At 60.6% G+C, this 57,671-nt stretch carries 47 protein-coding genes and 1 riboswitch (1 of these 48 cut by a window edge); of the genes, 33 read left to right on the top strand and 14 right to left on the bottom strand.

Annotation, left to right across the window (positions count from 1 at the left end):
- Positions 1-32 precede the first annotated feature (32 nt).
- The 6 genes from G7W63_RS18170 to G7W63_RS18195 form a co-directional block, all read right to left on the bottom strand.
- Entirely contained in the window at positions 33-488 is a 456-nt protein-coding gene (locus G7W63_RS18170; protein WP_166261772.1) for a MaoC family dehydratase, read from the bottom strand.
- A gap of 57 nt (positions 489-545) precedes the next feature.
- Positions 546-1,307: a class II aldolase/adducin family protein gene (locus G7W63_RS18175; RefSeq protein ID WP_166261774.1), complete on the bottom strand. Its 762-nt coding sequence runs from the start codon at positions 1,305-1,307 to the stop codon at positions 546-548.
- Between the two features lie 118 nt (positions 1,308-1,425).
- The gene (locus G7W63_RS18180; protein ID WP_166261776.1) at positions 1,426-2,568 is read right to left on the bottom strand and encodes an acyl-CoA dehydrogenase family protein; all 1,143 of its coding nucleotides are present in this window, start codon (positions 2,566-2,568) and stop codon (positions 1,426-1,428) included.
- 10 nt (positions 2,569-2,578) lie between these two features.
- The gene (locus G7W63_RS18185; protein WP_166261778.1) at positions 2,579-3,775 is read right to left on the bottom strand and encodes an acyl-CoA dehydrogenase family protein; all 1,197 of its coding nucleotides are present in this window, start codon (positions 3,773-3,775) and stop codon (positions 2,579-2,581) included.
- 79 nt (positions 3,776-3,854) lie between these two features.
- Positions 3,855-5,027 carry an acyl-CoA dehydrogenase gene (locus G7W63_RS18190; protein ID WP_166261780.1) on the bottom strand — a complete coding sequence of 391 codons (1,173 nt, stop codon included), beginning with the start codon at positions 5,025-5,027 and terminating at the stop codon, positions 3,855-3,857.
- 66 nt (positions 5,028-5,093) lie between these two features.
- Entirely contained in the window at positions 5,094-6,299 is a 1,206-nt protein-coding gene (locus tag G7W63_RS18195) for a 3-oxoadipyl-CoA thiolase (protein WP_166261782.1), read from the bottom strand.
- Positions 6,300-6,492: 193 nt separating this feature from the next.
- Here G7W63_RS18195 and G7W63_RS18200 point away from each other — a divergent pair, with 193 nt between their 5' ends.
- Positions 6,493-7,845 carry a hypothetical protein gene (locus tag G7W63_RS18200; protein ID WP_166261784.1) on the top strand — a complete coding sequence of 451 codons (1,353 nt, stop codon included), beginning with the start codon at positions 6,493-6,495 and terminating at the stop codon, positions 7,843-7,845.
- 30 nt (positions 7,846-7,875) lie between these two features.
- Here the strand turns inward: G7W63_RS18200 and G7W63_RS18205 are convergent, their stop codons facing one another.
- Entirely contained in the window at positions 7,876-8,805 is a 930-nt protein-coding gene (locus G7W63_RS18205) for a 2-hydroxyacid dehydrogenase (RefSeq protein ID WP_166261786.1), read from the bottom strand.
- A gap of 303 nt (positions 8,806-9,108) precedes the next feature.
- Between G7W63_RS18205 and G7W63_RS18210 the strand changes: the two genes are divergently transcribed.
- The 7 genes from G7W63_RS18210 to G7W63_RS18240 all read left to right on the top strand — a co-directional run bounded on the left by G7W63_RS18210 (position 9,109) and on the right by G7W63_RS18240 (position 18,517).
- Positions 9,109-9,933 carry an IclR family transcriptional regulator gene (locus tag G7W63_RS18210; RefSeq protein ID WP_166261788.1) on the top strand — a complete coding sequence of 275 codons (825 nt, stop codon included), beginning with the start codon at positions 9,109-9,111 and terminating at the stop codon, positions 9,931-9,933.
- Positions 9,934-10,129: 196 nt separating this feature from the next.
- Complete coding sequence (locus G7W63_RS18215; RefSeq protein WP_166261791.1) at positions 10,130-12,232, top strand: 3-hydroxyacyl-CoA dehydrogenase NAD-binding domain-containing protein; 2,103 nt, start codon at positions 10,130-10,132, stop codon at positions 12,230-12,232.
- A 114-nt stretch (positions 12,233-12,346) separates the two neighbouring features.
- Positions 12,347-13,531 carry an acetyl-CoA C-acyltransferase gene (locus G7W63_RS18220; protein ID WP_166261794.1) on the top strand — a complete coding sequence of 395 codons (1,185 nt, stop codon included), beginning with the start codon at positions 12,347-12,349 and terminating at the stop codon, positions 13,529-13,531.
- Between the two features lie 55 nt (positions 13,532-13,586).
- Complete coding sequence (locus G7W63_RS18225) at positions 13,587-15,389, top strand: acyl-CoA dehydrogenase (protein WP_166261797.1); 1,803 nt, start codon at positions 13,587-13,589, stop codon at positions 15,387-15,389.
- A gap of 124 nt (positions 15,390-15,513) precedes the next feature.
- Positions 15,514-16,620, top strand: a complete 1,107-nt coding sequence (locus G7W63_RS18230; protein WP_166261800.1) for a zinc-binding dehydrogenase — start codon at positions 15,514-15,516, stop codon at positions 16,618-16,620.
- Between the two features lie 16 nt (positions 16,621-16,636).
- Positions 16,637-18,049, top strand: coding sequence for an aldehyde dehydrogenase family protein (locus G7W63_RS18235; RefSeq protein WP_166261803.1), 1,413 nt, complete (start codon positions 16,637-16,639; stop codon positions 18,047-18,049).
- 36 nt (positions 18,050-18,085) lie between these two features.
- Positions 18,086-18,517 (top strand): hotdog fold thioesterase, encoded by a 432-nt coding sequence (locus tag G7W63_RS18240; RefSeq protein ID WP_166261806.1) that lies wholly within the window; start codon positions 18,086-18,088, stop codon positions 18,515-18,517.
- Positions 18,518-18,558: 41 nt separating this feature from the next.
- Here the strand turns inward: G7W63_RS18240 and G7W63_RS18245 are convergent, their stop codons facing one another.
- On the bottom strand, positions 18,559-19,293 hold the full coding sequence (locus tag G7W63_RS18245) for a 3'-5' exonuclease (protein WP_166262383.1): 735 nt from the start codon (positions 19,291-19,293) through the stop codon (positions 18,559-18,561).
- Between the two features lie 40 nt (positions 19,294-19,333).
- Complete coding sequence (locus tag G7W63_RS18250; RefSeq protein WP_166261809.1) at positions 19,334-21,211, bottom strand: DUF294 nucleotidyltransferase-like domain-containing protein; 1,878 nt, start codon at positions 21,209-21,211, stop codon at positions 19,334-19,336.
- 163 nt (positions 21,212-21,374) lie between these two features.
- Between G7W63_RS18250 and cobU the strand changes: the two genes are divergently transcribed.
- Positions 21,375-21,893, top strand: coding sequence for a bifunctional adenosylcobinamide kinase/adenosylcobinamide-phosphate guanylyltransferase (cobU, locus tag G7W63_RS18255; RefSeq protein ID WP_166261811.1), 519 nt, complete (start codon positions 21,375-21,377; stop codon positions 21,891-21,893).
- Between the two features lie 11 nt (positions 21,894-21,904).
- On the opposite strand, the gene G7W63_RS18260 is transcribed toward cobU, so the two are convergent.
- Complete coding sequence (locus tag G7W63_RS18260; RefSeq protein ID WP_166261813.1) at positions 21,905-22,522, bottom strand: histidine phosphatase family protein; 618 nt, start codon at positions 22,520-22,522, stop codon at positions 21,905-21,907.
- Entirely contained in the window at positions 22,512-23,564 is a 1,053-nt protein-coding gene (gene cobT, locus G7W63_RS18265; protein WP_166261815.1) for a nicotinate-nucleotide--dimethylbenzimidazole phosphoribosyltransferase, read from the bottom strand. Before cobT ends, G7W63_RS18260 begins: the two co-directional genes overlap by 11 nt.
- Positions 23,565-23,694: 130 nt before the next feature.
- Here cobT and cbiB point away from each other — a divergent pair, with 130 nt between their 5' ends.
- The 12 genes from cbiB (at position 23,695) to G7W63_RS18325 (ending at position 39,512) form a co-directional block, all read left to right on the top strand.
- Positions 23,695-24,636, top strand: a complete 942-nt coding sequence (cbiB, locus tag G7W63_RS18270; protein WP_166261817.1) for an adenosylcobinamide-phosphate synthase CbiB — start codon at positions 23,695-23,697, stop codon at positions 24,634-24,636.
- Complete coding sequence (gene cobD / locus G7W63_RS18275) at positions 24,630-25,646, top strand: threonine-phosphate decarboxylase CobD (RefSeq protein ID WP_341273694.1); 1,017 nt, start codon at positions 24,630-24,632, stop codon at positions 25,644-25,646. The genes cbiB and cobD overlap by 7 nt, the downstream gene beginning before the upstream one ends.
- 22 nt (positions 25,647-25,668) lie before the next feature.
- A riboswitch (cobalamin riboswitch) is annotated at positions 25,669-25,894 on the top strand.
- A gap of 119 nt (positions 25,895-26,013) precedes the next feature.
- Positions 26,014-27,915 (top strand): TonB-dependent receptor domain-containing protein, encoded by a 1,902-nt coding sequence (locus G7W63_RS18280; RefSeq protein WP_242634488.1) that lies wholly within the window; start codon positions 26,014-26,016, stop codon positions 27,913-27,915.
- On the top strand, positions 27,902-32,146 hold the full coding sequence (locus G7W63_RS18285) for a cobaltochelatase subunit CobN (protein WP_166261819.1): 4,245 nt from the start codon (positions 27,902-27,904) through the stop codon (positions 32,144-32,146). Before G7W63_RS18280 ends, G7W63_RS18285 begins: the two co-directional genes overlap by 14 nt.
- A complete protein-coding gene (locus tag G7W63_RS18290) occupies positions 32,146-33,042 on the top strand; it encodes a cobalamin-binding protein (RefSeq protein WP_207308994.1) in 897 nt (298 codons plus the stop codon). The genes G7W63_RS18285 and G7W63_RS18290 overlap by 1 nt, the downstream gene beginning before the upstream one ends.
- On the top strand, positions 33,029-34,390 hold the full coding sequence (locus G7W63_RS18295) for a cobyrinic acid a,c-diamide synthase CobB (protein WP_341273695.1): 1,362 nt from the start codon (positions 33,029-33,031) through the stop codon (positions 34,388-34,390). The genes G7W63_RS18290 and G7W63_RS18295 overlap by 14 nt, the downstream gene beginning before the upstream one ends.
- A 55-nt stretch (positions 34,391-34,445) precedes the next feature.
- Positions 34,446-35,057 carry a cob(I)yrinic acid a,c-diamide adenosyltransferase gene (gene cobO, locus G7W63_RS18300; RefSeq protein WP_166261821.1) on the top strand — a complete coding sequence of 204 codons (612 nt, stop codon included), beginning with the start codon at positions 34,446-34,448 and terminating at the stop codon, positions 35,055-35,057.
- 26 nt (positions 35,058-35,083) lie between these two features.
- The gene (locus G7W63_RS18305) at positions 35,084-36,550 is read left to right on the top strand and encodes a cobyric acid synthase (protein WP_166261823.1); all 1,467 of its coding nucleotides are present in this window, start codon (positions 35,084-35,086) and stop codon (positions 36,548-36,550) included.
- Between the two features lie 161 nt (positions 36,551-36,711).
- Positions 36,712-37,074 carry a DUF1622 domain-containing protein gene (locus tag G7W63_RS18310; protein ID WP_166261825.1) on the top strand — a complete coding sequence of 121 codons (363 nt, stop codon included), beginning with the start codon at positions 36,712-36,714 and terminating at the stop codon, positions 37,072-37,074.
- A gap of 438 nt (positions 37,075-37,512) precedes the next feature.
- Positions 37,513-37,971 (top strand): hypothetical protein, encoded by a 459-nt coding sequence (locus G7W63_RS18315; RefSeq protein WP_166261827.1) that lies wholly within the window; start codon positions 37,513-37,515, stop codon positions 37,969-37,971.
- A 51-nt stretch (positions 37,972-38,022) separates the two neighbouring features.
- Entirely contained in the window at positions 38,023-38,478 is a 456-nt protein-coding gene (locus G7W63_RS18320; protein WP_166261831.1) for a phage holin family protein, read from the top strand.
- Positions 38,475-39,512: a DUF3618 domain-containing protein gene (locus tag G7W63_RS18325; RefSeq protein WP_166261833.1), complete on the top strand. Its 1,038-nt coding sequence runs from the start codon at positions 38,475-38,477 to the stop codon at positions 39,510-39,512. The genes G7W63_RS18320 and G7W63_RS18325 overlap by 4 nt, the downstream gene beginning before the upstream one ends.
- 62 nt (positions 39,513-39,574) lie before the next feature.
- Here G7W63_RS18325 and G7W63_RS18330 read toward each other — a convergent pair whose 3' ends face one another.
- Positions 39,575-40,318 (bottom strand): OBAP family protein, encoded by a 744-nt coding sequence (locus G7W63_RS18330; protein ID WP_207308995.1) that lies wholly within the window; start codon positions 40,316-40,318, stop codon positions 39,575-39,577.
- 256 nt (positions 40,319-40,574) lie between these two features.
- On the opposite strand from G7W63_RS18330, the gene G7W63_RS18335 reads away from it, so the two are divergent.
- On the top strand, positions 40,575-41,636 hold the full coding sequence (locus tag G7W63_RS18335; protein WP_166261837.1) for a potassium channel family protein: 1,062 nt from the start codon (positions 40,575-40,577) through the stop codon (positions 41,634-41,636).
- A 24-nt stretch (positions 41,637-41,660) separates the two neighbouring features.
- On the opposite strand, the gene G7W63_RS18340 is transcribed toward G7W63_RS18335, so the two are convergent.
- Complete coding sequence (locus G7W63_RS18340; protein WP_166261839.1) at positions 41,661-42,725, bottom strand: endonuclease/exonuclease/phosphatase family protein; 1,065 nt, start codon at positions 42,723-42,725, stop codon at positions 41,661-41,663.
- 257 nt (positions 42,726-42,982) lie between these two features.
- Between G7W63_RS18340 and G7W63_RS18345 the strand changes: the two genes are divergently transcribed.
- From G7W63_RS18345 to G7W63_RS18375, 7 genes are all read left to right on the top strand, one after another.
- Positions 42,983-45,058 (top strand): catalase, encoded by a 2,076-nt coding sequence (locus G7W63_RS18345; protein ID WP_166261841.1) that lies wholly within the window; start codon positions 42,983-42,985, stop codon positions 45,056-45,058.
- 151 nt (positions 45,059-45,209) lie between these two features.
- Positions 45,210-45,947 (top strand): substrate-binding periplasmic protein, encoded by a 738-nt coding sequence (locus G7W63_RS18350; RefSeq protein ID WP_166261843.1) that lies wholly within the window; start codon positions 45,210-45,212, stop codon positions 45,945-45,947.
- Between the two features lie 103 nt (positions 45,948-46,050).
- Entirely contained in the window at positions 46,051-47,883 is a 1,833-nt protein-coding gene (locus G7W63_RS18355; RefSeq protein ID WP_242634489.1) for an ABC transporter ATP-binding protein, read from the top strand.
- A gap of 158 nt (positions 47,884-48,041) precedes the next feature.
- Entirely contained in the window at positions 48,042-48,827 is a 786-nt protein-coding gene (locus G7W63_RS18360; protein WP_166262395.1) for an ABC transporter ATP-binding protein, read from the top strand.
- The gene (locus tag G7W63_RS18365; protein ID WP_166261845.1) at positions 48,817-49,746 is read left to right on the top strand and encodes an ABC transporter substrate-binding protein; all 930 of its coding nucleotides are present in this window, start codon (positions 48,817-48,819) and stop codon (positions 49,744-49,746) included. Before G7W63_RS18360 ends, G7W63_RS18365 begins: the two co-directional genes overlap by 11 nt.
- A complete protein-coding gene (fhuB, locus tag G7W63_RS18370; protein ID WP_166261847.1) occupies positions 49,736-51,787 on the top strand; it encodes a Fe(3+)-hydroxamate ABC transporter permease FhuB in 2,052 nt (683 codons plus the stop codon). Before G7W63_RS18365 ends, fhuB begins: the two co-directional genes overlap by 11 nt.
- On the top strand, positions 51,774-52,541 hold the full coding sequence (locus tag G7W63_RS18375; RefSeq protein ID WP_166261850.1) for a (2Fe-2S)-binding protein: 768 nt from the start codon (positions 51,774-51,776) through the stop codon (positions 52,539-52,541). The genes fhuB and G7W63_RS18375 overlap by 14 nt, the downstream gene beginning before the upstream one ends.
- Here G7W63_RS18375 and G7W63_RS18380 read toward each other — a convergent pair.
- On the bottom strand, positions 52,525-53,271 hold the full coding sequence (locus tag G7W63_RS18380; protein ID WP_242634490.1) for a spermidine synthase: 747 nt from the start codon (positions 53,269-53,271) through the stop codon (positions 52,525-52,527). The genes G7W63_RS18375 and G7W63_RS18380 overlap by 17 nt on opposite strands.
- 392 nt (positions 53,272-53,663) lie before the next feature.
- On the opposite strand from G7W63_RS18380, the gene G7W63_RS18385 reads away from it, so the two are divergent.
- The 4 genes from G7W63_RS18385 to mdoH all read left to right on the top strand — a co-directional run.
- The gene (locus G7W63_RS18385; protein WP_166261852.1) at positions 53,664-54,875 is read left to right on the top strand and encodes a ShlB/FhaC/HecB family hemolysin secretion/activation protein; all 1,212 of its coding nucleotides are present in this window, start codon (positions 53,664-53,666) and stop codon (positions 54,873-54,875) included.
- 434 nt (positions 54,876-55,309) lie between these two features.
- Positions 55,310-56,857: a glucan biosynthesis protein G gene (locus G7W63_RS18390; RefSeq protein WP_166261854.1), complete on the top strand. Its 1,548-nt coding sequence runs from the start codon at positions 55,310-55,312 to the stop codon at positions 56,855-56,857.
- Positions 56,858-56,871: 14 nt separating this feature from the next.
- Positions 56,872-57,126, top strand: a complete 255-nt coding sequence (locus G7W63_RS18395) for a hypothetical protein (protein WP_166261856.1) — start codon at positions 56,872-56,874, stop codon at positions 57,124-57,126.
- On the top strand, positions 57,119-57,671 hold the 5' end (the start) of the coding sequence (gene mdoH, locus G7W63_RS18400; protein WP_166261858.1) for a glucans biosynthesis glucosyltransferase MdoH. Its footprint extends 1,565 nt past the window's final position; only the first 553 of its 2,118 coding nucleotides appear in the window; its start codon is at positions 57,119-57,121; the stop codon falls past the right edge of the window. Before G7W63_RS18395 ends, mdoH begins: the two co-directional genes overlap by 8 nt.

Here is a 57,671-nt window from a genome sequence, read left to right on the forward strand (position 1 = left end):
CAGGCCCCTTTTTTATTCCTCTGCAAAGCTCGTCACGCCACGTACATCACCAGATTCTCTGCCACACAGCCAGGCCTGCTTTCGCCCTCAATCTCTAAGGTGGTTTTGTAGGTAGCCAGAAAGCGCTGCCCGTCCAGGGGGGTCACATCCATCAGTTCCATTTTGCTCCGTATCCTCGACCCTGATTTGACAGCCGAGGGTAAACGCAGCTTGTTGATGCCGTAATTGATACTGGCGCTTTTGCCCTGAACATTGATCACCTGCTGGTTCAGCAGGGGAATCAGTGACACGGTCAGGAAGCCATGAGCCACCGGACTCTTCCAGGGCGACTCCCGTTCTGCCCGTTCCACATCCACATGGATCCACTGATGATCCCCGGTGGCGTCGGCGAAGGCCTGGATCATCTCCTGGCTGACGGTTTTCCAGGGACTGTGGCCGATCACCGAGCCGGTGTGTTTATGCAAGTCTTTCAGATCAACCGTCAGCATGATTGTGTCCTGTTCCTTGGTTTTAATAGGGTTACCAACTGGCGTATAGCTCAGGCGCTAGACCGCGTAGCCGGGATTCTTGCTGTCCAGCAGCCGAACCAGTGCCGGCCAGGTCAGGGCAGATGCCCGGCCGAGAGACTGGGACTGGTCCGCTGTCGTCCTGATGGCCTGCTCTGAGGGCAGATGGGTTGGGCCGCAGCTCTGGGCCTTGACCTGAATCTCACAGGCCTTCATCAGGAAGTAGAGATAGGTGAAGGTCTCAGGCACATCCCTGCCTGCGGTCAGCACGCCGTGGTTACGCAGAATCATCATGGATTTGTCACCGAGATCGGCAATCAGCCGCTCCCGCTCATCAAGATCAAGGGCGACGCCTTCATAGTCGTGGTAGCTCAGGTGATTCAGGCAGAGCATGGCCGTCTGGCTCAGAGGCAACAGGCCATCACGGTGGGCGGATACCGCGACCCCATCCGGCGCGTGCAGGTGCATCACCGCGCCGGCGTCTTCCCGGCCCATGTGTACGGCACTGTGGATGGTGAAACCGGCCGGGTTTACGCGGCTGAGGCCGCCGGACTCCACTACCTGTCCCTCTTTGTCCACCTTCACCAGGGATGATGCGGTAATCTCGTGGAACAGCAGGCCGTAGGGGTTGATCAGGAAATGGTGATCCGGCCCCGGTACCCTTGCCGACAGGTGAGTGAACACCAGATCGTCCCAGCCGAACAGGGCCACCAGGCGATAGGCTGCGGCGAGCTCGGTACGCACCTGCCACTCGGCTTTCCTGAGGTCCCGGTCTTCTGACTGATCGCTTGTTGCTGTCATGATGATGCTCCCCGTGAACATGTATTGTATTGCACTGCACAAAAAAGGGGCAGCTGATGCCACCCCAAAAAGACCCCCTGCTGGATCAGGAGATCCTGGGCTACAAGTGCGCAGCCCCTTAACCTGCCTGCAACAGGCTGGCAAAAGCCTCGAGGTGATGATCATCATCACCCAGCTGGTGGTTGATCAGAATCAGTCGCTTGGCGTAGTGGGCAAAGCTGTATTCCCAGGTCATGCCAATGCCGCCATGCATCTGGATGCCGCTTTCGGAAATGAACTGTCCGGCGCGGCCAATGACGTTCTTGGCGGCAGCCAGCACGCGCCGGCGCTCGGTGCTCTGTTCGTTGTCAGCCACGCTGGCGGCGAGAATGGCCATGGATCGGGCCTGTTCAAGCTCTGACATCATATCCACCATTCGGTGCTGCAACACCTGGAAGCTACCAATGGGCACGCCAAACTGCTTGCGCTGCTTGAGGTAGTCCAGCGTCAGCTTGTTGGCTTCCTCCATGCAGCCGACAGCCTCGGCACATAGAGCGGCAATGGCACGACCAGCCTGGTACTCGATCACGGGCCCGGCCTTGCCTTCATCGCCAAGCAGCGCGTCCGCGCTCAGTCTGACGTTGTCCAGGAAAACATCACAGCCTTTCGCGCCGTCGTTAGTGGGGTAGCTGCGACGCTCGACACCGTCGACCTTTGGGTCGATGGCAAACAGGCTGAGGCCTTCCGCGGAATCACTGTCGCCGCTGGTACGGGCAGAGACAACCAGCAAGCCTGCACTATGGCCGCCGATGACCACGGCCTTGCGTCCATTGAGCGTGTAGCCGTCGCCAGATCGCTCGGCACGGGTTTCTACCCTGTGCAGGTCGTAATGGCTCTGGGGTTCCTGTAGGGCGACAGCAACCTGTAGTTCGCCGCCGGCAATGCCAGGCAGCCAGTGGTCTTTCTGGTCGTCATTGCCCGCCTGACTGATCAGGCCGCCGCCCAGAATAACCGACTGCACGTAGGGTTCCAGGCACAGGCCCCGGCCCAACTCGGTCATCACCGACTGAACTTCCACACCGGTGCCGCCAAATCCACCCAGTTCCTCGGGGAAAGGCACCGCGGTAATACCCAGTTCACCCAGCTGTTTCCAGAAGTCCGCGCTGTAGCCAAGCTCAGTCTCGCTGAAGTCGAGGCGTTTCTCGAAACTGTACTCACCGCGAACCATGCGCGCCACGGTGTCTTGCAACATCTGTTGCTCTTCGTTGAGTTGGAAATCCATGGTCGCCTCCTTAAAGCCCGAGTATCATTTTCGACACGATATTCTTCTGGATCTCGTTGGATCCGCCGAAAATCGAGAGCTTGCGGTTGTTGAAGTACTGGGGCGTGACCGGTGCCGCGTTCTCGTCGGAGAGGAACTCGCCGTCGTAATCCAGGCTCATTTCCTCCTCCACAAACGGCATGGCGTAAGCGCCCAGTGCGCGACGGGCCAGGTCGTTAATGGACTGACGGATTTCGGTGCCCTTGACCTTCAGCATGGAGCTCTCGGCGCCGGGCATACCGCCGCCTTCCACTGCTGCGATGATGCGCAGGTTGCTTATGCCGGCGGCCAGAAGATCGATTTCCACCTTGGCAATACGCTGGCTGAAGGAGGGGTCCTCAAGCAGGGGTCGGCCGTTTTTCATGCGCCGTGAAGCCAGGTCTTTCAGGTGCTCGAGTGCCGCCTTGGACAGCCCGATGCCGGCCAGACCTGTGCGCTCGTATGTGAGCAGATACTTGGCGTAGGTCCAGCCCTTGTCCTCTTCGCCCACCAGGTTTTCCACCGGCACCTTCACGTTCTCGAAAAACACTTCGTTGACTTCGTGTTCGCCATCGAGGGTGATGATCGGGCGTACGGCGATGCCCGGTGTTTCCATATCGATCAGCAGGAACGAGATGCCTTCCTGTTTCTTGACTTCGGTGTTGGTGCGGACCAGGCAGAAGATCATGTTGGCGTGCTGGCCCAGGGTGGTCCATGTCTTCTGGCCATTGACGATGTAGTGGTCGCCCTCACGCACTGCGCGGGTCTTCACAGAGGCCAGGTCAGAGCCGGCTCCGGGTTCCGAATAACCCTGGGCCCACCAGTCCTCGCCACTGAGAATGCGGGGCAGGTACTTTTGTTTCTGGTCTTCGTTGCCGAACTTGATGATCACCGGAGCCACCATATTCACCCCGAACGGGACAGTGCGGGGCACACCATAACGGCAGGATTCGTCGTCCCAGATGTGCTTCTGCACGGGCGACCACTTCACACCGCCGTATTCTTCCGGCCAGTGGGTGGCATACCAGCCCTGGCCGGAGAGAATCTTCTGCCAGCGCTGATGGTCTTCTTTGGTCAGCTTCTTGAAACCCTTGACCTTGGCGGCGATGTCTTCGGGCAGATTCTCATCAAGAAAGGCCCGGACTTCGTCCCGAAACGCCAGTTCGTCGGCGGTGTAGTTCATGTCCATGGATAAAACCTCCCGGTCTGTCTCGTTTGACGTCTATAACTGTGCGACGCCGGCCTGGGCCGGCTGCGCGTTAACATGATCAGCCAGGGACAAAGGCGGCAATGCCGGTCTGCCCGCGACCCAGAATCAGGGCGTGGACATCGTGGGTGCCTTCGTACGTATTCACTGCTTCCAGGTTCATGACGTGGCGGATCACGTGGTATTCGTCGGCGATGCCGTTACCACCGTGCATGTCACGGGCGACCCGGGCAATGTCCAGAGATTTGCCGCAGTTGTTGCGCTTCATCAGGGAAATGGCGTCCGGCGAGGCTTCGCCCGCGTCCATCAGCCGACCCAGCTGTAAGGCGCCCTGAAGGCCCAGGGTGATCTCGGTCTGCATGTCCACCAGCTTCTTCTGGATCAGCTGGTTGGCGGCCAGGGGCTTGCCGAACTGCTTGCGCTCCAGGGTGTAGTTGCGGGCCGCGTGCCAGCAGAACTCGGCGGCACCCAGGGAGCCCCAGCTGATGCCGTAACGGGCCTTGTTGAGACAGCTGAACGGGCCTTTCAGACCTTCCACGTCGAGCTTGTTTTCGTCCGGGCAGAAAACCTCGTCCATGAAAATGGAGCCGGTCTCAGAGGCACGCAGTGAGAACTTGCCCTCGATCTTGGGTGCATCCAGGCCCTTGGCGCCGCGCTCCAGCACAAAACCGGTAACCTTGCCGTCGAGTTTGCCCCAGACCACAAACACATCGGCAATCGGCGAGTTGGTGATCCAGGTCTTGGAACCACTCACCAGATAGCCACCGTCGACTTTCTTGGCACGTGTTTCCATGCCGCTCGGGTCGGAGCCATGGTTGGGCTCGGTCAGGCCGAAGCAACCCACCAGTTCGCCGGAAGCCAGCTTGGGCAGCACCCGCTTTTTCAGCGCTTCCTGACCAAACGAATGGATCGGATGCATAACCAGTGAGGACTGCACCGAAAGGGCAGAACGGTAGGCTGAGTCAACCCGTTCCACTTCCCGGGCGATCAGCCCGTAGCAGACGTGGTTGAGGCCGGGGCCGCCGTATTCTTCCGGCAGAGTGGCGCCGAGCATGCCCAGATCACCCATGTCGGTGAAGATGGACCGGTCGAACTTCTCGTGACGGTTGGCCTGGACAATGCCGGGCATCAGGCGCTGGTCGCAGAAAGATCGGATGCTGTCGCGAACCTGACGTTCGGTTTCATCCAGTTGCTTGTCAAAGTGCAGCAGGTCATCCCAGGGTGCGGAAGCCATAGTGTGTCTCCTCAGATAATTAGTCGGTTACTTTTTCAATCGGAACCCGTTCAATCGGATGCTCTTTTAATCGGTAACCCGTTCAATAACAGCAGCAATGCCCTGGCCTACGCCAATGCACATGCTGATTAATGCGTAACGGCCGCCGCTGCGCTCAAGCTGGCGGGTGGCCGTTAATGCGATGCGTGCACCGGAAGCCCCCAGGGGATGGCCGACAGCGATCGCACCGCCGTTGGGATTGAGCCGGGAATCCGTCGGGTCTATGCCCAGCCTGGTGGTACAGCCGAGAACCTGTGCGGCAAACGCCTCGTTGATCTCGATCACATCCATATCGTTGATGCTGAGACCGGCGCGGGCCAGGGCTTTTTCGCTGGCTGGCACCGGTCCGTAACCCATCACCTGTGGCGGTACACCGGCAATGGCTGCGGATACGATGCGGGCGCGGGGACGGATGCCCGCGCGCTCGCCGGCGTCAAGGGAGCCAATAAGCAGGGCCGCAGCGCCATCGTTTATTCCGGATGCATTGCCTGGTGTAACCACGCCACCGTCGAACAGCGGGCGCAGTCCGGCCAAGGCCTCTACGGTGGATTGGGGGCGCGGATGCTCATCGGCGCTCACGCTCACCGGCGGTTTTTTTCGGCCCTGGGGTACCTCGACAGCAAGGATCTCGTCTTTATAGAAGCCTTCTTTAAGGGCGATGTCATAACGTGCCTGGCTCTGGGCAGCAAACCGGTCCACCAGCTCGCGGCTCAGGCCAAGCTCCCGGGCAATGTTGTCGGCTGTTTCGGGCATGGTGTCCGAGCCGAATTCCGCTTCGATACGCGGGTTGGGAAAGCGTGCGCCGATGGTGCTGTCGAAGGCGCGGAAGTCCCGGCTGAAAGGACTTTCGCTCTTGGCCATTACAAACGGGGCCCGGCTCATACTTTCCGCACCACCGGCCACGAACAGCTCACCTTCGCCACAACGGATCGCCCGGGCTGCGTCAATAACGGCCGCAAGGCCGGAGCCACAGAGACGGTTGATGGTCAGACCGCCGGCTTCAACGGGCAGGCCGGCCAGAAGACCGGCATGACGGGCCAGGTTACGGGCATCTTCGCCGGCTTGGTTGGTGCAGCCGGCAATGACGTCTTCGTAGAGCTCCGGGGCGAAGGCATTACGCTCCACCAGGGCCTTTATGACGGTGGCCAACAGGTCATCGGGACGCACTTTGGCCAGGGCTCCGGCATGTCGACCGAAGGGGGTCCTTAGCCCGTCATAGATAAATGCGCTCATGGCATCTCCCGTTTCGTCAGACAAGTCTATTGTGGTCCTACTGCTATAGAGAAGAAAGGATCCAAGCTTGTCATGTCATTAATGTTGATATAGTTTCGTATAGCGGAATTAAGTTTTGTATATCGAGTTATAAAGACTAATCCGGGGTTGTGTGAAATGCAACCGATACCACCGTCGAGGACGTGAATCTTTTATGGGCCGATTTCTGGTTCCCGTTGCCGTGTTGCTGGAGCTTGTGGCGCTATGTCTGGCCAGTTCCTGGCTCAGTGTGCTTGCCGGGGTGCTGTTCCTCTTCTGCTTTCTGACGTCACTCGGGTCGCTGCAGGTCTATTCCCGATACTTGCTGGTGGTTTCCGTTCTGGTGGTTGGCGCTCTGTCGCTGGCCGGTGAAATGAATCTTGATGATATGATCCGGGCGGCGTCCAACGCCGCCTTCTACGCGGCCTTTCTGGGCAGCCTGGGCATGATGCAGTGCCTGGTGCGACGGCTGGAGGTGCTGCGGCGTATTCATGACGTCCTGCTGGGGGGCCATCCGGTCCTGCTATACCCGAAGTATGCGGTGGTCAGTTGCGGAATTGCCTCGGTGCTGAGTTTTGGGGTGATGAACCTGCTCTGCGGTACCCTGGCGGACACCCTGCGGGAGCGGGGTATCACGGGCACCTCGCGTCTGCGCTGGTTGCGCAGTGTGCTGATCAGTACCCTGCGGGGATTTGCGCTGGTCCCTATGGTTGCGCCAACCAGTGTGGCGGTGGCGATCATTACAAGGGAAGTGCCGAGTCTGAGCTGGTCGGGGTTACTGCCCTACGGCATTGGCAGCGCGCTGATACTGCTGCTGGTGGGCTGGTTTCTCGAGCACAAGCGCTTTCGTCTGGTCAGCGCCGAGCGCCAGCCATTGGACCAGTGGCCCACTGGCACCGCACGCCTGGCGCTGCTTGTGACAATCATATTCCTCGGGATGGCACTGTTGGTCCAGCTTACTGGCCTGCGGGTTTCGGTGGCGGCCATGCTCACAGTACCGGTGGTGACCTTCCTTTATATGCTCTGGAATGATCGTTCATTGCCGGCGGTTGCGGAGGAGGCAGTCGACAATCTGCTGGGCATGAGTAATGAAATGGCCATTTTCGCCGGTTCCGCCGCGCTCGGCGTTGCCCTGGTGGCGGTGGTGCCGGTGGACGTCCTGGCAGGCCTGGCGTCGGGTCAGTGGGGGGTGTTCCTGCTGGCGGCCGGTGGCTTGCTGATGATGCCCATGCTGTCGGCCATTGGCATCATTCCCATTACCGTGTTGAGCGTCCAGGCCGGGTTGATGCCGCAACTGGTGGCAGAGGGCGTGAATCCCCTGCCGGTTGCCGTTGCCCTGGTAATCGGCTTTTCGCTTGCGATGATGCTGTCGCCCTTCGGCCCTGCGGTGACACTGCTGTCACGGTTTGGTCAGGTGTCGCGCTGGGTTGTGGCTTTCAGTTGGAACGGGCTGTTTGTACTGCTGTCCATCCCGTTGTTGCTTCTGATGCTCTGGGTTCTGTTCGGGGTCGTACCGGCCACGGGCTGACCCTGACGGCCGGTAGTGATTTTCTGATGCTCAGTAGCCCCGACCGGTATCCACCATGCCGGTAATGGGCTGACCGTTGTAATGGGCGCGGATCTTCCCGGTGATCTGTTCAAGGGTGGCACCCCTCAGGGTGCGTGCGGAAATGTGCGGTGTGAGGGTAATCTCAGGACGCTGCCAGAACGGGTGGTCCGCCGGTAGGGGCTCCTGGCGGAACACATCTAGGGAAGCCCGCGCCACCTGGCCCTCGTCTATGGCCCTGAGCAGATCCTCGTCCACCAGATGCTCGCCACGTCCCACGTTGACGACCATCGCGCCAGGCATCAACTGGCTCAGGGTCTGATAATCAAGAATGTTGCGGGTTTGCTCGGTCAGCGGCAGTGTATTTACCAGAACCCGGGTCGAGCCCAGGAATTCGGCCATGCCGTCGGCGCCAGCGTAGGTGGTCACGCTCTCCAGTTTATGCTCGCCGCGCGCCCAGCCATTGACCCGGTAATCCAGGTTCGCCAGCGTGCGGGCGACCCGCTTGCCGATATGGCCCAGCCCCATGATGCCCACCGGCCATTCACTGCGCTTGATCGGCCGGTGGATCTTCCACATGCCCTGGCGCTGCTGTTCCCGGTAAGTCTCCATGCCGCGGCTGGCCTCCAGTAGCTGGTGCAGGACATATTCTGCCATTTGTACCGACATGCCGGCGTCTTCCAGGCGCACGACCGGCAAGTGCGGTGGCAGATTGGGTACCGCCAGCAGGCCATCAATGCCGGCGCCCAGGTTGAAGACAGCCTTAAGCCCGGTCTCCCGCTCAAACAGCTTTTCCGGTGGTTGCCAGACGATGGCGTAATCCGCATCCACGGCCGGACCGTCCGGGTCCCATGGGTATACCTCGGCCTCCGGAAGCAGTGCCTGAATGGGGTCGGTCCAGCGCTCCGGCTTGGGGTCGCCGGCAACAAAAAGGACTTTCATGTCTTCTCCCGGGATCGTAAGGTGGCTATAATTTATCTATAACGTTCCGCTTTGCAGAATAATATACCGAAATATTTACGTAAACCCGATGTCGCGTAACATAAATACCGATTATCAGTGAGACAGTAATAACAAGTGTTTCTTATTTGGCACGACTTTTGATTCGTTACAGGACACCTGTGGTACTTGAGGGTTGCAGCTACTAAGATAGCGCAACTTTTCTTCTATCTGGCCAGGTTCCCGGCATTGTCAAAACACGGCGGGCTTACCGGATCAGTCAATGCAGTTGGAGGACGCCCAACGATGAACAGAGCACAAACCACTATATCGGACCTGTCGGCCTCAGCCGGTGGTGGTGAGCCGGTAAAGCCGGAAAAAGACCGCAAATTCGTAGAGGCGCTTTCCCGCGGTCTCGACGTGCTTCGTGCCTTCAGTCAGGGCTCGGTAATCCTGGGTAACCAGGATATTTCACGGCTGACCGGACTGCCCAAGCCGACTGTTTCACGGATGACCTACACCCTGACCAAGCTCGGTTATCTGAGCTATAACCCGCAACTGGAAAAGTACCAGCTCAGTTCCGGCGTTCTGGCCCTGGGTTACGCCTATGTCTCCAATCTCAAGGTACGTCAGCTGGCCCGGCCCTATATGGACGAGTTTGCACGGCAGACCAACATGTCTGTCGGCCTCACCTGCCGTGACCGGTTGCACATGATCTATGTGGAAAACCGGCTGCCACCGGAAGCCTCCCTGCTGCGGATGGACATCGGGCTGAAACTGCCCATGTCCACCACCTCTGCCGGCCGCGCTTATTACTGCGCCATTTCCGACAAGGGCCGGAAAGTGATTGATGACGCCATGGAGGCCAAATACGGCGATGCCTGGCCGGAAAAACAGGCGGGTCTTCAGCGCGCCATGAAAGACTACAAGAAGTACGGTTTCTGCCTGTCCCTCGGCGAGTGGGACCGTAATATCAATTCCGCCGGTGTGCCGATTCATCTGCAGGACGGCACCATTATGGCACTGACCAGCGCGGCGCCGTCCTATCTGGTGCACGGCGAAAAGTTGAGAGACTCCATCGCCCATCAATTGGCCATGCTGGCAAGTGACATTGAGTCACTCGGCGTCTGATCGATGTTCCTGAAGTGCCCGTGAAAAACCCCAGGATTCGTTCTGGGGTTTTTTTATGACTGCAGTTAAATTGGTGGTTGTAACCCTATTGGTGTGTGCAACCATAATTGATGGTTGAAACCGACCGTAAACTTGTATTAAATCGTTATTATGTTTCGCTTGTTAAAACTACATTCCATGGAAGCGAGGAAAAATTATGTCTGAGGTCGTAACATACAACCGGGAAGGCTCTGTTGGCGTCATCACCGTGAGCTATCCGCCGGTGAACGCCCTTAGCCACGAGGTTCGTTCCGGCCTGGTGGCTGCGCTGGAACAGGGCCAAAAAGATTCCGACGCCCAGGTGCTGCTGCTGGTCTGCGAAGGTCGCACCTTCATCGCCGGTGCCGATATCCGCGAATTTGGCAAGCCGATGCAGGAGCCGGGGCTGGCCGCTGTTGTCAACCAGTACGAAAGCAGCGATAAACCCATCGTGGCCGCCATTCATGGCACCGCCCTTGGGGGTGGTCTGGAAACCGCCCTCGGCTGCGACTATCGGGTGGCCCTGAGCAGCGCCAGGGTCGGCCTGCCGGAAGTCAAGCTGGGCCTGCTGCCCGGCGCCGGCGGCACCCAGCGACTGCCCCGGTTGACCGGCTCGAAGAAAGCGCTGGAAATGATCACCACCGGCGAATTTGTCTCAGCTGACGACGCTCTGGCGGCCGGCATTATCGATTCCGTTGATCAGGGCGGCGATATCCGCGCCATTGGTCTCGCCTTCGCTGACCGAGTGGCAAAAGAACAGCGCGGGCCCCGCCGCGTGAGGGACCTGGATGATCGTATTGCCGCCGAAAAAGGCAGCCAGATCTTCGATGAGTTCCGGGCTGCCCTGAAAAAGAAATCCCCCAATCTGTTCGCGCCGTTCAAGTGTGTGGACGCTGTTGAAGCGGCCACCCAGCTGCCTTTTGAGCAAGGCTTGAAACGTGAGCGGGAGCTGTTTAGCGAATGCATGGATTCGCCCCAGCGGGCCGGCCTCGTGCATGCCTTTTTCGCTGAGCGGGAAGCTTCGAAGGTTCCGGGCCTGAGCCGCGAAACACCGGTCCGGGACGTAAGCAGCGTCGGGATCATCGGCGCGGGCACCATGGGTGGCGGCATCGCCATGAACTTTGCCAATGCCGGCATTGCGGTGTTCCTGCTGGAGCAGAAACAGGAAGCCCTGGACAAGGGCCTGGCTGTCATCCGTCGTAACTACGAGAGCACCGCCAAGAAGGGGCGCATCAGCCAGGACGATGTGGAAGAGCGCATGGCCCTGATCCGTCCCACCCTGTCCTATGACGACTTTGCGGACGTGGACCTGGTTATCGAGGCCGTGTTCGAGGACATGGGGGTCAAGAAGCAGATCTTCGGGCAACTGGACGCGGTGTGTAAGCCCGGCGCCATTCTCGCCTCCAATACCTCTACCCTGGACATCGACGAAATTGCCTCGGCTACGAAGCGGCCTGAAGACGTGGTCGGCATGCACTTCTTCAGCCCGGCCAATGTCATGAAGCTGCTGGAAAACGTGCGTGGCAGCAAAACCTCGGATGAGGTCAAGGCCACGGTGATGAGCCTGGCCAAACGGATCGGCAAGGTCGGCGTCATGGTGGGTAACTGCTACGGCTTTGTTGGCAACCGGATGCTTCACCGTCGGGGTGCCGAAGCCACGGCCCTGGTCAATGAAGGCGCCACACCCCAGCAGGTGGACAAGGTCCTGACTGGCCTCGGCTTCCCCATGGGCCAGTTCGCCATGTCGGACCTGGCAGGTATTGACGTGGGCTACCGGATCCGCCAGGAGCGCCGTAAAGCGGGCGAATCCATTCCGCCCAACTGGATGGACAAACTGGCCGAGGAAGGCCGCCTGGGGCAGAAAACCCAGGCCGGTGTCTACAAGTATGAAGAAGGCAGCCGCAAGCCGGTACCGGACCCTGCCGTGGACGCCATGATCGAGGAGTTCCGCCAGGAACAGGGCATCGCGCCCCGGAGTATCAGCGACGACGAAATACTCGAGCGTTGCATGTACGTGATGATCAACGAAGGTGCCAAGATCCTGGAAGAAGGCATTGCCAACCGCGCCCTCGATATTGATGTGGTCTGGATCTACGGCTATGGCTTTCCCTCCTATCGGGGTGGCCCCATGTTCTGGGCCGACCAGGTCGGGCTGGACAAGATCCTGACCAGCATTCGTAATTTCCAGGCCACGGTTGGCGGCGACCAGTGGCAGCCTTCGGCGTTGCTCGAGCGGCTGGTGAAGGAAGGCAAGAGCTTCGCTTCCCTTAACCGGACCTGAAACCGGACCTGACTGAGCCGGCAGACAGGTTCGACCTGTCTGCCGCACAGCTACAGCAACGTATTGCTGAAGCAATCTATAGAACCTCTAGAACCCCTGAAAAGGAGCGCCAACATGTCAGACGCCGTTATCGTCTCCACTGCCCGTACCGGACTTGCCAAGTCCTATCGCGGCTCCCTGAACAACACCCACGCCGTTGACCTGGCAGGCTATGTTATCCAGCAAGCCGTGCAGCGCGCTGGCGTCGACCCCAAGGTAGTTGAGGATGTGATTATGGGCACCGCCTACCCGGAAGGCGCCCAGGGCCGGAACGTTGCCCGTCTGGCCGCCATCCGCGCAGGTATGCCGGTCACCACCGCCGGCCTGACCATCAACCGTTTCTGCAGCTCCGGCCTGCAGGCCATCAGCCTGGCCGCCCAGCGAATTGTGTCCGAGAAAGTGCCGGTCATGGTTGCCGGCGGGGTTGAATCCATCTCCATGGTCCAGAACGAGCACGTGAATTCATTTCACGCCACCAATGACTGGTTGCTACAGAACAAACCCGAGCTCTACCTGGCCATGATCGAAACCGCTGACGTTGTGGCTCATCGCTACGGCATCAGCCGGGAAGCCCAGGATGAGTATGCCCTGATCAGCCAGCAGCGCACCGCCGCCGCCCAGGAAGCCGGTCACTTCAAGGATGAGATCGTGCCCTTCGACGCGGTCATGAAGGTCAAGGACAAAGAGACCGGCAACGTCAGCGAAAAGAGCGTCACCCTCGACATGGACGAGTGCAACCGGCCCGGTACCACCCTGGAAGGCCTCGCCGGCCTGGAGCCGGTGCGCGGCCCCGATCACTTTATCACCGCCGGCAATGCCAGCCAGCTGTCCGATGGTGCGTCCGCCTGTGTGGTCATGGATGGCACCTACGCCGAGAAAAACAACATCGAGCCGATGGGCATCTTCCGCGGCTTTGCGGTCGCCGGCTGCGAGCCTGATGAAATGGGTATCGGCCCGGTCTACGCCATACCACGGCTGCTGGAACGCACGGGCCTGACCATGGACGACATTGATCTGTGGGAGCTCAACGAAGCCTTTGCCTCCCAGGTTATCTACTGCCGTGACAAGCTGGGCATTCCCATGGAAAAGCTCAACGTCAATGGTGGTTCCATCTCCATCGGGCATCCGTTCGGGGTGACCGGTTCACGCCAGACCGGCCACATCCTCATCGAAGGCAAGCGTCGCGGAGCCAAGTACGTTGTGGTCACCATGTGTATCGGCGGTGGCCAGGGTGCCGCTGGCCTGTTCGAGGTGGTGTGATCGACTCACTATCGTGAATCCTCTGGCCTATTACTGACCGAAACAGGAGCGCGCAGTGCAGCAGACAATCGTCAACACCAGTGACCTGGAGTTCCAGCTGTTCGAGCTACACAGGGTGGACGAGCTGCTGCGCTTCGAGCGCTACGCCGACCACAGCCGTGACACCCTGCAGGCGGCGCTGGAGCTGGCTCTCAAAATAGCGGTTGAGGAGTTCGCGCCCCACGCCAGGCTGGTGGATGAAGAAGAACCCCGGTTCGAGAACGGCCGGGTGACCATGCGCCCCGAAGTTAAAAAGGCGCTGGATGTTTTGCGGGGCACCGGCCTTATGGCCGCGAGCCAGGATTACGAGCGTGGCGGTATGCAGTTGCCTTCCGCGGTCGCACAGATGTGCATCGGCATGCTGAAGGGCGCCAATGTCGGGACCCATGCCTATGCCGGCCTTACCATGGCCGCGGCCAACCTGATCCTCGCCCATGGCAGCGAGGAGCAGATCGAACGCTATGCCAACCCTATGCTGGCGGGGCACTTTTTCGGCACCATGTGTCTGACTGAACCCCAGGCCGGCTCCTCCCTGGGTGACTTGCGCACCCGGGCTGAACCCCAGGCCGACGGCAGCTATCGGCTGAAAGGCAACAAGATCTATATCTCCGGTGGCGATCACGAGCTGAGTGACAACATCGTGCACATGGTGCTCGCGCGCCTGCCTGACGCCCCGGCCGGGGTGAAGGGTATTTCCCTCTTTCTGGTGCCGAAAATCCTGGTCAACGACGACGGCAGCCTGGGTGAACCCAACGATGTCGCCCTGGCGGGCCTGATTCATAAGATGGGCTACCGGGGCACCACCTCCACCATGCTCAATTTTGGCGAGAAGGAAGGCGCTGTCGGCTATCTGGTAGGAGAGCCCAACAGGGGGCTGGCGGCCATGTTCCACATGATGAACGAAGCCCGCATTGGGGTCGGTGTTGGCGCCGTCATGCTGGGCTATACCGGTTATCTTCACAGTCTTGAGTATGCCCGCGAGCGCCGCCAGGGCAGGCCCTTGTCCGACAAGGACCCGGCGTCGCCCCAGGTGCCGCTGATCAGGCACGGGGATATCCGCCGTATGCTCTTGTGCCAGAAAGCCTATGTGGAAGGCGGCCTGGCACTCTGCCTGCAAGGCGCCAAGCTGGTGGACGAAAAGAAGTTCGCGGAAACACCGGAGGCCCGCGAGGCGGCAGCGGGTCTGCTGGATCTCCTCACCCCCATCATCAAGTCCTGGCCCTCCCAGTTCTGTCTGGAGGCCAACAGTCTGGCGATCCAGGTTCATGGCGGCTATGGCTACACCCGAGAATACCCGGTAGAGCAGTTCTACCGCGATAACCGCCTCAACCCGATTCATGAGGGTACCCACGGTATTCAGGGCCTTGATCTGCTGGGCCGGAAGGTCTGGCTGCAGGATGGCCGGCACTACCGGGCCTTGCTGGGGATTATTAACAGCACCATCGATGAGGCGGAAGCTGTGCCGGATCTGGCTGACAGCGCCCACCGGCTCAGTGAGGCGGTGGCGGCGCTTGCCGATGCGACCGAGGCCACGGGTGCCCTCCGGGAAGCAGGCGAGACCGAACGTGCCCTGGCCAATGCCTCCCTGTATCTTGAGGCTTTTGGTCACACCGTGGTCGGTTGGCTGTGGTTGCGACAGGGGCTGCTGGCCCGGGCCGGCCTGAACAGCCATGGCCCCCAGAGCCAGACCTTCTATGATGGTAAGCTCAAAGCCTGCACCTATTTCGCCCGCTATGAACTGCCCCGGGTAGTGGCCCTGGCCCGGCTGCTGGAAAGTGGCGACTGCACGGCACTTTCAATGGACGAAGCCAGTTTTTAGGCAATGGACGAAGCCAGTTTCCAGGCTGCCCTAACGGCCTAGAGGCCGCAGCCATGCCTGCCGCATCCGGATGGATACGGCCCCTTAAAATCAGAACTATAATCGGCAAAGGAGCGATATCACCATGACGCGTAAATCGAAGGCTGTCGTGTGTCGGGAATGGGGCCAGCCCATAACGGTGGAAACCATTAACATCGCGCCTCCCAAGCATAACGAGATCACCATCAAGGTCGCTGCCTGTGGCGTCTGCCATTCCGATCTCTCTGCCACCACCGGCAAGATCCAGTACCCGCCTCCCCTGGTGCTGGGCCATGAAGGCGCCGGTGTTGTGATCGAGGTGGGTGAAGGCGTTACCGAATTCAGTGAGGGCGACCATGTGGTCAGCTCGTTCATTTCCATGTGTGGCAAGTGCCGCCAGTGTGTCCGTGGCCGCCCGGTGCTCTGCGAAAAAGCCCATAAGGCCATGTTCACCCTGCCTGACGGCACGGTTCGTACCACCGACGCCGAGGGTCGGGATCTGAACGTGTTCGGGGCCTGCGGGGTGATGGCGGAATACGCCACCCTGCACATCGACAACGCCGTGAAAATAGAGCAGGGCGTGCCGCTGCAGAATGCGGCCCTGGTGGGCTGCGCTGTCATGACCGGCGTCGGGGCCGTCTTCAATACCGCCAGGCTGGAGCCGGGCTCCCGCGCCGCCGTGTTCGGCGTGGGTGGCGTCGGCCTGAATGCCATCCAGGGTTGCCAGACCGCCGGTGCTGAAATGATTGTCGCCGTGGATACCAGTGACAGCAAGTTGGCCATGGCCCGTGAATTCGGTGCCACCCATACCGTCAATATCAACGAGGTTGAGGACGTCGCCAAGGCGGTAAAAAAGCTAACTGGTGGTGTTGATTACGCTTTTGAATGCGTGGGCGCCGGCGCTGTGGTTGCCCAGGCCTACAAATGCCTGGGTCGCGGCGGTACTGCGGTGGTGGTGGGCGTCGCCGATCCCAAGGATAAGACGTCGTTCGGTACGCTCTCCATGCCGGCGGACGAACGCACACTGAAGGGCAGCTGGCTCGGCTCTGCCCGCCCCCAGCATGATTTCCCGCGCATACTGGCCCTTTACAAGGCCGGCAAGCTTAAACTCGACGAACTGGTCACCCGCACCTATACCATCGATGAAGCGCCCCAGGCCTTCGAAGACATGGTGGCAGGCAAGAACGCCCGTGGCGTCATCGTATTTGACTGACAGGAAGCTGAATCCAATGAATCTGAGCAAACTCTACATCGATGGCCAATGGGAAGCGTGGGCCGGCAAGACGCTGCCTGTCCATGAAGCCGCCACAGGCGACGTGCTGGCGCAGGTTCCGGCAGCAAGTGAAAAGGAAATGAAGCGGGCGGTGGCAGCGGCGAATACCGCCTTTGAAAGCTGGAGCGAATCGAGCTTGGAGCAACGCATCAAAATCCTGGAGCAGCTTCATGCCGGGCTGAAAGCGCGCAGCAGCGAGATTGCCGAAGCCATCAGCCGCGAAGTAGGCATGCCCATCAAACTCGCTACCCAGATCCAGGCCGGTCTGCCCGCGGCCATCACTGAAAGCTACCTGAAACTGCTGCCTCAGTTTCCCTTCACCGAGCAGGTGGGTAACTCGGAAATCCAGTACGCCCCGGTGGGCGTGGTGGGTTGCATCACACCCTGGAACTACCCGCTGCACCAGGTCATCCTGAAGGTGGTGCCGGCCTTGGCCGCCGGCTGCACCGTGGTGCTCAAGCCCAGCGAGATTGCACCGACCAGCGCCTATATCCTGGCTGAAATTCTTGACGACACCGATCTGCCTGCCGGTTGCTTCAACCTGGTCTCCGGTCTGGGTCAGGTTGTGGGCGATGCCCTGATCAGGCACCCGGATGTACGCATGGTCTCCTTTACCGGTTCCACCCGCACGGGGCACCTAGTGGCTCACGCCGCCGCTGATGATTTCAAGCGCTTCGCCCTGGAGATGGGCGGCAAATCAGCGTCCATCGTGTTGCCCGATGCGGATCTGAAGGCTGCGGTAAAAGGCACCGTCAACAACTGCCTGCTCAATTCCGGCCAGACCTGCACAGCCCTCACCCGTTTGCTGGTGCCGGAAGACCGGCACGACGAAGCCTGTGAGCTGGCAGCCGAGGCAGTGGCCAAAATGACCCCTGGCAATCCGCTGGAGGAAACCACCCGCCTGGGCCCCCTGGCCTCAGCCGAGCAGCGGGACAAGGTGCTGGACTTCATTCGCCTGGGCTCGGCGGAAGGCGCCACCCTTGTTGCCGGCGGCCCCGAGGCGCCCGAGGGCCTGACCGAAGGCTATTTCGTCAGGGCGACGGTGTTTGGCAACGTCAAACCCGACAGCAGAATTGCCCAGGAAGAGATTTTTGGACCGGTGCTCTGCGTGATTCCCTACAAGGATGAAGCGGATGCCATCCGGATCGCCAATGGCACCGCCTACGGCCTGTCGGGCGCGGTCTGGTCAGGGGACGGGGAAAAGGCCCGGGCGGTGGCCGGCAAAATGCGGACCGGCCAGGTCTTCGTCAATGGCGGCGCGTTCAATCCCCTGGCTCCGTTCGGCGGCTTTGGCCACTCCGGCGTTGGTCGGGAGTTTGGCAAGTGGGGTCTGGAAGAGTTCCTGGAAGTACGCTCGCTTCAGCTATAACCTGTGCTCTCTTTTCACTCTGGAAGGCAGTTATCTATGAGCAGTATCTGGACCGTTACCCCCTCCCTGGAAGGCATGGCCGAACGCACCAGGAACACCGCTGTCGAGGCCATGGGCATCGAGTTTCTGGAGGTGGGTGATGACTATCTGGTCGCGCGCATGCCGGTCGATCACCGCACGGTCCAGCCTGCGGGGATCCTTCACGGCGGCGCATCGGTCGTACTGGCTGAAACTCTGGGCAGCGTGGCCGCCAACCATTGTATTCGGCGGCCCGACAAGGCGGGGGTTGGCCTTGAGATCAATGCCAACCACATCCGCTCGGTGCGGTCAGGCTGGGTTATCGGCACAGCCCGGCCCCTGCACATCGGTGGCACTACCCAGGTCTGGGAAATCCGCATTGAAAATGAAGAGGGCAAACTGGTGTGCATGTCCCGGATCACCATGGCGGTTATTCCCGTACCGGGATGAGTCCGGGTTAGGCTAACCGGCAGCGTTGATCACCGTTCCGATTAATACCACAGCTCACCCACCGGTGTGTCGGGTGAGAAATGATGCTGGATCTGGGCCTGAAGCAGCTCGGCTGACGCCAGGGCATCGGTCAGGGCATGATGTGGGGGGTAATGGGGAAGGCCGTAGCGAAGCCGGCTGTCTGGTAGGCGGATGGATAGTGCACGTTTGCCCCTCACCCGGCTGAGCCAGTTGGGGGACCGGCGGGGGTGGAGCTTGGCTTCAATGGCCATGGTGTCGATAACCGGAAATTCGATGCCTTCCCGAAGCCGCCACTGAAGCGCAACTTCCAGAAAAGGTCGCTCAATGCCCCGATGGTGTACCACCACCACTTTGCCGGCCAGGGCCGGCAGGAACTCCGCCAGTATTTCTGTCAAATCCGGAGCCTCTTCAATATCGCTATGGGTGATGCCATGGATGGTGATCGACTCCCGCTGTAATGGCAGGGGTGGCCGGATGATCCAGTGCTGGGCATCCCGGCAGCGTATCCTCTGTAACGTCATGGGCACCAACCCAATGCTGACAATGGAATGGGTGTTGGGGTCGAGTCCGGTGGTTTCGAAATCCAGCGCCACCAGTGGGACCTGGGACATGGGGGTTTCGGGGGCTACGCATCCGGCGTCGTAAAACGCCTTGAGGTGCGGATTTCTGGCCTCGGAAGCCAGCCGGGCCATGCGCTCAGGCCAGGGTGCCAGCTTCGGGTTGGCGGGATTGGCTGAGGTGTGCTGGCGGCCCATCATAAGCCTCGGTCTCCCCTGCGTCCGGATGACGAACAAATCACTGTAACTGACGTCCGGTCGGTGCGTGGTAGCGATAGCGCAGGAATTTCTGGCCATTGCTCAGAACCTGGAAGGCATCCTTGAGACTGCGGCGCTCGAACGGCGAAAGGTCCTCAGGCCGGACATTGTTGTCGGGCTCTTTGCCGGCTTCGATGGCCAGGGCCTGGTGGCGGATCCGCACAATGGCAATGAACTCGAGGGCATCCCTCAGATTCTCAACGCTGCCTTCCGGCAATAACTTGGTGTCGGCGACGGCTCGCAGCCGCTCAAACGAATTCTGGGCCCTGGAGCCGCACGCCAGCGAATGAATCCGGATCAGGTCGGACAGGGGGGCCGTGCCGCGGCGTTTGAGGTTGATGGTGTCGTTCTGCTTGCCGTCCTGCTCCATCACAAAGGTGCGGAAGAACCCGAGTGGCGGCGTGCGATTGAGGGCATTGCGGGCCATCAGCGCCAGGAAGCGCTGGCTTTTCTGGGCTTTGGCTGCCACCAGTGCCTTGAGCTCGTCGGTGTACCGGGTTTCGCCATGGATACCTTCCAGATCGAAGAAGATGTTGCTGTTCAGCAACGCCTCGGCCTGGGGGTTTTCGATCCAGTCGGTAAAGTAGGCCTTCCAGACCTTCAGCGGCTGTCGCCATTTGGTGTTGGTCGCCATGATGTCACCGGTGCAGTAGGTGTAGCCACAGGCTGCCAGGCCATCGCTGACAAACTTGGCCATTTCCTGGAAATAGCCATCGTGCTCTGCCGGCTCAAAGGCATCGTCCAGCACCAGGGCGTTATCCTGGTCGGTAACCACCAGCTGCTCGTCCCGGGCCATGGACCCAAGCGCCATGAAACAGTATGGCACCGGCGGCGGCCCGAGTTTTTCTTCCGCCAGCTCCAACAGACGCTGGCAGAAACTGCGTCCGATGCCCGCCATGGCGCTGCCGATCATCTTGGAGTTGGCATCCTCGTTTACCATCCGGACGAAGCTGTCCCTGACATCCTTGCTCACCGCTTTAAGACCGCGCACATCCTGCTGGCGGTGGATATTGCTGACCACGAACAGGGTGCTTTGGGACTCGTAGCGGATAATGTCAGACAACCCGATGATGCCCCGGGGTTCCTCACCGTGTACCACGGGCAGATGGTGGACGTTGTTGTGAAGCATCATCAGCATGGCTTCAAAGATAAAGGCTTCGGAACGGATAGTGATCAGCCCGGTGGACATGATGTCCCGGATCGGCGTCTCCGAGGGCAGGGCCTCAGTCACCGCTCGTGTGCGCAGGTCCCGGTCAGTGACGATGCCGCTCATCACAGGTGTCGGCCCGGACTCGTCCATCAGCAGGAGGGCCGAGACACCCTCATCGGTCATTATACGGGCAGCCTCCTGCAGCCTGATGGTGTCGGGCGCGCTGACGGTGGGCCGTGAAATAAGCCGGGTCACCTTGTCGGTCAGCAGATCCCCGGACTTGCCCTTGCGGGCAACCGCTGTCCTTAAGCGCGTGCGGTCCTCGATTTCGACGAAGTCAGCGAAGATTTCATCGGTTTCCCAGAGCTCCTGGAACAGGTCAGCGGGGATGCAGTATATCAGGGTGTCTTCCAGCGCCTTGGCCGGGAAGCGAACAGTCTTGCCCATCATCAGGCCAAACTGGCCGAAGATGTCACCTTCGCTCAAGCGGTTGTATAGTTCACCGGAGCGCCGGAAAATTTCCACCGCCCCGCTACGGATGTAGTGCAGATCGGTGGCGGTCTGGCCGAACTCGGTAATGGTGGAACCTGCGCGATAGTAAGCGACGTCCACCCGGCCGGCGATCTTGTCGAGGGTCTCCGGGGCCAGGTCTTCAAACGGTTCGTGCTGACTCAGGTGATTGCGGATTTCGATCAGTTCAGCCTGCATGAAAAGTCCCGGTTGCTGGAATTGACGGCAATAGAACCCCGAGTGTAGCAGCGAGCTCTGGTGGCAGGCCACGGTAGTTGTACCAAGGCCAGCCTTCGAAGCTATCCCGACCAGCTGGGTCTGTGGCCATGAAGGCCCCGGTCAATAATCCTGAAGGCAGACGATGATGAATTTACACACACTGGTGCTTGGTGGTATCCGCTCAGGCAAGAGTGCCCGCGCCGAGACCCTTGCCGCGGCCCATGGGGCGCCTGTGATCTATGTGGCTACGGCCACCGCCGGAGACGAGGAAATGGCCATCCGGATTCGCCAGCACCGGGAGCGGCGTCCTGACAGCTGGGGACTGATCGAGGCGCCCCTGAGGCTGGCCGAGGTGCTTGCGGGACAAAGCCGGCAACACCCGCCAGTATTGCTGGTTGACTGCATGAGCCTCTGGCTGAGCAACCTCATGCATACGGGTGAGACAGTGTTTACCCGCGAGCGGGCAGCCTTTCTCGCTGAGCTGGCGGACTACTCGGGTCCGGTGGTGATCGTGAGTAACGAAGTGGGGTTCGGGACTATCGCCATGGATCCCCTGACCCGCAGATTCTGCGACCAGTTGGGCTGGCTCAACCAGGACTTGGCGGCCCACTGTTCATCGGTGGTAATGACCGTGGCCGGGCTGTCCCTGAACCTCAAATAAGTCTGGTCGGCTCAGCCCCCGTGGGCAACAAGGCAGGAAAGCTTGCCATAAGAGGAGTGGTCAAGCCGTATCCGGCTGCGGCACGCATAGGGCACCGCCAGTGCCGAAAGCACCCGGTCACGGCTGATGCCCATGACATGTCCGACCACCACCCGTATGACCCCCCCATGGCAGACCAGCAGCACCCGTTGTCCCCGAAGTCTGTCTGTCCAGTCTTCCCAGGCCGCCTGGACCCGACCTTGGAAATCGCCGAAAGGCTCGCCACCTGGCGGCGCGTTCCTGTCGGCATCGGCCCAGAACCGGGCCAAGCGGTCCTGGCCATAGCGCTGTTGGATTGCGTCTGCGGTGAGGCCTTCCCAGTCGCCAAAGCCGATTTCTCGCAGGCGCTCATCGCTGTGCAGCGGGGTACCGGACTGCCCTGCCAGGGTGCGGGCGAACTCACCACAGCGCAGAAGTGGCGACGTCAGGATGGCGTCCCAATGGTCATCCGGAGTAATGGCGTCTTCCATCTGCTGCCACCCCTGGGGGCTTAGCGGGTCATCCTTGCTGCCACGGAACATGGGCCCGCCGTCCGGTTCGCCGTGGCGAATCAGGTCGACAAAGGTGGCCAGCGTTCCGCTATTGGCCATCGCTGACTCCGGCATCCGCAAACCGGGCCATTTCGTTATGCAGGGCGCAGGCGGAACGTACCAGTGGCACGGCCACAGCAGCGCCACTGCCCTCGCCCAGGCGCATGCCCATATCGAGTAAGGGCCTGGCTTCCAGGGCATCCAGTACCCGACCGTGACCAGGCTCGCTGGAGCGATGGGCAAAGTGTAGCCACTGCTGCAGTTCCGGTACCTCCCGAACTGCTGCCAGAGCCGCCACGGTGACGATAAAACCGTCCACCAGCACCGGAATTCGCCGCGCCGCGCAGCCCAGAAAGGCCCCAGCCAGGGCGGCCAGTTCAAAGCCACCCAGTGAGGCAAGGACCGCTAGGGGTGCCTGGTCTTTACCGTGGCGTTTCAGGGCGCGTTTTATCACTGCTGCCTTGTGGACGACCCCTGCAGGGTCCAGGCCGGTGCCAGGACCTGCCAGCTGCTCCGGCTCAGCACCAAGCAGGGCGCAGGCGACGGCTGCGGCACTGGTGGTGTTGCCAATGCCCATGTCACCGCCAATGAACAGCTGGGCTCCCTCTGCTGCGGCCCGATGGGCAGCGCGGTCGCCGGCGTCAATGGCCGCCTCGAGCTGGTCCCGGGTCATGGCCGGTCCGGTCGCCAGGTTTGCCGTGCCCGGGGCGATGGTTTCGTCCCGGACGCCGGGCAGGGTTGAAAGTGGTGTCACCGTACCAAGATTGATCACATCCAGGCCGGCACCGAGCATGCGTGCAAGAACACTGATGGCAGCGCCACCATGGGCGAAATTGGCGATCATCTGAGCGGTGACTGCCTGGGGAAAGGCCGAGATGCCCTCGGCGCAGACCCCATGGTCAGCGGCAAAAATCGCAATCTGGACCCGATCCGCGCCCGGCCGGTGGGTGCCCTGCTGCGCGCACAGTTCTATTGCCGCAGTTTCCAGCAGGCCCAGGGAGCCGGGCGGCTTGGTAAGGGAGTCCTGTCGGCGACGGGCGGCGTCAGCGTAGTGGGCTTCCGGGGTTGCGATGGCGCTTTGCCAGGCTAGAGGCAGGGGCATGAACATACTCATGAGAGGAGATTAGCGCCAGATGGTCTAACGCACCTGGGGACCTGTCAAGTACACTGCTTTGCGATCAGCGCTGCACAGCGCTGGATGCCGGAAACTGGCCAAAGAGTGTCGAACCGAGGTGGGTGCATTGTTAGTGGCAGTGTTGGTGTGCATGGCGGCGTTGTTGCTGGACCATCTGGTCGGCGAGCCGCGCCGTGGTCATCCGGTGGTCATCTTCGGCCACTGTGCCACCTGGCTTGAGCGTCGTCTGAACAGCACGCCAGGTTCTGGTGGCTTTCCCAAAGGCTGCCTGGCCACGTTGATCCTAGTACTGCCGCTGGTCTCACTGGCGGCCCTGATCGTGTGGCTTCTGCCTGCGCCCTGGTCTTGGTTACTGGAGGCGGTGGGGCTCTGGCTGGTTTTGTCGTTAAGAGGACTGGCGGAGCATGGCCTGACTGTGGCCGAGGCTCTTGAGCAGCAGGACCTTGCAACGGCAAGGGAACAGGTCGGGCGCATTGTGAGCCGCCAGACCGATCAGCTCGACGAAACCGGGGTTGCCACAGCCGCCACCGAATCCATGCTGGAAAACGGCGCTGACGCCGTCTTTGCCAGTCTGTTCTGGTACTTGGTGGCAGGGCTGCCGGGCATAGTGCTGCATCGGGCAGTCAACACCCTGGATGCCATGTGGGGCTATCGTAATGGGCGTTTCCTCTATTTCGGCCGCTGTGCGGCCAGGCTGGACGACGTTCTGAACTGGCTTCCGGCCCGCCTTACCGCCCTGGGCTATGCCATCGTCGGCCACTTCCGGCCGGCGATCGAATGCTGGCGTCGGCAGGCGCCGGACTGGGACAGTCCCAATGGCGGACCGGTCATGGCGGCCGGTGCCGGTGCCCTGGGGGTCAGCCTTGGCGGTGCCACCCGTTACGACACTGGCCTCAAGCAGAGACCGGTTCTGGGGGCCGGGCCCGCAGCCAGCGCAGCCACAGTTCACGGCTCGATTCGACTGGTGCGCCGAAGTGTTGCGCTCTGGCTTCTGGTGATGGTACTGGGAGCCCTGGCCTGGGAGTTGGTCTTATGGTGATGCCAGAGCACGGTGGCAGATTGAATGCGGCATCTAAACGCTGGGGCCGACCTGCCGGGCAATGGCTCGACCTGTCCACAGGCATCAACCCACGGGGCTGGCCGGTTCCCGACATCCCGGCAGAGATATGGCGCCGACTGCCAGAAGCACAGGATGGCCTTGAGAAGATCGTACTGACCTGGGTCCAGGCCGGGCCTGGTGCTGTCTGCGTGCCGGTGGCCGGTAGCCAGGCGGCTATCCAGACCCTGCCGTTTCTCAGGTCCCGCTGCCGGGTGGGTATACCGGAGCCCGGTTACCGCGAGCATGGTCATGGTTGGGCCCGGGCGGGCCACCATGTGGTGCCCGTGTCCCTGGAAGCGGTGAGCCAGGGACCTGGCTGGCTGGATACCCTGGACGTTCTGGTGTGGATCCACCCCAATAACCCCACCGGTCTGGCCCTGGAGCCCCAAATGCTCATGGACTGGCATCGCCGATTAAGCGCCCGCGGTGGCTGGCTGGTGGTGGATGAGGCCTTTATTGACGAGATGCCCGGCAGGAGCCTGGCCGGATACGCAGGAGACCGGTCACCTGGGCTGATCATCATGCGCTCCCTGGGCAAGTTCTTCGGCCTGGCGGGCGTTCGGGCCGGGGCCGTGCTCACGGACTCGAACATTGCCGATGCGCTGGAGGAAGCGCTGGGCCCCTGGCCCATGAGTGCGCCCGCCCGGTACGTGATGGCCCGGGCCCTGCAGGACCTGCCCTGGCAGGCCTCAATGCGGTCAGAACTTGAGTCGGCGCGGCACCGACTCATTTTCCTGCTCACGGCCCATGATCTTGCCCCTGCGGGCGGAACCTCCCTGTTTCAGTACATTCCCCATCAACAGGCCCGCCAGTTGGCCGACAACTTTGCGCGTCTGGGCATTTTGCTGCGCTGCTTTGACCGGCCGCCTGCCCTGCGTATCGGTTTGCCGGGTAGCGAGGATCAGTGGCGCAGGCTGGCGCAGGCGCTGGCTCAGGTGAAATCCAATTGACCGGCTGGCAGCCGATTGGTAGCCTTGCGCGGCTTTTCCAGGTGTTTTCGTACATGCGTACGAGAGTGAAACGGGAAGTCGGTGACAATCCGACGCTGCCCCCGCAACGGTAAATGAGTAAAAGACGGTTGAATGCGCCACTGTGCCGCCAGGCATGGGAAGGCAACCGTCCCGGGTCATAACACCTCAGCTGATGTGTTCGTGACCCCCTCACAAGCCCGGAGACCGGCCTGAAAAACACCAAACGTTGCGGTGGGCGACTTGTGGTGGGTGGTTTCCGGTTCCCTGCCTGTATTGGTATCCCGTTCGCCCGCCCCAGTCCGTTTCCCGCTGCTGCTACCTGAACCTGATCGTACGGGTGCGTACGATGTGCAGAGCGAACCTGGTTATGTGCTTTTCGAAGTTCTCCCGAACCCCCCTGTTTTACGGTGTTTCTTCCTTGTTATTGCCATGGGTTTCCGGCCAGGCCATTGCCCAGCCTGTGTCAGGGCAGGAACCCAGCCAGCTTGATCCTATTGTGGTTACCGCGACTATCGGCCCGCGCACGGCGGGCGAAAGCCTGTCGTCAGTGACCGTTATCGATGAACAAGACCTCAGACAGCAGAACCCCTCCAGTATGGCGGACGTCCTTCGGGGCCAGCCCGGCATCGATGTCATCACCAACGGTTCCTTCGGCAAGAGCACCAGCGTCTTTACCCGCGGTACCGGCACGGAATCCACCGTGCTGCTGGTAGATGGCGTGCGTTTGCGATCAGCCACCAGCGGCGGCGCTTCCTGGCAGTATTTTCCCATGGACCTGGTTGAGGGGGTGGAGATCGTCCGCGGCCCTCACAGCGCGCTGTACGGTGCCGATGCCGTAGGGGGGGTCATACAGGCCTTTACCCTTGACCCCAAAGCCGGTCGCAAAGGCTGGGTGGAAGCCGGTGCCGGCAATTTCGACAGCCAGAAGGTCAGCGCCGGTGCTTCCGCAAGCACCGATTCGACCCGCTTCAGTATCAGCGGCCTGCATCGCGAAACCGACGGCACCGCCATTATCGAAGATGGTGAGGACAAAGGCTTCCGCAACACCGCAGGGGTGGGGCGTCTGGTCCACGAGCTGCCCAATGGTGGCGAAGCCAGCGTTGTGGTCATGCAATCCGAGGGTAATACTGAATATACCGGTGGCGACATCGACTTCATGATCCGAACGGTAGGGGTTGCTGTGGAAACGCCATTGAGCGACTACTGGCGAAGCGGCGTGCAGCTTTCCGAGGCGCGGGACGAACTGAGCAACTTCTCAGGCGGCAGCGAATCCGTGTTTAACACCCGCACCCGAACCGCCCGCTGGGAAAACACGTTCACGGCAGGGGTGCACGAACTGGCCCTCGGCGCCGAGTTGCAGTCGGATGAGGTGAGTTCCACCACCAGTTTTGACGAAGACAGCCGCAATAACGCCGCCCTGTTCAGCCAGCTGCGCCTGAACTTTGGCCCGAGTGACGTGCAATTCGCCCTGCGGGGTGATGACAACGAGGCTTTTGGTCAGGAAGAGACTGGTTCGGTCGCCCTGGGTCACAACTTTGACCGCAATCACCGGGTCCGCCTGAGCTATGGAACCTCGTTCCGCGCCCCCACATTCAATGACTTGTACTATCCTTTGGAAACGTACGACTTCCCTACTTTTAAGGGCTCCTTTGCAGGCAACCCCGACCTGAAGCCGGAAGAGGGGAAATCTGTGGAGCTAGGCGTCCGGGGTCACTATAACCGCTGGTACTGGGATGTAGCGGTTTACCAAATGGACATAGACAACCTGATCAGCACAGAAGACACCAGTCCGGATGATCCGAGCAATGACCTCCGTCCGGTCAACGTCGCCGAAGCCCGCATTCGCGGTATCGAACTGGCTTCCGGATATGAAGCCGGCGGCTGGAACCTGGCAACTGCCGTCACCTTCACGGACCCCAGGGATCGGGAGACCGACAACCGTCTGCGCCGGCGAAGCCATCAGTCCGCACGGGTCGACCTGGACCGTCAACTGGGCAACTGGTCGGTTGGGGGCTCGGTGGTTGGCAAGGGCTATCGCTACGATGACGAAGATAATGACGAGCGTCTGTCCGGTTTCGTGACCCTGGATCTCAGGGCCGGCTGGGAGTTCGCGGAGGACTGGACCGCCAGGCTGTCGGTTGAGAACGTAACCGACAAGAAGTATTCGACGGCCCAGGCTTCAGCCACTACCGACTACATCGCGGCTGGCACCACCGGCTTGTTGTCGGTGCGGTATGATTTCCGCTAGTCATCGAAGCAGCCAGGCCTTGCGTGGGCTGCCGGTCAGCTTTCGCTGGCTTCTGGCGCCGCTGCTGGTTGCGCTGACCCTGGCATTGGTTTCATCGCCAGCCACTGCCGCCACGGTGGTAGGCGTGGTTTCGGAACGATCAGCGGCAGAACTGGCAGCCGGAGCCCACCGATTTCTGGACGTCTATCCAGAGCACAGGGTAGAGCTGCGAACCCCGGACCAGTTGGCTAGGTTCAGCGACGAGCAGGTCCAGGCCCTGTTTCAGGAGGCCGATGCGATTCTGCTGGCTGCGGTGTTCGGGGATCAGGTCGGGCGTCTGGCCAGTATCGTTGAGCGCGTCAGCGCCGAAGGGCCAACGCCGGTGCTGGCGATCAACAGCGATTGGCGAATCTCCCGCCTGTCCCGACTGGACGGCCGTTACCCACTCGAAGCACTGGACGCTGACTCCTTTAAGGCCCTGGTAACGGGTCCGGGGCCAGGCGCTGACGCCACCGACCATCTTGCCGATCGTCAGGCCAGCCACCCCCGGCAGGCCCTCTGGCTGGAGGGCCGGGCCTTCTACCAGGGCCGCACCCCGGAACACATTGATGGCCTGATGCGGTGGCTGCTGGCCCGGGCCGGCCATGATATCGATTACGACTCACCGGAACCCCGGGCCAGCATCCGTTACTACCGCGGTGGCGAAGCCAGTGCTGAGCCGTCTTCGCTGGCACTCAAGCCCGGCCCGGTTGTGGCAATAATGGATCTGGACAGTGGCGACCGGCCCGGCGACCGGGCGTTGCTGGATGCGATTTGCGACGCCATGGAAGCCAGGGGCAGCCAGTGTTTCGCAGTGCTTTCCCGCTGGGGTGGCGCCAGCCTTGAGGCGGTGCGCAAGTTGCCCGATGTGACCGGGCCTGCCCGCCTCAGTGCCGTGCTGAGTCTGCAGGACTTCATGGTGGGCGGCGGCGAGGGCCGTCGTGAGGTCAGCCGGCTGTTCGCCGACATGGGCCTGCCGGTACTCAAGGGCATACGCCTGGTCGACAGGACCGAGAGCCAGTGGCGGTATTCGGTGGATGGCCTGCCCCGGGAGTCAATTCACTACCAGCTGGCCATGCCGGAGCTGCAGGGCGTCAGTCAGCCCATGGTGCTGGCCGTGGCAGAACCTGCCACCCTTGATGAACGCACCGGCGTCAGTCTTACCCTTACCCGTCCTGTGACGGGCAGAGTGACGGCCATGGCGGATCGGCTGAGCCGCTGGCAACAGTTACAGGAGCGGGACAACGCCGACAAGGAAATTGCCCTGGTGTATTACAACCACCCTCCCGGGCGCCAGAATATCGGTGCCGACAACCTGGACGTACCCGCCTCCCTGCTGGAAATGCTGACCTGGCTCAGGCAGGAAGGTTATAAGGTAGGCCCCTTGCCGGACAGTCCCGAAGCACTCCTTGATCTGATTCAGGCCCGGGGCGTGAACCTGCCGGAAGTTCCGGAAGCCCTCCGGGACATGAAGCATCAGGTGCCCTTTCTGAGCCTTAGTCAGTATGAAGACTACTTCGCTACCCTGGGAAAGGTGATTCAATCCGAGCTGCGCGACGGCCCGCTAGGGTACCTCCATGCCCGTCTGGAGCAGGCCCGCTCGGACCGGGAGCATGAGGCCGCCCGCCGGATCCTGGAGCGTGGTGTCAAAGACCTGCGACACCTTGTTGAGCACCTTGATCACCCAGCCCGGGACCGGGCCCTGGAATTGTTGGATCAGTATCACGCTGGCTGGCTGCAGCATATCGGTGGCGAGGGCACGGAGGCTGGGCTGGAAGAACTCCGTGCTGAGCTGCTGGCCACAGGAATCCCGGGCCTCAACGGCTGGGGTGATGCCCCGGGCAAGTCCATGGTGGTGGACGACCGGATGCTGTTCCCGGGCCTGCAGTTCGGCAATGTGTTCGTCGGTCCCCAGCCGCCCCGTGGCTGGGAGATCGATGAAGAGCTACTGCACGCCAACACCACCTTTCCCCCGACCCATCAGTACCTGGGCTTCTATCACTGGCTGAGAGATCACTTTGAAGCAGATGCCCTGGTGTATGTAGGGCGCCACTCCACCCGGGAGTTTCTGCCCCGGCGGCGTGCTGGCCTGGCGTCAGACGACTACCCTGACCTGCTGGGGGGCGACCTGCCCCTGATCTATCCCTATATTGTCGACGGCGTTGGCGAAGGCATCCAGGCCAAGCGCCGGGCCCTGGGGGTCATGATCAGTCACCTGACGCCACCGCTGGCGGTGACTGAACTGTATGACCAGTTGCTGGAATTGCGCCAGCTGGTGGAGACCTATGAAGCCTCCCTGGACCCGGATGGCCCCACCCGCCAGCGGGCCGTGGAAATGCTGCGCCAGAGGATTGACGAGCTGGAGCTGCGAGGAGATTTCGAGCGGGAGATTGCCAGCGACCTAGGTATCGCGCGGGACACGGTGACTCTGGATGAGGTATCCGGTGAACTTCTGGTCCACGAGGCCGGCCATTACGTCACCACCATGCAAGAGCGCTTCATGCCCCTGGGCCTTCATGTGTTCGGCCAGGACTGGAGCGACGAGGCAGTAGACACCATGCTTGAATCCATGGCCGGCAAGGGCCAACTGCCAGACCCCACCTGGCGCCGACTGCTGGCGGACTCTCCGGCTTCGGAGCGCAGCCATTTCATGGCGGCCCTGAGTGGCCGGTTCGTGCCACCGGGGCAGGGCAACGACCCGGTAAGAACGCCGGCGGTGCTGCCCACGGGGCGGAACTTCCATGCCATTTCAGGGGATCTGATTCCCACCCGGGTGGCCTGGTCCCTGGGTCATGAGCTGGCCACTGAGGCCAGGGCAAGGGACGGTGCATCGGCGAAGGAAGCTTCAGCAGACGGCAGCGAGGCCCTGGTACTCTGGGCTTCGGATACCGTTCGCGACGAAGGCGTGATGATCGCGTTCGGGCTGGACATGCTGGGGGTCAGGCCGACCTGGAGTTCCCGGGGCATCGTGAACGGGCTGGAACGCCTCGAGCTGGGGCCTCATAGTGATTACCAGCAGCGCCGGGACGTCCTGTTTACCACCTCGGGTCTGTTCCGTGACCTGTATGAAGACCAGCTGGCGCTTCTGGACCAGGCCGCGAGGGTGGCACTGGACGGCGCCAGCAAAACCATTATGTCACAGCATCCGGAACTGGAAGCTGCCCTGGAGGCGGCGCTTGCGCCCCTGCCTGAAAGCATGCAGGCGCCCGGCGACGAAGATCTGGAGGTAAACCGGCTGGCAGGCCAGTGGGTGGAAGATGCCCTGGCCATGGTGGCCGCCGGCCTCTCCCATGCCGACGCTGGCAAACAGGCAGCCCTCAGGGTGTTTGGCACGGCCCCTGGCGCCTACGGTGCCGGCATAAACCGACTGGCTACCAGAACCGGTGCCTGGGATGACCGGGCCCAGCTGGGCGAGGCATACCAGCGCCGGATGGGCCATGCCTATGGCAAGCAGGCCAGTGGCGAACCTGCCCATAGTGCGTTTAACGACCGCCTGAAGCAGGTAAGCCGGACCTACCTGGGTCGGGCCAGTCACCTCTATGGCCTGCTGGATAACGACGACGGCTTCGACTTCCAGGGCGGTCTTTCCACTGCGGTGGAGCATGTCAAAGGCCAGGCGCCGGATAACCGTGTGCTTCAGCATGCGGATCCGGCCAGCCCCCGGGTCGAGTCCCTGGAGCGCGCCCTGCTGGGTGAGCTTCGTGCCCGCAGTCTCAATCCCCAGTGGCTGAAACCGTTGATGCAACACGGCTACGCCGGTGCCCGCACCATGAGCAGCGATTTTCTCGACAATCTTTGGGGCTGGCAGGTGACCAGCCCCGAGGTAGTCCGCTCCTGGGTCTGGGATGAAGTGAACCAGATCTATTTTCAGGATCGCCATGGGATCGGGCTGGATGAGTTCCTGGCCACAGGCCAGAATGTGCATGTCAAAACCCACATGCAATCGATTGTGCTGCTGGCGGCCAAGCGGGGCTACTGGCAGGCAGATCCATTCACGGTGCAGGCTCTGGCCCGGGATTTCGCCCGGGAAGTGGTGGACCATGGCCTGCCGGGCAGCGGCCATACCCGACCGGGGCATCCGCTGATGGACTGGCTGGAAGACCAGCTTGAGCCGGAGCTTAAGGAGGCCTTCCAGGCGCTCCAGAAGGACGGCGGGCCTGCCCAGGCGGCGCCCATGCCGGCCGGTTCCTGTGCCCGGGGAGAATTGTGCTGATGCCTAATCTGCTGGTTTGTTTGCTGAGTCTCATCGTTGTGTGGCCCCTCGCGCTGGGGGCAGCAGCAGTGCATGCCACCGTCTGTGCCATAGACGACAAGGATCGCGAGGTATGCCTGGACGAGCCGGCCCGGCGTATTGCCGCGCTTTCGCCAGGGGCGACCGAGCTGGTCTACGCCGCTGGAGCCGGTGACCAGGTGGTGGCGGTGGTGTCCTACAGCGACTACCCCCCAGAAGCAAGACAGGTAACCTCAGTGGGCAGTCATACCCGTATGGATCTGGAGCGTTTGCTGTCACTCGAACCGGACCTGGTGATCGGCTGGGTCACGGGTAATCCACCGGAGCAGATCGCTACCTTGGAGGAGCTGGGCCTGCCGGTGTTCTTTATCGAGCCCCGGGATTTCGAGGGCGTATCGTCCGCCATCGAACGGCTGGCGGCTCTGGCAGGTACCGGCACCGAAGGCGGCCGGGTTGCTGAAGACTTCCGCCGGGGCATGGCAGAGTTGGCCGAACGTTATGCTGGCGCCGAACCGGTGCCGGTGTTTTACCAGGTCTGGGAAGAGCCTCTGATGACGGTGAACCGTGAGCACCTGATCGGCAAGGTGGTGAGCCTGTGCGGCGGTCGGAATGTTTTCGGCGACCTGCCCCGTCTGGTTCCGAGGATCAGCCGTGAAGCGGTCCTGGCCGCTGACCCCGAAGCGATTATTGCCGGCGGCATGGGCGAGGAAAATCGGGAATGGCTCACTGCCTGGCAAGACTTTCCCGGTCTCAGGGCGGTGCAGCGGGACAACCTGTTTTTCGTGCCGCCGTCGCTGATCCAGCGCCCCACCCCGCGACTGCTCGAGGGCAGCCGGATCTTCTGCAACAAACTGGAGCAGGCCCGTGAACGGCGATAGACACCAGACACCCAATCAGAATCAGGGGGAGACTTTCAGTGGCAGGGCTGCCGCAGCCCTGATCACAGCGCCCGGCTCTGGCCAGGGCAAATCCATGGTCACTGCGGCGCTTGCCCGCCTGCATCGAAACCAGGGGCGGCAGGTCCGGGTCTTCAAGCATGGGCCGGATTACCTGGACCCCATGGTGCTTGAGCTTGCCTCCGGCCATCCGGTCTATCAGCTCCACCCCTGGATGACCGGCGAGGAGGAATGCCGCTGGCGTCTGGCCGAGGCTGCAGAACAGGCGGATCTGATCCTGGTGGAAGCTTCCATGGGGCTGTTCGATGGCAGCCCTTCCAGCGCCGACCTGGCGGTACTGGCAGGCATCCCGGTACTGCCGGTGATCGATGCCCGGGGGATGGCGCAGACCTTCGGTGCCGTAGTGCTGGGGCTGGCCAGTTATCGGTCGGATGTAAAGATTCACGAGGTGATCGCCAACCGTATCGGCAGCCCCCGCCATGGGGAAATGCTGGCCGGCGCACTGCCTGACGGCGTCGCCCTGCTCGGGGCAATCCCACGTCATGAGGCTATGGCCATACCGGACCGGCACCTGGGTCTTATGCAGGCATCGGAACTGCCCGGCCTTGATGCCCAGCTTGATGCCGCCGCAGAAGTGCTGCTGGCAGCCGGACTGGGTCGTTTGCCTGCCAGGGTAGAGCTTACGGCGCCCAGGCCAGAGACTCCGCCCCGACTGCTGGAAGGGGTCCGTATCGCCATCGCCCGGGATGCGGCCTTTGCCTTTCTCTATCCTGCCAACCTGGACCTGCTAAGGGCCATGGGGGCCGAGCTTCAGTATTTTTCGCCCCTGGCGGACAGCCACTTGCCTGACACCGATGCCCTGTGGCTGCCCGGTGGCTATCCTGAGCTGCACGGAGCCACTCTCGCGGCCAACACTACGCTGCTGGCGGGTATCCGTGCGCACTATGAGGCAGGCAAGGCCATTGTGGCCGAGTGTGGCGGACTCATGGCCTGCGTCGAGACGCTGGTTGATGGGGAAGGGGTCAGTCATGTCATGGCTGGCCTGATACCGGGCACCGCGGCAATGGCTGGCAAACTCAAGGCCCTTGGGATGCAGAGCCTGACCACCAGCCTGGGCGAGATGCGGGGCCATACCTACCATCACTCAGAACTGGATACACAGGCCGCACCGGTAGCGTTTACCCGGCGGCTGGCGGGTTCCGAAGCCGAACCGGTTTTCCAGAGCAAGGGCCTGACGGCCAGCTATTTCCACGGCTACTTTCCCTCTGCACTGGCAGTGGTAGCTGCTATGTTTAAGGGCCTGCCGCTGCACACCCCGGAAGGACCGTAGCTGCCTCCGCACTTGAACTGACCGAACTGAACTGAACTGAACAGGACCCGTGACCATGAGAGAAAATGCCAAAGAGCCTGAACGCCACGCCCGCCGTATGGCAGCAAAACAGCGAATCATGCAGGAGCGTATCGCCCGGGCCCAGAAGGAGCAGGGAGTCCTGCTGGTCCTCACCGGGCCGGGTAAAGGCAAGAGCAGCTCAGGGTTCGGCATGGTGGCTCGGTCTCTTGGCCACGGCATGAAAGTGGGCATTGTGCAGTTCATCAAAGGCGCCTTCAGTACCGGTGAGGATGCGTTTTTCCGGGACCTGCCCAATGTGGACTATCACGTGATGGGCCAGGGCTATACCTGGGACACCCAGGACCGGGATCAGGATGTGGCCGCCGCTCAGGCAGCCTGGGTGGTGGCCCGCAAGATGCTCAGTGACGACAGCTACCAGATGGTGCTGCTGGATGAGCTCAACATTGCCCTGCGCTACGAGTACCTCAACCTGGACCAGGTGCTGGACGACCTGCAGGCCCGGCCGGAGATGCAGCATGTGGTGGTTACCGGTCGCTACGCACCCCGGGAACTCATCGAACTGGCCGATACGGTGACCGAGATGCAGGTGGTCAAACACGGCTTCAAGGACCAGGGCATCAAGGCCCAGAAAGGCGTTGAGCTTTAACTGTTAATTGCGCGGAAAGCGTCGCTATGACCACATTGATGATCCAGGGCACCACCTCCGACGCCGGCAAGACCACGGTGGTGGCAGCCCTGTGCCGCTGGCTGGCGCGGCAGGGCGTGTCGGTGGCGCCCTTCAAACCTCAGAATATGGCGCTTAACAGTGCGGTAACCATCGACGGCGGCGAAATCGGCCGGTCCACGGCATTACAGGCGCTGGCCTGCGGCATCGAGCCCCACAGCGACATGAATCCGGTTCTGCTCAAACCCCAGAGCGACCGCGGCGCCCAGGTCATTCTTCGGGGCCGGGTCCACGGCAATATGGATGCCCTGGACTATCACCGCTACAAGGCCGAAGCCATGAATTCGGTCATGGCGGCCTGGCACGACCTGCAGCAGCGCTACGACGTGATCATCGCCGAAGGCGCTGGCAGCCCGGCTGAGATCAACCTGAGAGCCAACGATATTGCCAACATGGGGTTCGCCGAAGCCGCCGACTGCCCGGTGCTGCTGGTGGGTGACATTGACCGCGGCGGCGTCTTCGCCCAGCTGGTCGGCACCCTGGCCCTGCTCAGCGAATCGGAACAGGCCCGCACCCGGGGCTTTATCATCAACCGCTTCCGGGGCGATATGGCCCTCCTGGAACCGGGGCTGGACTGGCTGACAGACCGTACCGGCAAGCCTGTGGCCGGTGTCCTGCCTTACCTTCCCGGCCTCATTATTGATGCAGAAGACAGCGTCGGCACCTCGGGCACCAGCGAGGCGGGGGCTATTACCATTGTCGTACCAGTGCTGCCACGGATCAGCAACCACAACGACTTTGATCCCCTGCGCCTCCACCCCGGGGTCAACCTGCTGTTTATTGGCTCTGACCGTGCTATCCCCCCCGCGGATGTCATACTCCTGCCGGGCAGCAAAAGCACAAGAAACGACCTGGAATGGCTGCGGCGGCAGGGCTGGGACACAGCCATCCGCCGGCATCTCAGGTACGGCGGTAAGCTTTACGGCCTGTGCGGTGGTTTCCAGATGTTGGGTGTGGCCGTTCATGATCCAGATGGGCTTGAAGGCCCGCCGGGCAGTACCGAGGGTCTGGGCCTGCTGGCCATGGAGACCCGCATGGTAGCGGGCAAACAGTTACGGAATGTGACCGGCCGGCTGACCCTGGGCCAGGGCGAGGCATCCCTGACAGGCTATGAAATACACAATGGCGTTACCACGGGTCCAGCTCTGGACCGGCCCCTGTGCCAGCTTGAAAACGGACCGGACGGCGCCATCAGCGAGGATGGCCAGGTCATGGGTAGTTACGTACATGGCATTTTCGACAGTGCTGACGCCTGCCAGGCATTGCTTGCTGCCCTAGCGTCAGAGGGCGCGCCCGGTCAGGCCGCGGTTGACTACCAGCAACACCGCTTCGCCCAGCTGGACCGCCTGGCTGACAGCATCGCGGATAATCTCGACCTGCCATGGCTGCAAGGTCTTCTCAAGATTTCATTATGAGCAGGCACCGACGGGCGACACGCTATTATCCTCGCTTGAGGACCCCTCACTGATCCTCGAGGTTGACCTGGGGCAGCCAGGAACATAGCTTAAACAGGGTACATACGCGGCCATGGAACAGGGCCGGACAGCAAGCGCGAACCAGAGCGCAGGGAGGCAAAATGGTAGAAATGGTAAAACCTCTGGCTGAGTGGTGTGCGGCCATCATCGAAACCCTTGGCATCGCCATCATTGCCGCGGTTGCAGTCTACGCCCTGGCTCTGGCGGCCTACCGCGCCGCAAAGGCAGCCGAAAGTTCCGCCATACTTCCGGAAGTCCGCCAGCGTCTGGGCCGCGGCATCCTGCTCGGGCTGGAGTTTCTGGTGGCAGCAGACATCATCCATACCGTTGCTGTCGAGCTCACCTTTGAGACGGTCGGGGTACTGGCCATCATCGTACTGATTCGTACTTTCCTCAGCTTCACCCTGGAAGTGGAACTGACCGGTAAATGGCCCTGGCAGCACGACCGTAAGCCCGAGAGCTGACCACAAACCCTAGGTCATACGTAGCTACTCGCTGGGCCCATAGCTTTGTTCATGTGCGATCAAATTACGTGCCCCTGCGCATGAGGCGAGAATCCCGAGGATGCCCGGGCATTGCACCTGTTAGGCGTCCGTTATGGCCAGGGTTTCTATTTTGCCGAGCCCCCCTTCCTCTGGAAGTCCGTCAGCGGGCCTAGTAATCACTCCATAGTCTTTACTGCCCGCAGGATTTTCCGAATCCCGGAAAAAATTACCCTGTAAATGGTGCGATCTCCACATTTTTTTGCGCCCTCCTGCCTTTCTTGCCAGCTGCACAGGGCTTGAAAGGCCAAACTGAAGCTATGGCATGATTGCTGCTTGACTAGGACGGTAGATATCCGCTGGAAGCAACCTACCGGATCGAATTCACTTTCGAAACGGCAAATGAAAGGGAGGACACCTATGCAAACACCTGACTCGACTGGCAACCCTAATGCAGCGTCATCCGGAACCCCTAACAGCGACGGGAGTACAACCCGTGAAAGCCTGAAACAGGAAGGCCGTCAATTGGGTGAGGAAGCCGCGAACACCGTACGCGCCCAGGCACTGTCTGAGGCAGAAAAGCGCAAGTACACTGCTTCGCGCACAGTTAGCCACTCCGCTGAAGCACTGGAAAGCGCGGCAGACACCTTCCGGGATCAGGGCGAGCAGACACTTGCCAAGACCACTTCCGCCATGGCTCAGCATCTGTCCGAGTTCGCCGACACTATAGACGGGCGTAACACGGAAGATCTGGCGGCCGAAATCGAGCGCCTTGCCCGCCGTAACCCGGGCCTGTTCGTGCTCGGCGGCATTGGTGCAGGGTTTGTGCTCAGCCGGTTCCTAAAGGCGTCATCCCAGGGCGGTCCAAGCCACAGGTGATTAATACCGATTGGTGCTCAAGATCCCAAACATGGAACAGAGGATAGTGATATGGCTGATGGAGCTCAGAGAGAACAGGCAAGGCCCACCGAAGCCAACGGTGCATCTCAGGAGGTGCCGAAGCGGGAAGAAGGCACTCGGGTCTATGATCTCGTCAAGCACCTGATTGACGACCTGGCAATACTGATCAGAAAGGAGCTGGCACTGGCGGGCTCTGAAGTTTCCCAGGCTGTCAATGACACCAAGAAAGGCATTAGCGGGCTTGTCAGCGGCGCAGTGGTGCTCAATTCCGGTTATCTTTTCCTACTTCTGGCAGCGATGCTCGGACTTGCCCAGGTGGTTGAAGCTTGGCTTGCGGCCCTCATAGTCGGAGGTGCGGCAACCATTCTCGGGTTGATTATGGTTCAGGCGGGCAAAAAGAAGTTGGAGCCCTCCAATTTGAAGCCGGACCGGGCAATGAACGAGATGCAAAAGGACAAGGAATCGATAAAGGGAGCGAGATCATGAGTACAGTAAGAGACCAGATGAAGCAGGACATGGACAAAAAGCCAGAGGAACTTGAGCGTGAGGTAGATAGTGCTCGCGCTGAGGTAGAAAGCACGCTGGATGAACTCATGCATCAGCTGTCTCCGGGACAGTTAGTCAACCAGGCCATGGGCATGTTCCAAGGCGGCGGCGGCGACCATCCGTTCGTGCGGAACCTGGCCAATCAGGTTCAGAATAATCCGATTCCGGCAATCCTGGCGGGTGTCAGCCTTACCTGGCTGATGGTGGCTTCCAACAAACCATCGTCTTCAGGCACTTATTCAGACGCTTCGTCAGGCCAGGGGAGTGAGCGTATGAACCGTGCCAAGGAAAAGCTTTCAACAGCGAAAGAACGTGCCCAATCGTCTACCAGTAATCTGTCCGAGTCCGCCCGTGAGCGTGGTCACCAGGCCGCTGACTCGGCAAACAGCATGATGGATCGGGTAAGTGAGGCCAGTCGCCACACCATGCATAACGCGCGCGCCAAGGCTTCAACAGCCGGGGACATGTTGCGCGAACGGCCGCTGATGGCAGGTGCCCTGGCTGTTGCGGCCGGTGCTCTCATTGGCGCCTTGCTGCCGCGGAGTAATCAGGAAGACAAGTGGATGGGGCGCACAAGCGATGACCGGACAGCCCAGCTCAAGGAGCAGGCATTGCAGAAGAAAGAAGAGCTCAAAGAGCAGGCGCTGCACAAGAAAGACGAGTTGAAAGAGCAGGCCCAGGAGCAAATGCAGCAGCAGCGTTCCGAAGCTGGGACAGACCGCTCCGGCAGCTCTGACTCCGGCCGTAGCTCAACGGCCACGTCTGCTTCAGCCGGTGGCACGACCGGCAGTGGCTCCGCTACCGCCAGTGGCCAGCAGGGCCAGACATCCACTGAAAGCACCAACGCGGGCGCCAGGCCTGCCAGTGCGCCCAAGACCCCGCCAGCGGGAGCCAGTGGGCCTCCGGGTCAGGCACCGACGCAAACCCAGTCAGGCTCGTCCCGGACTGATACCAACCCGGGCTCCAACCACTGACCCGGAGCCAGGCCCATGGGTGAACCTGAAGACCCGCACATGATGCGGGTCTTTTTGCTGGGTTACTTGTTCTCGACTCCCTCGAGTGCCTGGGTATCTCGTCCGAACTGGCCCTTCAAGGCGTTCACGCCGGCCTGGGGATTGGCTTGGTCACGCAGCCCGGCGCGCTTCCGGCGGATTTCCTCCAGTTCCATTTCGAGCATTTTCTGTCTTTGTTCGAGAAGCTCGGGATCTGCCTCGCCGTCGCGGTTAAGGGACCATGCAAGTTTGGGTTCACCCAGAGGAAGGTCGTCCTGAGGACGGGTCGACAGGCCTGAGTTCCAGGTATGCCAGGTCTTGCCATAGGAGTTTATCTTGCCTTCCATCAGTTCCAGTTCAGCGGCGTCAGGGAGGTTTGGAGCAACGAGGGTACCTGAAAGGATTTCGTAATTGTGGGGGTGCCAGAACTGACGCTCTTCCTCCGGTAGTTCATCAAACAGCTTTTCTGAAATTATGTACTCTACCCCTGTGAGGTGGGCGTCTTTATCGCTGCCGCTGAACAGGGCACATTGGGCGAAATCGGCATTCACCTGTCGACAGAAGTGATGAGTGTCCATCTGATGGTTTGGGTCATCCTTCATGGGGTGGATACCCACGAGATGGATATTAAGCGCATCGGCAGGTGCGTCAGCCTGTAAAACCGCAGATCCGGCTTCCAGGCTTTCGGTGACCAGATTCTTTTCGTCACCGGGCAATGCCGATGGGTCCTGGGCATGGATGGCAACGCTGACGAACGTGAGGAAGAAGGCCAAGGGGGCAGGTTTCATCATTTTCTCCTTGTGCAAACCGGATGCGACCGATGTCGGGTCTTGATAGGCTGGCGTCAGTCAAGAGCTCAGGCGCAGCAAACATTCGGCCAATTCTGTGGTTTGCTGGACGGGGCAAGCCTGCCCCGCTGGCTTGAAGGGGCTAGCCTCCGCCGGGAGGACATGGGGTGAGGTAAGATTGTCCGGTTTGTGTAAAAGTTGCTCGTTTGTCCCCATGCGGCGATACCGAATCAGGGAATGATAGGGAGAGATCTTCATGGAGTTTGTGCTTCAGTTGTGTGGCGTTCTGCTCATCGGACTGGTGCTGGCGGATATCTTTCTGGTCGTGCTTTTTCCTGCCAGTGGCAAAGGGCTAATCCAGCGTCCACTCGCGGCGGGGGTCTGGGCAGCCTTCGGGTCGGTGGCGGCGAGACTGGAAGCCCAAAGCAGCCGCAATCTCCTGTCCTATACCGGACCCCTGATCATCGCGCTGAACCTGGCCGTCTGGTTCGCCATTTTGGTGGTGGGCTGGGCCATGATCTTCAAGCCTGTGCTCGGGGCCGCGATCACCGCTTCCTCAGGGCCCACCGACACGTCCTGGACTACCGCGCTCTACTATAGCGGTTTCAACATAACGACCCTGGGAGTCGGGGATGTAACGCCAAGTACGGGACTCTATCGGGTACTTACTGTCCTGCAGGGCGCCATGGGGTTCGGCTTCTTCAGCCTGACGATCAGTTATTTTCTTTCAGTCTACCCGAATCTCAAGGAGCGCAATGCGCTTGCCCTGGGCCTCTATCACCTGGCGGGTCAGAGTTGTGATACAAAGAGGTTGATCACGAGGCTGGCAAAAGCGGACGACCTTTCGGACGTAGTGTCGAGCCTGGGGTCGAAGTTTCCGGACCTGTGTGCGATATACGAAGCCCAGCGCTTTTATCCGGTGCTGCGCTACTTCCATTACCGGGAACCCTATTACGCCCTCCCATACTTTCTCTTCATCCTGCTCGACACGACGAGCCTGCTCCGGACTGTCCTTGACCCTGAGCATCACCGGGAGGTGGTGACCGCGCCGGTTCTGGAAGATATCTGCCAGGTGGCTCTGGGCCTCGGCAACGCAACGCTTGTGAGCACTACCCATTGTGAATTATCGCCAGACGCCTGGGAAAACTGGCAGCAGCACTACCTTGAGGCCCATGGCCAGCTGGCGGACGCAGGCCTGAGTGTAAGGCCCGACCCCAGTGAAGGCGTCAGACAGTACGCCGAAATGCGTGCCCGATGGGCGCCCATGCTCGTGGCCCTGAGCAGGCATATGGCGGGGGCGGATACCCGGGACTCGTAGTCCCCGGGTCAGTATAGATACCGATCAGGTTTCCTGGTCCCGAGAATGGGCTTCCCGGATGGTGTCCCGGGCATCTTTCCATTCCTCGGTGTCGGCTTCCGGATTCTCATGTTCGTCTGAACGGCTGGGGCGATAGCAAAAGGTCACCAGGATGGGAAAATGGTCCGACCCGAACTGCTTCAGCCTGCGCATGGATTTCAGGGTGAAATGTTCACTGCTGAATACGTGGTCCAGGGGCCAGCGCAGGAACCAGTATTTGGCGTGAAAGCTGCTGAACATAGCGCGGCCCCGCCGCGGATCCAGCATGCCACTGACCCGGCAGAACAGTCGTGTGGTGCGAGACCAGGCGACGTCGTTGAGGTCGCCAAAGACAACGGATGGTTCGTCACGCTCATGGATACGCTTGCCTACCAGCAACAGTTCGGCGTCGCGCCAGAGGGATTCCTCGCTTTCGCTGGGCGCCGGCGGCCGGGGGTGCACGGCATAGAGCTTCACCAGGTTGCCGCTTTCCAGGCGTAACCAGGTATGGATGGAGGGAATATCGTCCTGCACCAGCCATTCTACCTCGGTGTCCACCAGCTCAAGTCGCGAGTACAGGTGCATACCATAGAGGTTGTCCATGGGAATTCGCACGGCATGGGGCCAGCGCTCGGAAAGTACCGGGTCCAGCTTGTCCTGCCACCACCGGTCGCTCTCAAGGGTCAGCACCAGGTCCGGCTGCCAATGCTCGATCTGCTCAATAAGGTCGTCGGAGTTGCGATTGGGTGTCAGTACGTTGGCAACCAGTATGGTGAAGCAATACTTTTCATTGCCTTGGTGGGCGGTCTGTACCTGTTTGGGCCAGAGCGGGGTGTAGGGTGCAATCCGCCAGACCTGCCAGATCAGTGTAACCAACGCCATGACGAAGGTCGGGCCCTGCCATGGCGACTCGCTGAAGGGGCACAGGGCGAGCACTGCGGCCGCTGCGATCGCAAGCTGGACCCGGGGGAAGTCACAGGCCCTTATCCACCAGTCGAAAAAGGGAAGTCTTGCCAGCACTGTGGCTGTCAGCAAGACCGCCGCCACTCCGGTCAGCACAACTTCGAACACAGCTACTCTCCCTGTCTGTAGGCCCTGTCTATGGCGTTTTTATGTCATCACTATGGATATGTCTGGGTCACCCCGTATTTATCAGCATAGAAGGTCAGGAAACGGATGGGAACCTGTGGTGTAGCGCTTATTCCCCAACGAGTTAAAGCGTCAGTGTTTATTTCCAATAGGTATAGAAAACCCGGGCTCAACCGGTTCAATTTGCTTGTTACTGTATTATGTTGGAGGGCACCTAAAGATCATGACAAGGAGGAGATATGTCCCACAAGCCATATCGCAGTCACGGGTCCGTAGCCAAGGGCGGTGAACTTCACCAGCAGGCTGGCGCTGACAAAAAGACACTGACCACCCAGCAGGGCGGTCCCATAGCCGATAACCAGAATTCTCTTCGGGCCGGCACCCGCGGCCCCACACTCCTGGAAGACCATATCTTCCGGGAAAAGATTTTTCACTTTGACCATGAGCGGATCCCGGAGCGGGTCGTACACGCAAGAGGCTACGGCGCCCACGGCTTTTTCGAGACCTATGATTCCCTGTCGGACCTGACCCGGGCCGATATTTTCCAGCGCAAGGGCGAGAAGACTCCAGCCTTTGTCCGGTTCTCTACCGTCGCAGGTAACAAGGGCTCGGGCGACCTGGCCCGTGACGTGCGGGGCTTCGCGGTCAAGCTCTATACCAAAACAGGCAACTGGGACATCGTGGGCAATAACATCCCCGTCTTCTTCATCCAGGACGCCATCAAATTCCCCGACCTGATCCATGCCGCCAAGCAGGAGCCCGACCGCGGCTTTCCTCAGGCCCAGACTGCCCACGACAACTTCTGGGACTTCATTTCCCTGACCCCTGAAAGCATGCACATGGTCATGTGGATCATGTCTGACCGGGCAATTCCCCGTTCCTTCCGGTTTATGGAGGGCTTCGGGGTCCACAGCTTCCGGATGATCAACAAGGAGGGTAAGGCCACCTTCGTGAAGTTCCACTGGAAGCCAAAGCAGGGCATGCAGTCCGTGGTTTGGAACGAAGCCCTCAAGCTCAACGGCGCCGACCCGGACTTCCACCGCCGCGATATGTGGGACGCAATCGAGCGCGGCGATTTCCCCGAGTGGGAGCTGGGCATCCAGGCCTTCGACGAAGACTTCGCTGAACAGTTCGAGTTTGACGTACTGGACGCCACCAAGATCATCCCGGAAGAACTGGTGCCGATTCGCCCGGTTGGCCGGCTTGTGCTCAACGGGGTGGTGGACAACTTCTTCGCTGAAACCGAGCAGGTGGCGTTCTGTACCCAGAACATCGTCGACGGCATCGACCACTCGGAAGACCCGCTGCTCCAGGGCCGCAATTTCTCCTACCTTGACACCCAGCTCAAGCGTCTGGGGGGACCGAACTTCACTCATATTCCTGTCAATGCGCCCAAGTGCCCCATGCACCATTTCCAGCAGGACGGCCACATGGCCATGAAAAACCCCACTGGCAGGGTTAACTACGAACCCAACAGCTGGGAAGAAGACGGCCCGAGGGAAAACCCGGAAACCGGCTTCAAGAGCTATCCCCACCCTGTTCAGGGCGTCAAGGAGCGGGTGCGTTCGGAAACCTTCGCTGACCACTACAGCCAGGCCAACCAGTTCTACAAGAGCCAGACCAAAATTGAGCAGGGCCACATAGCAGCAGCGCTGGTCTTTGAGCTTAGCAAAGTGGACCGGGTTGATATCCGCGCGCGGATGGTCTCCCACCTGCTCAATATCGATAAGGAACTGGCCGAGAAAGTTGCCGATGGCCTGGGCCTTGAGGACATGCCGGATGCGGCCGAGCCTGCCATGAAGCCCCGTCATGACCTGGCGGTGTCGGATGCGCTCAGTATCCTCAAGAACGGCCCCGACAGCTTCCGCGGCCGGAAAGTGGGCATCCTGATGACCCAGGGTGGCGACGGTGGCCTGCTGGCCGACCTGAAATCGGTCATTGAGGCTGAAGGTGCCATAGTCGAGGTAATAGCCCCCGCTGCCGGCGGTCTCAAGGACAGCAATGGCAAGCCGGTCGATGTCAGCGAAAAAGTCGACGGCGGGCCTTCCGTACTCTACGACGCGGTTGTCATTCTCACCACCGACGAGGGCGCCGAGTCGCTCAGGAAAATGCCCCCGGCACGGGACTTTGTCAGTGATGCCTTCGCCCACTGCAAGTTCATCGGTTACGTTGACGCCGCCAAGCCGCTTATGGAGAAGGCCGGTATTCTGCAAGACCTGGATGCCGGCTGCATGAAGCTGACGGATCGGGCCAGTGTGGAGTCGTTTATAAAGACCTGTCGGGCCCTGCGTCATTGGGAGCGAGAGTCGGCCTGAAAACCGTACCTGTATGAACGCCCCGCTCCGTCGGGGCGTTTTTTATCCTGCTTTCGAGATCAATTTATCACTGCATTGAGCGGGTGGCTGAAATGACGGCGGCTTAATATTGGTTTATGCTTTCCGTTGATGTTCCTGTCCAGGCTGACCCATGAAGTTTCCGTTTTTAGTCCTTTTTCTGATTCTGTCTGGTGGCACAGCCACGGCCGGTACCATTTCACTGGCAGCGGAAGATGACTTTTTTCCCTATTCCGCAGAAGTTGACGGCGAACTGGTCGGATTTGTGCCCGACGTGGCCCTGGCGGCCTTCGACGCGGTAGGGGTTGATGTTGAGTTCAGGGTCGGGCCCTACTCCCGGGCCCTCATGCTGGTGAAAAGCGGTCAGATCGCTGGTGGCTTTACCGGCGCCATTGACGACTCCAATGAAGCCCAGTTTTACTGGCATGAAACACCTTTAAGCTCGGTGCGCCTCGCTATCTGGGGCCGGGCTGGTGCCGGATACAAGGACCTGACCGCGGAGGATATGGAAGGCAGGAAGGTCGCCATCACCCGGGGTTTTTTCTACACCGATGCCATCGATGCAAACGAAAAAGTGGAGAAGGTCGTAGCGCCCTCAGACAAGAGCACACTCAAGATGCTGGCCCTGGGTCGAGCAGAGTTTGCTCTTGTGACCGAAAAGATTGGTCAGGCGATTACGGAGTCCTCCAACGATCCTTTGCTCAAGGATTCGCTGAAGATTGTCGGTGTTATTGAGGAGGTGCCTCTGTACGCGTTCTTCTCCAGGACCCACCCGGACGGCGAAAAAGCAGCGCAGCTTTTCCAGCAGGGCCTTGAGCGGATCATAGCCAGCGGCGAATACGACCGCATACTGAAAGCGTGGCTGCCCTGACAGAACCAGGGTGAAGGTCCGGTCCTGCTATTGATAATGATTGCCTTTCAAATTGCCGGCCGAATCGGCTACCCTTGCTGCTTTCATTTGATGAAGCAGCCTTATGCCCGAGCCAACCGTTTCCCAAGAGATTGCATCTGATCAGGCAACCGCTGAGCCCGAGAGGGCCACCAGCAGTTTTGCAGCCCTCGCCCGCCTCCTGCGCTATGCCCGGGGCTATCGGCGCCAGATCCTGGCTGCCAGTGCCTGTTCCATCATCAATAAACTGTTTGATATCGCTCCTGAAATCCTCATCGGGGTGGCGATTGATGTGGTGGTAAACCAGGAAGAGAGTTTTGTGGCAGGCCTGGGGTTCGAGTCAGCCCAGGAGCAGATCATGATTCTTGGGGGGCTGACGTTCTTTATCTGGGCTGGCGAGTCGCTGTTCGAATACCTGTTCCAGATTCTATGGCGCAACCTGGCCCAGCGCCTGCAGTCGGATCTGCGTCAGGACGCCTACGAGCACGCCCAGAAACTGGACATGAGCTTTTTTGAAGCGCGCAGCTCCGGCCAGCTGGTGGCGACCATGAATGACGACGTCAACCAGCTTGAGCGCTTTCTCGATGGCGGCGCCAACGCCATGATCCAGGTGGTTGTAACAGTAGTTGCAGTGGGCGCGGTCTTTTTCTTCCTGTCGCCGCTGATTGCCTTGCTGGCGTTTACCCCCATCCCCCTGATCATCTGGGGAGCTTTCTACTTCCAGCGCAAGGCCGGCCCGCTTTACGCCGATGTCCGGGAAAAAGTGGGCGATCTGTCCAGCCGCCTGGCCAATAACCTGGGGGGCATAGCGACCATCAAGAGTTTTACCGCCGAGGACCGGGAGGCGGAGCGCCTGAAAGCGAGCAGCGAAGCCTATGTTGAAGCCAACCGACGGGCAATCCGTATCAGCTCCGCCTTCATACCGGTCATCCGTATGGCGATTCTGGCGGGTTTTCTGGCCACCTTTACCGTCGGCGGCATGATGGCGATCGAAGGCAGCCTCAATGTCGGTGCCTACGGTGTGCTGGTGTTTCTCACCCAGCGTTTACTCTGGCCCCTGACCGGACTGGCGGAAGTCATCGACCTGTTTGAGCGCGCTATGGCCAGCACCCGGCGTATCCTGGATCTGCTGGCCGAGCCGGTCCATGTCCGTAATGACACCGATCAGCCACTTGCCTCGCCGGTACGGGGCGAGGTTTCATTCAACAACGTCAGCTTTCATTACCCGTCAAGCGGCGCCGGGGTCAGGGGCATATCCCTTCAGGTCCCGGCGGGGCATACCCTGGCTCTGGTGGGCTCGACCGGCTCTGGCAAGTCCACGCTCATCAAGCTGTTGCTGCGCTTCTATGATCCCACAGCCGGCGAAATCCGCATCGATGACCAGCCTATACGGTCGGTAAGCCTGAAATCCCTGCGCGAGGCCATTGGCCTGGTGAGTCAGGACGTTTATCTGTTCGAGGGCAGTATCAGGGAAAACCTGGCTTACGGTATGCCCGGGGCCAGTGACGCGCAGATCATTGAGGCGGCACGAACGGCCGAGGCCTGGTCTTTCATTGAGGCTCTCCCCCAGGGGCTGGACACCGGCGTCGGCGAACGGGGCGTACGCCTGTCCGGCGGCCAGCGACAGCGCTTGTCTCTTGCTCGCGCACTGCTCAAGGATCCACCCATCCTGGTGCTCGACGAGGCCACCAGCGCCGTCGACAACGAGACCGAAGCGGCCATCCAGCGCTCTTTGAAGCGTATCGGCCACAACCGCACGGTCATCATGATCGCCCATCGGCTCTCCACCATTGTGGATGCCGATACCATTGCCGTCGTCGCTGACGGGACGGTGGTTGAAAGCGGCAACCACCAGGCATTGCTACAACGGGACGGAGCCTACGCAGCCCAGTGGCGGGTCCAGACCGGGCAGGCCTGACCGTCAGCCGACTGACATACGTCATTGATACGGATTCGCATTTAGATTAATCTTCCGGGGTTGACGTTTCCTGTTGCCCACGGCAGCAGGAAATGCGGTTTGCCATGCTCTCATCCCGAGACCGCAAGCGACCCCATTCGAAGAGTCCGGAGCCCGCCATGATGCCTTTCCTTGACGTTAAAGATCTCAGCGTTCGCGTCGGGTCGACACAGATACTCCAGGACATCAGTATCGGCTTTGCAGAGGGCGAGGTTACTGCCCTGCTGGGTCACAACGGTTCGGGTAAATCCACCCTGCTCAACGTACTCGCACGTCAGCTCAAGCCTACGTCAGGTCAGGTTCTGCTCGAGGGTCATGACTGCGAGCGCACCGGGGCGCGGGAATTCGCCCGTACCGTGGGCTACCTGCCCCAGCATCCGCCCGCTACGGATGGGCTCACGGTCAGGGAACTGGTCGCGCTGGGGCGCTACCCCTGGCGGGGGCCACTGGGAAGATACGGCAGGAATGACTACCAGCTCATCGACCGGGCCATCGCGGATACAGGCCTTGCGGGGTTCAGTCACCGTTCCGTGGACACCCTGTCCGGCGGCGAGCGCCAGCGGGCCTGGATTGCCATGCTGCTGGCCCAGCAGACCCGATGCCTGTTGCTGGATGAGCCCATATCGGCACTGGATGTCCGGCATCAGGTGGAAACCCTGCGCCTGATCCACCGCCTGGCCGAGGAACGGGAGCTGACGGTGATCATGGTGCTTCACGATGTGGACCTGGCGGCTCGCTTCTGTGACCGTCTGGTCGCCTTGCGTAGCGGTGCCGGCGGTGGCCAGCTGATAGCCGACGGCACGCCTGCGCAGATCATGGACGGCGACACCCTGCAGGCCATCTTCAGCGTTCCGATGGGGGTGATGGAACGGATGCCGGGGCAGTGGGTTTCCTATGTCCACTAGGCCACGCGGGTGGTTTCTTTTCTTCCTGTGCACGCTTCTCAGCTCTTCTTTAAGCCAGGCAGGCGTCTGGCAGCATGAACGCGGACAGGTTGAGCTGGAGGGAACGCCCCAGAGAATCGTTGCCCTCAACTGGGCAGCCACCGAGGCCCTGCTTATGCTGGGGGTGGTGCCGGTGGGGATTGCCGATAAGAGCGGTTACCCGGTGTGGGTCCAGGAGCCCGAGTTACCCGACTACGTCCCCAATGTCGGGATGCGAAGCGCTCCCAGTCTGGAGGCAATTGCGGAGTTGCAACCCGACCTGATCGTCACCAGCGGGCAACTGGCGCCGGCCTGGGAGCAGTTGCGTGACATTGCGCCCACCTACGTGATCAGTGTTTACGACCAGGGTGCCCAGCCGTTTGCCCGCGCCCGCGATATGCTGCTTGCCCTGGGCGGCATTCTCGACCGTCAGGAGCAGGCTCGGCAGGCCCTTGCCGACCTTGATCAGGAGCTGGCAGAAAACCGGGCGCGCCTTGAGGCTGCAGGTCTCACAGGCAAACCTGTGGCACTGGTCAACTTCATGGACGCACGGCATGTGCGGGTCAATGCGCCCAACGGACAGCTACAGGCTGCGCTGGAAGGACTTGGTCTGGACAATGCGTGGACCGAGCCGGGTAACTTCTGGGGTTTTTCCATGGTCGGGCTTGAGGCCTTCGGCGACCTGGCAGGCATCCGCTTGGTCGCTATCTCCCCTGTTGCCCCGGGCCTGGCCGCACAGCTTGAACAAAGTCCGTTCTGGCGGTATTTACCTGTGGTCAGCTCCGGCGAGATCTATCAGGTTGAGCCGGTCTGGGCCTATGGCGGAGTGCACTCGGTAAAACGGATGGCGCGGCTTTTAACGGAGGCGTTACTGGCTGGAGGGCAGAGCAATGTTCGCTGAAGTGAGCTCAGCCCATGCGACAGCGCCGCGGTCCGGACTGCCGCTGCGCCTGCCGTTAGCAGCGGCCATGCTCTGGGCCGTGGCCTGCGCGATCACGGTCATGCCCTGGCTGGACCAGATGGGTTTGAGTGCTTTTTTACAGGCTTTTGCCCTCGATACCGTCGATACCTCAGATAACCCCGGTTACGATCAGGTGATGATTTACTACAGCTGGGCCCCGAGATTCGCCATGGCCATTCTTATCGGCCTGGGCCTTGGCTTGGCCGGGGCAGTGCTGCAACAGGTGCTGGGGAATCCCCTGGCGTCGCCGACTACCCTCGGGGTTGAGTCCGGCGCCCAGTTAAGCATCGCAGTAACCACCCTGTACGCACCGGCCCTGCTGGCCCTGAGTCCTGACTTTGTGGCTGTCGCAGGCGGTCTTCTGGCTGCCGGACTGGTAGTTGCCCTGACCTGGAAGCTGGGGTTTTCGCCAGTCACGGTCATCCTGGCCGGTCTGGTGATCAGCTTCTTTCTGGGCGCTCTTAACACCGCCTTCCTGTTGTTCCACGGCGAGTATCTGGGCAATCTGTTTATCTGGGGTGCCGGCTCCCTGGTACAGAATGACTGGTCCCAGTTTATGGAACTCTGGCCGCGGGTACTGGTTGTGGGGATCGCCCTGGTCCTGCTGATGAAACCTCTGCAGCTGCTACAGCTGGGGGCCGGGTCGGCGCGGTCCCTGGGAGCCAACGTCGGGGCCCTGCGCCTGCTGGCACTCTTGCTGGTGGTACTGATGACAGCCTTTGTGGTCAGTCGCGTTGGCGTGGTGGCCTTTATCGGCCTGGCCGCACCGGTGCTGGCACGGCTGCTGGGCGCCCGCACACTGGCGCAAAAGCTGGTCTGGAGCGCCTTGCTGGGGGGCGGCCTGTTGCTACTGGCGGATGTGCTGGCGCAATGGGCCACGGGCTGGACGGATGGCAAACTGGTGCCAACCGGAACGGCCACCGCTCTGATCGGCGGGCCGGTCATACTGCTGGCGCTGCGGACCATGAAGAATGACCGCCATATGCCCGGTGAGAACTCCGGGCCGGCCCGCTTCATTCCCAAACGCTATCCGCTGAAACCTATCCTGGTGGTGGGCGGGGCGCTACTCGTCGCGGTTGCTGTACTGTCGCTGGGCTGGGCGCCGGGCCTGGAGGGCTGGCGCTGGACCGCCCCCGCGAACTGGCAGGATGTCATGCCCTGGCGGGGCCCGCGCCTGCTCGCAGCCATGGCTGCGGGGGTTGCGCTCGGGCTTGCAGGTACCATTATCCAGCGGCTCACCGGCAATGTCATGGCGAGTCCGGAGATTCTCGGCATAAGCTCCGGCGCCGCTCTCGCCATGGTGGCCCTGACGTTGTTGGGGGCGGACCAGAGCCGGAGTATCCAGTTACTCACAGGCGGGGCCGGTGGCGCCGCCGTTCTGTTGCTGTTACTGGCCCTGTCCCGTCGTCATCAGTTTTCCGGGCACCAACTGCTGTTGGGCGGGGTTGCCATCTATGTTTTTATGGACGCCGGCCTGCGGTTGGTGCTGGCGGGCGGCGGCACGGATGCGGTGCGGCTGCTGAACTGGATGGCAGGGTCGACCTGGCTGGTTACCGGCCCTGAGGCTATATCCCTGGCCGCGATTACCCTGGTGCTGGCGGTGGTCGCCCTGATGGGCTCCAGAGCCCTGGTCATATTACCCTTGGGCTCCAGCTCAGCCCGGTCCCTGGGGCTGCCGGTGTCAAAGGCCCGCCTTCTGCTGCTGTTGCTGGCGGCCTTCCTGACCGCGGCGGCCACCATGGTCATCGGACCTCTGAGTTTCGTTGGGCTCATGGCACCGCACCTTGCCCGGGTTCTGGGGCAGCAATCGGCGATCCGCCAACTGCTGGTAGCAGCCCTGGTGGGTGCCTTGCTGCTGGCTGGTGCCGATTACCTGGCCCGGGTGGTGATGTTTCCCTATCAATTGCCTGCCGGCCTCCTGGCTGCCCTGGTGGGTGGCGGCTACTTCCTGTGGGGTATGAGTCGTCATGGCCGAGCATGAGGTCTGGCTGGAACGTTACGACGCACTGCTTCAGGAAGCTGACGTTACCCCCAAGGCCGTTGCCGTCAGCATGGATGTCGCAGAGCCAGAGGGTTCCCTAAACAGGCAGGCCCCCGGGTATGCGCCCATCGGCCTGGCGGCCAGCTTGGCCTGTCCTGAAGTCATGACTGGCCCGTTGCGGGAACAACGTAATGCAGAGCCACTGCGGGTCTATGCATCGGTTCTGCACCAGGATCTTGCTCTGACCATCGTTGCGCCAGCCGTGACCCGACTGCTGCTTGACGGTGCCAGCCGGGTTCCAGTTGCGGAAGATATCTGGCTTGCCCCCGGCCCCAAAACACCGGCCTGGCAGTGGCGCCCAAGCGCTTCCGCACAGTCCGTAAGCGACTTTCTTGCGCTCATCGCCCGGGAGCTCAATCGTTGGTATCCGTTCTTCCGACACAGCCTCGGGGTAAGTCCGGGCGCTTTCTGGAGCAGTGTCGGTCTGGGCCTGTGTGCGCCTTTCTCCGCCCTTTACGATAAGGCTCCGCCAGAGCGCCTGTGTCAGGAAGCGACCGAATGGCTGAACCAGTTTGACTGCGATGCCCGGCGTTTTATCGACTGGATTCCCCTGGAGTTCAATCGTCATCCCTGTGCCATCCCCCAGCGACGTGGCTGCTGCCTGAAATTCAAATTGCCGAATGGCGGCTACTGCGGGACCTGCGGTATCTACCGCAAAGAGCGAATGGCAAAGGTGGTCAGTTCATCGGCGTAATACGGCCTGCCAGTCCTGTCCAGTCGATAGGCAGCCGCCTTTGCAGTTCCTTCAGCCTGGGGTTTTCTCTGGTAATGGGAGCGGCCGGCTGAACGCTGGCGTAGAGCACGTAATTGTTGGTCTTGCTCCTGAACATGAACACACTCGCAAAACACCGGCGGATATGCTGGAACAGTGGCCCGTCCTGGGGCGAGCGGTGATAGTTGATTGCCAGCCAGCCGGACTCTGAAAGGGCATCCAGGCACTGGTCAATAAAACGTCGTTGGGATTGGGCGGGGCTCATATGATCAGCGCCATACATGTCGGCCAGGATCAGGTCCGTACTGCCAGGAGCCAGTTCGCGCAAGGCGGGCCGGGCGTCGCTGACCGTAATCCTGATGTTGTGGCCCTGGGGGAGGCTGAAATACTCCCTTGCCACCGCGACCACCTCGCCCCGAAGCTCTACCGCATGAAGTTCGCATGCCGGCAGCATGGTGTGGAGGGCGCCGAGCAGCACGCCGCCGCCAAGGCCCAGAATCGTCGCGTGGCGGGGCTCACGCCAGACAAGGGGAAGCAGCATGGCACGGTTGTATTCGTGAACCGGCACATGGGGTCGCAGACGTTTGATTTTGCTCTGCTCAAAGACCGAATCGAAGCTCAGGATCCGATGTTTGCCATGGTCGATCACCAGAATGTCGCCCAGGGCGTCTCCGGTCCGGTGAACGATGGTGCCGCGGAGGCTCAGGTTCATCTTGGTCGTCTGGTTATTGGTCGGTAAGGGTTATGGCTCCGCAACCTTACGACGGTTCGTCAGTCTGTTGCAAAATTCACCGGTGCCCGGCCGGATCAAAGTCCATTCCAGTGCCGTTTCAGGTTCGGATCAGGGCATTTTGGCCGTCCGACGACGGCTACAGGCGGACTACCTTCTGCATTACGAACTTACATTCAGTATCATTTTCAACCGCATGTTTTCAGTCAAAAATTAAATTTGTAAGAATTTGAAATTTTGTCAACTCCCGGGCTGGAACACCCCATTGTCTTGCTTTATATTGCAAGCCAATGAGCTCTACTCCACCACGTGTCCGCACTCCGGAGGCCTGGAGCCTCGTCGCCATTTCCCGATAATCCGAAAGGCCAACTATCGTGACGTTTCGCCCACGTATTGCTGTGCTTGTGTGTCTGCTGGGTCTGAGTCCTGGCACTCAGGCCCATTGGGCAGACGCCATTGCGCCCGTGGTTGACGAGTTCGCCAGTGAAACGTCCAAGAACGACACCAGCTCACCAACCGAAACCGCCTCGCCTGTTGGCAAGATGGTCGTTTCTGCGCCCCCCGGCTGGCTCGAGGAGCGGGTTGCCATCGATGGCGACAGCCATCAGCAGGATGGTGACTATCGGGGTGAACTGGGCCTGGCGGCCAGCGACCTGACCGGGCTAAACGATGCTCTGGCACTGAATTACCGTCGGTCACTTGCCCGTAGTGATGCCCAGACCCGTGGCTTCGGATTCGACTACTCCTTCCCCTGGCGTGCCGGCACTATCCGGGTGTACGGCAATATGCACGAGTACGAACGCTCGGCGATGAATTCCGAGCGCAAGTACCAGGTCAGCGGTAACAATCGTGCGGTCAACTTCAGTGCCAATCGCACCCTGCTCAGTACCGACAATACGGTGTTCGGCGCGGTGCTGGGGCTGGGCACGCGGGACAGCGAATATTTCGTTGAAGGCGATCGCAATGATGATGCCAGTCGCCGATTCTCAACGCTTAGGGTCGAGGGGCGGCTGCGGCAGTACCTGGCGCTGGATACTACGGCAACCACCAGCCTGATGGCTGAGCGCGGTCTCGAAATGTTCGGTGCCGATGGTGATGAGCAATGGTCCGGCGAGCAGCGCACGGAGTACCGCAAGTACATTTTTCAGAGCAAGCTCAGTAAAGAACTCTGGCGCTGGCACTACGATCTCAATGGCCGATACCAGTTCACCCCTGACATTCTGCCCGGTTCCCAGCACGTGCTGGCGTTCAGCTCCGGCATGATGCACGGCTTTGCTGGTCAGAGTCTGGGGGCCAGTCAGGGCGGGTGGTTGCGGATGAACGCAAACAGTCCCTGGTCCCCCATTTTCTATGTGCCTGGCTTCCGCGCCAACCTTCAATTGTCGGTCCTGAAGGGCTGGATTCCGGAGGATGAAGTGAACCAGAGTCGCCATGGCAGTGCCAGTGCCGCTGAGTTGGGGTTCAACCTCCGGGGCGATGGGCTCAGTGCAGGCTTCCGGGTGGGCACACTTCTCGCCGCCTCAGATGATGCTGCCCATCGACCTGACGTGCCCGACATGTCCCTCTCCCTTTCCTTCGATCTCTAGTGCCGCCGTCTTCCTGGTTCGCTGATCGTCAGTGACCCCGTAGCACGACCCCTACCGTACTTTGCTTCTGACGACCTGTGTTTGCATGGATAATGTGTCTGCAAGGGTAAATCTATGCGGCAGGCACACTTATGCTACGCTTAGATCAGCTAGTGCCAGAGTTGGTCTGGTAGCCAGGTTTTTTGCCCTGGAAAATGCTCTCTCCACCCCCCGTTACGTACTTGTCACTTGAAGGGGTCCGCCTGGCCGTGTCTCATAAGCGGTTGCGGTGGAGTAAGTGTTTGCCATCGCAGGCTGGAACATTCTATAAAAAGGGACGCTGACCCCGCTTTCTCCAGGCGCTGTCGTGATGCCGTTGCGGCTTGCTGAGCCGGACCGGACCATGGCATTTTCCGCAGACACATGGGGTCGCGATATACGGAGATGGAAAGTCCATGTTCTTAGCACGGATTACTTTGGCATCGGTTGTACTCGCCACCTGCATATCCCCTGCAATTGCCGACTCTTTCGGTTTTGACCAGGTCGCGGAAAAAGCCAAGGCGCTTGCAGCCGAAAGCTATAAGGCACCAGAGCAGGTGCCCCAGTTCCTGCGTGACCTCAGCTATGATCAGTATCGTGAAGTGCGTTTCAAGCCGGAGGCCAGCCTGTGGCGTGACGAACCCTCGAAATTTGAAGTCATGATGATGGCCCCCGGAAGTTTCTACGGTCATCCGGTGAGGCTTAACGAGATCGATTCCGACGGCGTTCGTCAGATCAGCTTCGACAAAAGCCACTTCGACTTTCCCAACGACGGCTTTTCCAAACGCATACCGGCCGATCTGGGTTATACCGGATTCAAGCTCACCTATCCGCTGACGTCCGAGGACACCCAGAACCAGTTTCTGGTGTTCGCCGGAGCCAGTTATTTCAGGGGTGTGGGAAGTGACAATAACTTTGGCCTTTCAGCCCGGGGTATAGCCATCGATACCGGTCTTTCCTCCGGCGAAGAATACCCGGCCTTTATTGAATACTGGCTTGAGCAGCCGTCGGCCGAGGCTGATTCCATGGTGGTCTATGGTCTGCTGGACGGGCCCAGCGTAACCGGGGCCTACCGGTTTGAGGTCTATCCCGGGGAAGCCACACGCGTTGACGTTTCCGTGCGGCTCTATATGCGCCGCAATGCGACCCTGCTGGGCTTTGCACCGTTGACCAGCATGTTCTATTACGGCGAGAACACCCCCCGTCCTTTCGGCGAATGGCGCCCCCAGGCCCATGATTCCGATGGCCTGCTGGTCCACGACGGGGCCTCCGGCGAGTGGTTGTGGCGTCCGCTGACCAATCCAGAGACGCTTAGGGTCAGCTATCTGCAGACAGAAAACATAAAGGGTTTTGGCCTGATGCAGCGTGATCGGGAATTCCATCACTTTGAGGACATGGAAGCCCGTTATGAGAATCGTCCCAGTGCCTGGGTAAAACCCCAGGGCGAGTGGGGCAAAGGCGATATTGTTCTGGTGGAAATCCCGACCCATTCGGAAACCAACGACAATATGGTCGCATTCTGGCGCTCAGAGGCAAATGCACAAGCAGGGGATGAGTTTAGCCGTCGCTATCAGTTGTTCTTTGGCGAAGAAGACATCACCGATCAACCCGGCGGACGTGCCAAGCGCACTTTTGTGGGCGACGGCGAGCGTATTGGCGGCGGGGACACCGATGGCGCCTTCCGGTTCATCGTGGATTTCGCAGGCAATGCCCTGGACGGCCTCAAACCCGATGCCTCGGTTATAAGCAAGGTATCTGGAAATGAGAAAACCGAAGTGATCGAACATTTTGTGGAATATATCGAGCCCAAACAGGTGTGGCGTCTGTCGATGCTGGTTAAACCCGATGCAGATGCCACGCTCTCGCTCAGGGCGTTTCTTGAAGCCGAAGGCGAGCCTCTGACCGAGACCTGGACCTATGAGTTGCCAGCGGGGCAGGGGTTGCGAGGGAACGCAAACAACTAGAAACAGGCAGGGATATGGCGAAGGTATTATGTCAGCAGGCGCTCGACAGAGTCATTGCGTACCTGAAGGGTTACGGCGTTGAGCCGACCAATGAGGTCTGCCGAAAGGCACTGAAGGTAGTCGATGTCGCCATGGCGGACGGCAGTGAAGACCTGATGGCCCGGATTGTGGACCGGGTACCTGAGTTCTTCCATCTACCGGAGCTGCAGGTGCCCACCCAGCGCCCCCCGCTGGCCCGTGGCAGTATTGGATATTTCCCCTATGGTTGACGCTGTGGTTACGGCCCATGAAGACATTGTGCCGCCGCCTGGCAAGGTGCGTTGGCGCGGGGTTGCCTTTTTCCGTCGAACGCTACTTATACTTCTGGTGCTGGGCCAGACGTCCGTGGCCTGTTATTACCTGCTCTGGGTGCTGCCTTACCATGGCAGTACCTGGGTCGAAAAGGGGTTGGTGGTGCTGTTTGCCATTCTCTACGCCTGGATCGCAGTAGGCTTCTGGACAGCAGTCATAGGACTGATACTGAGGCTTGGCGGTGGTGACCGCTATTCCCTGCTGAAACGCCACAATGATGAAGAACTGGCCGCCACCACCCTGGCTCCCACGGCTGTGGTCATGCCTATCTATCACGAACCGGTGCAACGGACGCTGCGTGGCCTGCGGGCGGTCTATCGTGACATTGAGCGCACCGGACAGCTTGAGCATTTTGAGTTCTATATTCTTTCTGACAGCCGGGATCCGAACGTCTGGCTGGAAGAGCAGGCGGCCTGGCAAAGCATGTGCGACGAACTGGGCGCCGATGGCCGGCTTTTTTATC

It is taken from the genome of Marinobacter salicampi (genome assembly GCF_011074795.1).
Lineage (GTDB): Bacteria > Pseudomonadota > Gammaproteobacteria > Pseudomonadales > Oleiphilaceae > Marinobacter > Marinobacter salicampi.

What these genes read in the sequence shown, in the direction of transcription:
- G7W63_RS18170 (WP_166261772.1), bottom strand. Translation starts at nt 488, where the DNA reads ATGCTGACGGTTGATCTGAAAGACTTGCATAAACACACCGGCTCGGTG.
- G7W63_RS18175 (WP_166261774.1), bottom strand. Translation starts at nt 1,307, where the DNA reads ATGACAGCAACAAGCGATCAGTCAGAAGACCGGGACCTCAGGAAAGCC.
- G7W63_RS18180 (WP_166261776.1), bottom strand. Translation starts at nt 2,568, where the DNA reads ATGGATTTCCAACTCAACGAAGAGCAACAGATGTTGCAAGACACCGTG.
- G7W63_RS18185 (WP_166261778.1), bottom strand. Translation starts at nt 3,775, where the DNA reads ATGGACATGAACTACACCGCCGACGAACTGGCGTTTCGGGACGAAGTC.
- G7W63_RS18190 (WP_166261780.1), bottom strand. Translation starts at nt 5,027, where the DNA reads ATGGCTTCCGCACCCTGGGATGACCTGCTGCACTTTGACAAGCAACTG.
- G7W63_RS18195 (WP_166261782.1), bottom strand. Translation starts at nt 6,299, where the DNA reads ATGAGCGCATTTATCTATGACGGGCTAAGGACCCCCTTCGGTCGACAT.
- G7W63_RS18200 (WP_166261784.1), top strand. Translation starts at nt 6,493, where the DNA reads ATGGGCCGATTTCTGGTTCCCGTTGCCGTGTTGCTGGAGCTTGTGGCG.
- G7W63_RS18205 (WP_166261786.1), bottom strand. Translation starts at nt 8,805, where the DNA reads ATGAAAGTCCTTTTTGTTGCCGGCGACCCCAAGCCGGAGCGCTGGACC.
- G7W63_RS18210 (WP_166261788.1), top strand. Translation starts at nt 9,109, where the DNA reads ATGAACAGAGCACAAACCACTATATCGGACCTGTCGGCCTCAGCCGGT.
- G7W63_RS18215 (WP_166261791.1), top strand. Translation starts at nt 10,130, where the DNA reads ATGTCTGAGGTCGTAACATACAACCGGGAAGGCTCTGTTGGCGTCATC.
- G7W63_RS18220 (WP_166261794.1), top strand. Translation starts at nt 12,347, where the DNA reads ATGTCAGACGCCGTTATCGTCTCCACTGCCCGTACCGGACTTGCCAAG.
- G7W63_RS18230 (WP_166261800.1), top strand. Translation starts at nt 15,514, where the DNA reads ATGACGCGTAAATCGAAGGCTGTCGTGTGTCGGGAATGGGGCCAGCCC.
- G7W63_RS18235 (WP_166261803.1), top strand. Translation starts at nt 16,637, where the DNA reads ATGAATCTGAGCAAACTCTACATCGATGGCCAATGGGAAGCGTGGGCC.
- G7W63_RS18240 (WP_166261806.1), top strand. Translation starts at nt 18,086, where the DNA reads ATGAGCAGTATCTGGACCGTTACCCCCTCCCTGGAAGGCATGGCCGAA.
- G7W63_RS18245 (WP_166262383.1), bottom strand. Translation starts at nt 19,293, where the DNA reads ATGGGCCGCCAGCACACCTCAGCCAATCCCGCCAACCCGAAGCTGGCA.
- G7W63_RS18250 (WP_166261809.1), bottom strand. Translation starts at nt 21,211, where the DNA reads ATGCAGGCTGAACTGATCGAAATCCGCAATCACCTGAGTCAGCACGAA.
- cobU (WP_166261811.1), top strand. Translation starts at nt 21,375, where the DNA reads ATGATGAATTTACACACACTGGTGCTTGGTGGTATCCGCTCAGGCAAG.
- G7W63_RS18260 (WP_166261813.1), bottom strand. Translation starts at nt 22,522, where the DNA reads ATGGCCAATAGCGGAACGCTGGCCACCTTTGTCGACCTGATTCGCCAC.
- cobT (WP_166261815.1), bottom strand. Translation starts at nt 23,564, where the DNA reads ATGCCCCTGCCTCTAGCCTGGCAAAGCGCCATCGCAACCCCGGAAGCC.
- cobD (WP_341273694.1), top strand. Translation starts at nt 24,630, where the DNA reads ATGGTGATGCCAGAGCACGGTGGCAGATTGAATGCGGCATCTAAACGC.
- G7W63_RS18280 (WP_242634488.1), top strand. Translation starts at nt 26,014, where the DNA reads ATGTGCAGAGCGAACCTGGTTATGTGCTTTTCGAAGTTCTCCCGAACC.
- G7W63_RS18285 (WP_166261819.1), top strand. Translation starts at nt 27,902, where the DNA reads ATGATTTCCGCTAGTCATCGAAGCAGCCAGGCCTTGCGTGGGCTGCCG.
- G7W63_RS18290 (WP_207308994.1), top strand. Translation starts at nt 32,146, where the DNA reads ATGCCTAATCTGCTGGTTTGTTTGCTGAGTCTCATCGTTGTGTGGCCC.
- cobO (WP_166261821.1), top strand. Translation starts at nt 34,446, where the DNA reads ATGAGAGAAAATGCCAAAGAGCCTGAACGCCACGCCCGCCGTATGGCA.
- G7W63_RS18305 (WP_166261823.1), top strand. Translation starts at nt 35,084, where the DNA reads ATGACCACATTGATGATCCAGGGCACCACCTCCGACGCCGGCAAGACC.
- G7W63_RS18310 (WP_166261825.1), top strand. Translation starts at nt 36,712, where the DNA reads ATGGTAGAAATGGTAAAACCTCTGGCTGAGTGGTGTGCGGCCATCATC.
- G7W63_RS18315 (WP_166261827.1), top strand. Translation starts at nt 37,513, where the DNA reads ATGCAAACACCTGACTCGACTGGCAACCCTAATGCAGCGTCATCCGGA.
- G7W63_RS18320 (WP_166261831.1), top strand. Translation starts at nt 38,023, where the DNA reads ATGGCTGATGGAGCTCAGAGAGAACAGGCAAGGCCCACCGAAGCCAAC.
- G7W63_RS18325 (WP_166261833.1), top strand. Translation starts at nt 38,475, where the DNA reads ATGAGTACAGTAAGAGACCAGATGAAGCAGGACATGGACAAAAAGCCA.
- G7W63_RS18330 (WP_207308995.1), bottom strand. Translation starts at nt 40,318, where the DNA reads ATGAAACCTGCCCCCTTGGCCTTCTTCCTCACGTTCGTCAGCGTTGCC.
- G7W63_RS18335 (WP_166261837.1), top strand. Translation starts at nt 40,575, where the DNA reads ATGGAGTTTGTGCTTCAGTTGTGTGGCGTTCTGCTCATCGGACTGGTG.
- G7W63_RS18345 (WP_166261841.1), top strand. Translation starts at nt 42,983, where the DNA reads ATGTCCCACAAGCCATATCGCAGTCACGGGTCCGTAGCCAAGGGCGGT.
- G7W63_RS18350 (WP_166261843.1), top strand. Translation starts at nt 45,210, where the DNA reads ATGAAGTTTCCGTTTTTAGTCCTTTTTCTGATTCTGTCTGGTGGCACA.
- G7W63_RS18355 (WP_242634489.1), top strand. Translation starts at nt 46,051, where the DNA reads ATGCCCGAGCCAACCGTTTCCCAAGAGATTGCATCTGATCAGGCAACC.
- G7W63_RS18360 (WP_166262395.1), top strand. Translation starts at nt 48,042, where the DNA reads ATGATGCCTTTCCTTGACGTTAAAGATCTCAGCGTTCGCGTCGGGTCG.
- G7W63_RS18365 (WP_166261845.1), top strand. Translation starts at nt 48,817, where the DNA reads ATGTCCACTAGGCCACGCGGGTGGTTTCTTTTCTTCCTGTGCACGCTT.
- fhuB (WP_166261847.1), top strand. Translation starts at nt 49,736, where the DNA reads ATGTTCGCTGAAGTGAGCTCAGCCCATGCGACAGCGCCGCGGTCCGGA.
- G7W63_RS18375 (WP_166261850.1), top strand. Translation starts at nt 51,774, where the DNA reads ATGGCCGAGCATGAGGTCTGGCTGGAACGTTACGACGCACTGCTTCAG.
- G7W63_RS18380 (WP_242634490.1), bottom strand. Translation starts at nt 53,271, where the DNA reads ATGAACCTGAGCCTCCGCGGCACCATCGTTCACCGGACCGGAGACGCC.
- G7W63_RS18390 (WP_166261854.1), top strand. Translation starts at nt 55,310, where the DNA reads ATGTTCTTAGCACGGATTACTTTGGCATCGGTTGTACTCGCCACCTGC.
- G7W63_RS18395 (WP_166261856.1), top strand. Translation starts at nt 56,872, where the DNA reads ATGGCGAAGGTATTATGTCAGCAGGCGCTCGACAGAGTCATTGCGTAC.